The organism is Daejeonella sp. (assembly GCF_049655485.1).
In the GTDB taxonomy this organism is placed as follows: domain Bacteria; phylum Bacteroidota; class Bacteroidia; order Sphingobacteriales; family Sphingobacteriaceae; genus Daejeonella.
This window is the reverse complement of record NZ_JBASJU010000178.1, coordinates 1-54,486: the sequence shown is the minus strand read 5'-3', so window position 1 is coordinate 54,486 and position 54,486 is coordinate 1. Positions and strand designations below refer to the sequence as shown.

Genomic DNA, 54,486 nt, shown 5'->3' with positions numbered 1-54,486 from the left:
ACACACTGTAGGGTGGTGAAATTTGGCAGACACACCTCCTCGTCTCGGTGGCGAAGATTTGGGAAATACCGTAAAAGGGAAATAACTGCTTCGTGAAGGTTCGACTCCTTCCCCTACAGCAAACCTTGTTAAACAGGTTTATAATTGGTTAGTTCAAATAAGCTCCTGCCCATCAGGAGCTTATTTTGTTTAAAAAGCTTCGAGAAATTTTTTTCGAATAAGAATAAAAAAATCCCAAATATGGCTTGAATGTTGTAATATTAGCCTCTAGTAAAATAGGCATAATGAGACGTGTTTTAATTTGTGATGACGATGTAACAATTTCAGAGGTGGTTGCGATCATCCTGGTGGACAGCAACCTGGCGGAGGTTTATACCATACCTGATTGTGATAACATAATCGAGAAAATTGAAGAACTACAACCTTCCCTGATATTTATGGATAATAAAATCCCAACCCATGGGGGAGTTGTAGCTACCCAAACTATTAAAAATCACCCAGTACACAAATCAATACCGGTTGTATACTTTACGGCAAATCAGGATATTGATCAACTGGCAGAAAATGCTGGAGCTGATTACACCTTGGCCAAGCCGTTCAGCATCACTGAGCTGGAAGAAGTAGTTAATAAGGCGTTTAACGTAGCGAAAGCATAAAGGGATTAAGGAACAAGGAGCAAAGAATAAGGATCAGAGGTGGCGGAAATGTTTGGACACTCTTAACCTTGATAAGCCCTCCTGCGAGTCTTTTTTCTTTGCTCTTTATTCCTTGTTCGACTTTCGTATATTATAGATCCGAACCCTTACCTTTGAGGTAAATTATGAACCGTCAAATTTTTGCTTTCTTTCTGCTTGCTATCACTAGTGTTTTAGGATGCTCAAAAGACGACAACGAACCTTTACCACAAAGTTCTGTTTCCAGATTATATGTATCCAATGCTGATACTGATGCATCGGTGATGAGCACATTAATTTTTGACCCTGCAGACGGTGCAACTTTAGATAGCCCGGACCGTTACGATACAAAACTGCCTGATGGGAACGGGATTGTATTCGATCCATTCTCCGGGACGGTATTCCAGGTTAGCAGACAGGCTAAAAATATAAAAAGCTTTACAGTTAAGACGGATGGCTCGCTCGCTGATAAGGGTTCTTTTATTGACGACGGCCTGACAAGCGGAAGGGAAATTGCTTTCGACAGGGTAAGGAAGACCCTTTATGTTGCAAGTAATACAGACAGCTCCATTTATGTATATCAAGGGGTAGACACTATTAAAAGTAGCGCGAGAGCTAGCAAGAAACTAAAACTCAACGGCCAGCCCTGGGGAATCCATTTGGAGAATGATAATCTTTTTGTCGTTATTGATCGCAGTAGTGCGCAGGTTCAGCTTTTTGAAAACGCATCCTCACTAGTTGTCGGCACAATTGTGCCCAGCAAAAAGATAACTGTGACAGGCGGTATAAGGCTTCATGGAATAGCGTATTCATCTTCGCGCGACGCGCTTATATTAAGCGATATCGGGGAAGAAGCCGGAAGCGGCTCTACGAGCGATGGGAAGATTTATGTTATAGAGGCCGCACTTGCAAAATTTGCCGCGATGGGAACGGCAGTATCACCAACGCGGATAATTTCTGGTATTAATACCGGGCTGGGTAACCCGGTGGATGTTGCCTGGGACATCCGTGCAGAAAAAGACCTTATTTACGTAGCAGAAAAGGCTAATAAAAAGATCCAGGTTTTTAAATTTTCGAATAATGGTAATGTCAGCCCTTTTCGAACAGTTACTCTAAACACATCGCCCGAGGCGATCTATCTTGACGCCAGATAATTTCTAATGGCTGAATTCATACTTTTTTCTTTACTTTGATGATCTAAAACACAGATTATGTATAATTTCTTACTAGGACTTCATTCAGGTTTACGCTATATCGTTCTGTTGCTTCTTGCAATAGCAATCATTATGGCAATCACGGCGTTATTTGGCAAAAAAGAGTACTCAGCTACGAACAGGAAAATTAATCTTTTCACTTTGATCGCTACTCACACCCAACTTTTAGCTGGTTTAATTTTGTATTTCGTTAGTCCCCTTGTTCAGTATGGTAACATGGGTGAAGCTATGAAAAATACAATAACACGTTACTGGACCGTGGAACACGGGGTATTAATGCTCTTTGCCGTCGTTTTAATAACTGTTGGACATGCGCGCTCCAAAAAAGGCGAGCTGGCGATAAACAAACACCGGGCAATAGCATTGTATTACGGTCTGGCTTTACTGGTAATAGTGGTGGCAATTTATCAAAGTGCGCGTCCATTGTTGGGAATGACCGTTGGGAATTGATAAAGTATTTCCATAGGTCCACAATTTATCTTTTATTTCGTTCGCCTGGATCCTTTGAACTATTGATGAATAATGGTAAAAAGTGAAAGCCATGGGAATTATTTATTGAAATATATCTTCTCAAAAGATTTGCAGTATCAAATTTCTTTATATTTTTGTCACCGATGAAGATGACACAAAATACTGGAAATTGGTGGTACACTTTTAATAAGTGGCGCGCGGGACAGGTATTTTGAGAAAATTATAATCAACCAAAACCTAAACAATATGAACCCGACGCTTCAACCCGTCGGGTTTTTTTATGGCTGAACATATCTTTGCGATATGGAGAATTAGATATGAAGAATTATAAACTATACACATCGTACAAAAAGCTGCTTGCAGATACTACTACACCTGTCAGTATCTATCTTCGGCTTAGAGATGTATTTCCAAACAGCATCCTTCTTGAAAGCTCGGACTATCATAGCCGTGAGAACAGTCTGAGTTATGTTTGCTGCGATCCGATTGCAGGGATCAAGTTAACTGGTGATAAACTCGAAACATATTTCCCTGACGGGACTACAGATCATTATCCACTTGCGGACCTTGACCTTAAGAGACATGTTTCCGATTTCAGGAAGCAGTTTGAATCCTTAACAACCAACGATTTTAAATTTATATCGAATGGGCTTTTCGGTTACTTCGCTTATGAAACTATCGAGCATTTCGAGGATATAAAATTACACGCAGCAGATGCACCTGGCAGAGATATACCTTTAATGCAATACCACGTATACAGGTATATAATTGTTATTGATCACTTTAAAAATGAATTGTTCTTGCTTGAACACCGGACAGAAAAAGACAGGCCGGATAGTCTTGAGAAAATACAATACCTTATTCAAAATAAGAACTTCCCTGAATACAAATTCAATCTAAATGGAGAAGAAGTATCAAACTTCACGGACAAGGAATTTATTGAAACAGTTGAAATGGTTAAAAAGCACATATTCCGCGGGGACGTTTTTCAAATCGTGCCCTCCCGGGCATTTGCCAAACCATTTCTAGGCGATGAATTTAACGTATATAGAGCTCTACGATCCATTAATCCATCGCCATACCTCTTTTATTTTGATTATGGTGATTTTAAGCTTTTTGGCTCTTCACCGGAAGCCCAGCTTACCATTAAGAATAATGAAGCTACTATTTACCCCATCGCCGGCACGTTCAAACGGACTGGTGATTCCGTTTTAGATGCGGAACTGGCCGAAAATTTAAAACAGGATGTTAAAGAGAATGCCGAACATGTAATGCTTGTAGATCTGGCCCGAAATGATTTGAGCCGGCATTGTAGTAAAGTGGAGGTCAAGTCATTTAAGGAAATTCAGTACTATTCCCATTTGATTCACATGGTTTCGAAAGTTACCGGACAATTACAGGAATCCGTCGATCCATTCGATGTTGTCGGCGATACATATCCAGCCGGCACACTTAGCGGAGCACCTAAATATATGGCGATGACATTGATCGACAAATTCGAAACACAAAAAAGAGGGTTTTATAGCGGAGCAATCGGGTATATGGGATTTAACGGCGACTTTAATCATGCTATTATGATCCGGTCGTTTCTGAGTCAAAACAATGTACTGCATTACCAGGCCGGAGCAGGAATCGTTGCTGATTCGGATCCGCAAAGCGAATTAAATGAGGTTAATAATAAAATAATGGCCTTGAGGAAAGCGCTGGAATTGGCGGAGGATATATAATTGAGAATTAAAAATTGCGAATTTCAAGATTCTAACAACCAACAACTAACAACCAACAACTAACAATCAACAACCATAAAGTGAACATACTAGTAATCGACAATTACGACTCCTTTACCTTCAATCTGGTACATCTTCTAAATGAAACTGGGCATGAGGCTACTGTTTGGCGGAATGATAAGTTTGAACTTCGGGATGTAGATGCATTCGATAAGATTCTTTTATCTCCGGGCCCTGGAATTCCCTCCGAATCAGGATTATTGTTGGATGTGATACGTACTTATTCATCAAGTAAAAGTATCCTGGGCATTTGTCTGGGGCTTCAAGCGATAGCTGAAGTCTTTGGCGGGGAGTTATATAATCTTTCACGTCCGGTACATGGGCGTGCTACACAAATCAATGTACTGGACACGGAAGAAAAGCTATTTCAAAATTGCCCATCTGAGTTTAAAGTTGGACGATATCATTCATGGGCAGTAAGAAATGATAATGTACCATCAGAAATCGCAATTACAGCTACCGATGTTGACGGTGTAATTATGGCCTTGAGACACCGTACACTGGATGTAAGGGGTGTACAGTTTCACCCTGAATCCGTGCTAACGGAGCATGGGAAATTATTAATATCTAACTGGCTTAGTTAACTAGTATAAACGAAAGGATAACATGACATCTGAAAAAGGGCAAAAAAATATCCTCGAAAAAATCGTTGCTAAAAAGCGACTTGAAATTGAAGCGGATCGGCTAAGGATACCAACTGTAAGGCTTGAAGAATCTGATAACTTTTTCCGGAAATGTTATTCGTTTCGCGATTCTCTTTTAAATCCGGCCCTTACCGGTGTAATTGCTGAATTTAAGCGGAAATCACCCTCAAAGGGGATCATCAATGATAAAGTAACTGTCAAAGAAGTAACAAGAGCGTATGCAGCTGCCGGGGCTTCTGCACTGTCCATCTTAACAGACAGAAGCTTTTTCGGGGGTAGAAAGAGTGACTTGGTCGAAGCAAGAAAAAGGAACCAGATTCCAATTTTGAGGAAAGAATTTATACTGGATGAATATCAGATTGTAGAAGCAAAAGCGCTTGGGGCAGATATTATATTGTTAATTGCCGCTATACTTAAACCTGCGGAAATCCAAAGATTTGCCAGGCTAGCTAAAAGTTTAGGCATGAGTGTCTTGATGGAGGTACATAACCTGGAAGAACTGGAGCGAAGTTTATTTCCCGAATTAGACGCTGTTGGAGTAAACAACAGAAACCTGGGAAACTTTGAAGTGACCGTTCAACACTCTTACGATTTGGTCGAACACATTCCTAATGAGTTCTTAAAGGTTTCGGAAAGCGGCTTAAGCGACCCAAAAACGATCACCGGGCTGAGGTCGGCCGGATATAATGGCTTCCTGATAGGTGAAAACTTTATGAAGCAGGCGGATCCGGGAAAGGCAATGCAGGAATTTGTAAACGGGTTCTGACCAAACTCTTATCTTTAATACTTGTTAAAAACTAAATGCCAAGACAGAAATTTTTTGATACAGCCTTAAAGCCGGAAAAAGCGGTTTTAGTAGGAATTATAACGCCGGGAGAGACGGAAGAGCAGACAAGGGAATATTTAGATGAGCTGACTTTTTTGGTTGACACTGCAGGCGGCGAAACCGATAAATCATTTACCCAAAGGATGCAAAAGCCCGACCGCGCCACGTTTGTCGGTACAGGGAAACTGGAGGAGATAAATGCGTATGTTAAATCTGAGGAAATCGACATGGTCGTTTTTGACGATGAATTGTCTCCATCACAACTAAGAAATATTGAGAATGAGCTTCAGGTAAAAATCCTTGATAGAAGTAATTTAATTCTGGATATTTTTGCAAGACGCGCGCAATCCTCCCAAGCAAAAACTCAGGTTGAATTAGCTCAACTGCAGTATTTACTGCCCCGGCTAACACGTTTATGGACGCACCTTGAACGACAAAAGGGCGGTATTGGAATGCGTGGGCCTGGAGAAAGCCAGATTGAAACTGACAGACGTTTAATCTTAAATAAAATATCGCTTTTAAAGGAGCGATTGAGGGAAATCGACAAACAAAACGAGACCCAGCGTAAGAACAGAAGTCAGCTGGTTAGGGTTTCCCTTGTCGGATATACAAACGTTGGAAAATCTACGATCATGAATATGATTTCGAAATCTGAGGTGTTTGCTGAGAACAAGTTGTTCGCTACCTTGGATACGACCGTCAGGAAAGTGGTGATAGAAAATTTGCCATTTCTTCTTTCTGATACCGTAGGGTTTATAAGAAAGCTGCCTCACCATTTGATTGAATGTTTTAAATCCACCCTTGATGAAGTTCGGGAAGCAGATATATTGATTCACGTAGTTGATATTTCTCATCCAAACTTTGAAGATCAGATCAACACTGTTAATGAAACTTTAAAGGAGATGGGTGCAATTGATAAGGAGATCATAATGGTCTTTAATAAAATCGATGCCTATGTGCCGGCAGATTTCGATCCTCAGGAAGAACATCCGCCATTGACTTTATCTGATTTTAAAAATAGCTGGATGAATAAGAATAGGACGCCAGCAATTTTTATTTCAGCACTAAATAAAGAGAATATTGAGGAGTTCAGGTCACTGCTTTATGAAAAGGTGAAAGCCATTCATAAAGTCCGTTACCCGTACGACAAATTGTTATACTAATACCGATCAAAAATCTTTGATTCTGTTTCTGAGAATATTTTAGATTTTTACTAGAGCCTACATTAATATGGAATCAAAACGCCAACAGAAATTTGCCGGAGTAATACAGAAAGACCTTGCTGAGATATTTCAGCGCGAGGGAGCGAATTTGCTTCCTAATGTAATGGTTACTATTACTAAGGTGAGGGTAACCTCAGATCTGGCCATTGCCCGGGTTTATTTGAGTTTTTTCAATAGTACTAATAATACCCTGTCGCTTAATACGATCAAAGCTCACGCTGGAGAAATCCGCTATAAGCTTGGAAGCCGGATAAAGGATCAGGCCCGGATAGTTCCGCAGCTTGAGTTTTTTGTTGATGATACCAGCGAGTATGTGGAGCGAATGGATAAAATATTCGATAAGATTAGTAAAGAACCTCGTCAGCCAGAGCAGGAAGACCAAGCGGAATGAGGATTATTCGCGAGCCCATAAATTTTTATACTCACGTTATCCCGGCAATACTTGCCATACCAGGGACTTTCATGCTACTAATGCGTGCCGATACACAAGCGCAACAGACAGCGGCATGGATTTACGGTATCTGTACATTCGTTCTTTTCGGGATCAGTTCAACCTATCATGGCTATCCGGTAACTGAAAAAGAAATTCGTTTTTGGCAAAAATTCGATCACTGTTGCATTTATTTGATGATAGCAGGCTCCTACACACCAACAGCTTTATTAGTTTTTGACGGATATATACGCTGGTCGCTTTTTGCAATGATCTGGACTATTGCCATTGCAGGTTGTTTGTTAAAAATATTCAACCGACTCAAAAACACAGTGCTTTCACTCGCAATCTATATCACTATGGGGGCTCTTATTATACCACTACTCAGTGAAATGTCAGAAAAGTTGCCATCTTCAGCAATAGCATGGATGTTGTTAGGAGGATTATTTTATGTGGGCGGCACGTTCTTTTATTATAAGGATAAGCCCATGGGAAAACTTTTGCATAGCCATGAAATCTGGCATCTTTTCGTTGTTGCCGGTGCCCTTTCCCATTATGTTTATAACTATTTCTATTTGTTTGCATGAGCGCAGAACTATCAATGCAGTTGAAAAGATATTTCGATGTGCATCAGGAAGATATATCACCTTTAGTACAATTTGATAAATCGTCAGATAAACTATTCGATTTTAATTTCACGGCGACAAACACCGAATTGGACCCATCAATATTAGGGGATACAGAGGCGTTTTCGGAATGGGTAAGGCTAACTTTACTTAAAGAAAATTGCCGGTATGGGATTGGAGGTTATGATGAACACCGCACTATTTATTCGCGGAGTGAATTATTTGATAAGGTGGAAGAGCCCCGCCGGTTACATTTAGGTGTTGATATTTGGGGGCCTGAAGGTACGCCCATATTTGCTCCGCTCGACGGACGGGTTCACAGCTCCCGGTTTAACGATAATTTTGGAGATTACGGCGCTACGATTGTCCTTAAACATGAAATCGAAGGCTTAATTTTCCATACCCTCTACGGACACTTAAATTTAGCTAGTATCAAGAACCTTGAAAAAGATACTCCCATCACTAGAGGGGAAAAAATAGCCGAATTTGGCAAAATTTTGGAAAATGGGCATTGGCCTCCCCATCTTCATTTTCAACTGATATTTGACATGCAGGGGATGGAGGGTGACTATCCTGGAGTGTGCCGATTTTCTGAAAAGGACGCTTACCTAAAAAATTGCCCGGATCCGAAAATTCTACTTCAGAATACATTCAAATATTAGTTATGCCTATTTTACGTTAAATTAGGATATGTATATTAATTTAATACTCAATTTCCTGCTTTTTATCTCCGCGCTTTTCCATTTGCCTGGGCAAATAATGATTACGCAGGAGCAACCGACATTTAAAGGTGGACAGAAAAACCTTAAAAGTTTTATAGATAACAACCTTATTTATCCCGACTTTTCCAAAGTAAATTGCTTGCAGGGAACTATTCAGGTAAGTTTTAAACTTGACAACGAAGGAAAGATTTACGATTCGAAGGTGCAGAAAGGGTATGGAATAGATCTCGACCAGGAAGCTTTACGTATTGTACGTCTAACTTCCGGGAAATGGATTGTGCCCGCTAAGCACGACACCTTAATCTCGCTCGTACTACCCGTAAACTTTTCCCTTCGTGATTTTAAATGTGAACAGCGTTCTAAAGACGAGATTAACGCGGCAATAAATGCTTACCATGCAAGACTTGGTTTAAGCAACGCTGTTTTTAATTTTTATGAAAAAAAGGAGTCCGGTATATATGACCTGGCAGATGAAGCCAGAATTTTAGCCCTCAAAGCTCAGCTCGGTTACGATGAGAAATTCATCGATCGACTTTTAAAACAGGCACAGCGAAAATTAAAGCAAGGTGATTATGAAGGAGCTTGTGAAGATGCCGATATGATTCGCCGGCTCGGAAGCAATAAGTCTTCGGCTTTGATCGACTTAAATTGTAGATAGTTTCAAGATGAAGCTGATAATTCTCGGATAATTCAAGGTAACCGAATATGTTTTATCAATTATCCGACACTGAAATCTGGTTTCCTCAGCCAGAATTAGCTGAAGACGATGGATTACTTGCTGTAGGTGGAGACTTGTCCCCGGCGCGTCTGATGCTGGCTTACCATCATGGAATATTTCCCTGGTATTCTGAAGAAAGTCCCATACTTTGGTATTCGCCTCACGATCGCTTTGTATTGTTTCCGGCTAAGTTCAAAGTTTCAAACTCAATGAGAAAAGTGATTAATAGTGGACAATTCAAAATTACCTATGATAATGCTTTTGAGGATGTCATTGAAGCGTGTTCAAACATACCCCGTCATGGCGAAATCGGCACCTGGATAAATCCGGACATGAAAAAAGCTTATATCGAATTACATGAATTAGGTCATGCACATTCTGTTGAAGTTTGGGAAAAGGATATCCTTGCTGGCGGTCTCTATGGAATTATGGTTAATAATGTGTTTTGCGGGGAAAGTATGTTCAGCAAAGTCAGCAATGCATCTAAAGCAGCAGTGAATTTTCTTTGTAGCATTCCCGGCCTTCTAATGATCGATTGTCAGTTCCACACCACACATCTTGAAAGCTTGGGTGCTGAGATGATAAGCAGATCAGAGTATTCGATTTTTTTGAATAAAAAGTAATAAATTAACTGCAAAACCAAACCCATGCAGTTACCCTATTACATCGACCTTTTGGGTACACTAGTATTTGCGATATCGGGCGCACTTGCCGCCTCGGATAAAAACATGTACAAGGACATTTTCGGCGTAACCTTTACAAGCTTCGTTACAGCTGTTGGTGGTGGTACTTTGCGAGATATGATTCTTGGGGTCAGGCCTACCTGGGTAGTCGACGGAAATTACCTGATCGCCATAACTGTCGGAGTGGTATTTGCGATTGCATTCAAATATTACATTATCAAATTCCGCCGGACATTTTTCTTATTTGATACCATTGGGATAGCTCTGTACACAGTAGTCGGTGTCCAAAAGTCGCTTGAGTTTGGAGTGTCCCCTCTTGCTGCTATTATTATGGGGATGTTTTCGGCTGTAATGGGTGGAGTAATAAGAGATACCCTAATAAACGAGATTCCCCTTATCTTCAAAAAAGAAATTTATGCGACTGCCTGCTTATCGGGTGCTGCAGTTTTCGTAGCGTTGAAAGCCCTCAAAGTTGATGATAATATCAATTCTTTTGTAAGTGTCTTTATTATAATTTTCATCCGTGTGATATCGGTTAAATATCATTTGACACTACCCAAATCCAGGTAAGGACCAGCAATAAGAGCTAGAAATTAGTGGCTAGTAATTAGCAGCTACTAATTAGTGATTAGAAAAAATGCTAATCCGTCCAACCCCCTTTCTAACCACTAACCAATTGACCACTAACCATCTAATTTAATATATCTGCAATATCCTTCGCAGTTAACGATTTCACGAAACTTTCTTCGGTGGTGATCAGGGATTCAGCAACTTTCCGCTTTCTATTCTGAAGTGCAAGAATCTTTTCTTCGACTGTGTCTTTTGTGATGAATTTATAAATAAAAACGTTCTTATTCTGCCCGATGCGGTGTGTCCTGTCTATTGCTTGCTGTTCAACTGCTGGGTTCCACCATGGGTCGAGTATGAAGACATAGTCGGCTTCCGTTAGATTTAATCCTACACCGCCTGCTTTAATTGAAATGAGGAATAGTTTTATATCCTTATTAGCCTGGAACTCCTTAACAACTTCGCCACGTTTTGAAGTAGCTCCATCGAGGTAGGCAAACGGTACATTCTGGTCGTTGAAATACCTTCTGTAAATATCAAGCTGTTTCACAAATTGAGAGAACACTAATACTTTGTGGCCGCGCGACAAAACACTTTCAAGGGTGTGAATAACACTTTCGAATTTTCCTGAATCGCCTTCATATCCTTCATCTATCATTAAAGGATGATTGGCAATCTGTCTCAACTTTGTAAGGCCTTGTAATACCTGGATTTGAGAACGTTTGAAAGTTCCATTTTCCATGTTTACAAGCAGGGCATTTCTATATTCCGATTTTATTTTTTCGTAATACTCTTTCTGGTCCTCACTCATCTGGCAATAGAAAAGGTTTTCAGTTTTAGCTGGCAGTTCAGTTGCTACCTGGGCTTTGGTCCGTCTCAACACGAATGGCTTGATCAATGCCTGCAATTTCGAAGCCTTTTCTTCATCTTTTTTCTTTTCAATTGGTACTACAAAATCGGTATAGAAAAAATGCTGATTTCCAAGCAAACCCGGATTGATGAAAGACATCTGCGTCCATAAGTCGTTCACCGTATTTTCTACGGGGGTTCCGCTTAGAATAAGCTTGTTCTTTGATTTGAGAGCTTTTACGGCTTTAAACGATTTGGAGGCAGGGTTCTTTATATTTTGACTTTCGTCGAGGATTATGTAGTTGAAATAAAGCGTTTTTAAGATTTCAATATCTACTCGCGTGATGCCATATGTAGTGAAAACAACATCGTAGTTTGAAAAAATTTCCACTTCTTTATTGCGAAAGCTCCCGGTATGAGAATGTATTTTCAGCTTAGGTGCGAACTTTTTTGCTTCATTCAACCAGTTATAAACCAATGATGTCGGCATGACGATCAGAGATGTGGTGTGAATTCCTTCGTCTTGATTTTCTTCTTTAATTTTTTGGAGTAGCGCAAGTGTCTGAACTGTCTTCCCTAAGCCCATATCGTCGGCAAGGCATCCTCCAAAATTATATTTCCGTAGAAAGTGGAACCAATTGTAACCCGCTTTCTGATAAGGACGCAAAACTCCGTTAAAGGATCTGGGGGTGTCAAAATCTTCGATTTCCTCAAATTCTGAAAGTTTTTGGAGCTTCCTGTCCATGCTCACAGTCGCTAATTCGCTATTTGCGAAGTCATTAACCAGACCAATGTGATGTTTTTTTAATTTCAGATTCCTGGAACCCTCGGTAAATTGAAGAAGGTTGCTGTATTGTGCAAACCAATGGTCAGGGATTACAGCAATTTCTCCCGAAGGCAACTTAAACTCCCGAATTTTATTTAATATGTGGTTTTTCAAGTCTATGAACGGTATTTGATATGGCCCGAAATGAACAATTGCATGGATATCAAACCAATCATTATTCTCTCTAATCTGAAGATCGATTTTACTTCGTCCTATTACAAACCTCTTTTCACCATCACTTTGTTCAAAGGTAAACCCTTGAGCTTCGAGCTTATCGTGATGTTCGTTTAACCAGTTGATTACACTAAATGGAGAATCCTCCTCTTCAGGGTTTGCCGGATTTGTTGTGAAAACGCTAAGAAACAGAGAACCTGTCGACTTCAGTCCGAGTTCCTGTAATATAGAGAACTTGTTTTTTTCCCAACTTAATGATCGTTTAATTCTGTGGAAGATGTAGTTGTTTTCTTTTTTTTCCATTCTTACAGTAATCCTACGGTCGCTTCCGGCAGGAAAAATGTAGCTGCCATATCTAAAATATAGCTGAAGCTGTGGCCTTTCACTATCTACATACAATAACTTAAGAACAGGAGTTGCCTCAAATTTTTCATTTCGTATCTCAAAGCCTTCGGCATACACAGGATGCTTTTCGATAAGGGGGGCTACGAACTTTTCAAAATATGTTTTCTCAGACGACTTCGGGATTGAAATAAAGCGCTTGTTTAAGAACGGTTGCAATTTTTTGCCTTCTAAGTCCTCATCAAAATAATATAACACATCTTCGAGCAGTAGCCAGGCAGGTTGATTGCAAATAATCTGCGCATCCTTGAACATAAATTCAATTCGGAGGCCCTGAAATTTGATTGTTGGGAAGTATCGCGTCTCCGTTGCTCCCCTCCTAAAATGAAATAACACTGAAGCGGGTTCCTGAGCAATAGTTATTTTCCTTTCCACTGGCCACCCCTCCTTACTCATTAAATAGAGATCCCTGCCGGAAAGCATTTTAAGTGCGGCAATCAGCCTTTTCTCGATTTTAGGCCTTAGTGTGTCAAAGAGTGTTTCGTTAAAGATAGTACTGAAGTATTCAAGAGGCCTGATTGCCTTTTTGTGGTGGCGTTTGATTATATGGCCTTGTTCAGTTTCTTCCAGTAATTTAATAAGGGCATAATCAGTCTCATCGAGTACCGAAGAAAATTCAATTGCTGTAGTGCTAAAAATTCGTTGATACGTTAAGGAGAATCCTCCGTCCGAATTTAATTGGACGATATGAGGCTCAATCAGGAATCCGAGGAAATCGTGTTTGCAAATGGAGTATACAATCTTACAGGGTTTACTGCTGTCAACTCGTAACATAGGTAGTGCGACAAAATTTAAGCAAGTTGAGCTCTAAAAAATTCTAAATCTAAATAGAATTTAAGCGTTATTCAACTTAATAATTAAAAACTTAATCCTTTAGTCTCATTAGTTGGCAGTTTCACTCATGAAATTTTGACACAATGAGCACTATGACCTGTCAGGGAGCTTAATCTAATTTCCTTAACACCAGATTTCCTGATCTAATTTTAGATAATCGTTTTATCTTTCTTTTAAATATCCTTGACACGTAATCATCACTATTACAATGGAATATATTTAACATTATTTAACATTAATTCTATACATCTTTTCTTCGAACTGCGTTTTAATGGTATTAATTTTGAACAGTCTTTTATAGATGAATAGGAACATAAATAGTAATTTTATAAATATGAAGAAGATAGGTGTTACATTTTTAGCAGCATGTCTGGGGGGGGCAGTTGCTGTAGGCTCATACAAGCTCATTGAGGATAAGTACCAGGACAGTATGTCGTTTGAAGAACAGCAAAAGGTACACTTCACAAATAACCCGATGCCGGCGATCAATTCTTCTACCGGTGATTTAGATTTTACTCAGGCCGCTGCAGCTGTTACTCCTGCAGTTGTGCATATCAAGACGACTTATAATAATCCAGGTGCAAGTGCAGGGCGCGACCAGATGCAGGATATGTTTGAAGATTTCTTCGGTGGTGGTGGCGGTCGCCGTTCCCGAGGACCGGCAATGGGTTCAGGGTCAGGGGTTATTATTTCTACCGACGGATATATTGTCACCAATAATCACGTGGTGGATAATGCTGATAAAATAGATGTTATTCTTCCGGACAAACGATCATTGGTTGCAAAAGTAATTGGACGTGATGCCAATACAGACCTTGCCCTAATAAAAATCGAAGGATCTGGTTATCCAATCGTGAAATTAGGTAATTCGGATGATGTCCGGATTGGTGAATGGGTGCTAGCAGTTGGGTATCCCTTTGCTTTGAATACCACAGTAACTGCTGGTATTGTCAGTGCGAAAGGAAGACAAATAGGAATTCTGGATAATGCACAACCTTCGGAAAATGGAGAGCCCCAAGCACGAACTGCCATAGAGTCATTTATACAAACAGATGCCGCAATTAACCGCGGTAATAGCGGTGGTGCCCTAGTAAATACACGAGGTGAGCTGATCGGAGTAAATGCCGCTATTGCTTCTCAGAGCGGTAGCTATGAAGGGTATGGCTTTGCTATTCCAATTAATCTTGCAAAAAAAGTTTTAGATGATTTTAAAGCTTTTGGAGAAGTTCGGAGAGGATTTATAGGTGTTAATTTCACCGGGCTTGACGCTGAGCAGGCGAAACGCTTTGGTGTCGACGAAATTAATGGTCTATACGTAAATGGCGTAGTACCTAATGGTGGTGCCGCTCAGGCAGGTTTGAAAGAGGGTGATATTATTACTAAGGTTGAGGGTAACAAAATTTATAACCCTTCGGATCTTCAGGAGCGCATTGGCCGCCTCGGGCCTGGTGATAAAGTTCAGCTTACCTATCTTAGGGATGGTAAAGAATACGCAAAAAGTATTACCCTAAAAGGTGAAGAGTCTATCAAGACGAATGAACCGAGAAGTGCAAGTGTAGTGACGAAAAACCTGGGAGCCGCTTTCGCACCTGTGAGCGATGTCCTTAAGAAAAAGTACCGCATTACCTCTGGTGTAATTGTCACTGCTGTCCAGCAGGGAGGTTATTTCGACCAGATTGAAGTTGCACAAGGAACCGTTATTACCACAGTTAACGATCAGCCAGTTAATAATACAAATGATATAGAAAAAGCTATAACTGCAAGCCGAAATAATATGGTTACTATTAGTGGGTTTACTCCTGATGGAAGCTCGATGCGATATCAGTTTCCAATACGAAGGTAAATGCTGTAAAATAGATAAAATGTAATATAAAGCCTTCCCGCTCGGGGAGGCTTTTGTATTTTTGCCAAAATGATTTTTCCACCTCTCTCTTTCGAATTTTTACAACAAACGCTTTTGCTGTTGCCCGAGAAAGCTCTTTTCTGGGTTGAAGAACAAACCTTGATTATTGCAGATATTCATCTTGGAAAGGTTGGGCATTTTCGAAAAGCTGGTATAGGAATCCCAAAGCAAATGGAACAGGATGATCTTGCTCTCATTTCTGACTTGATCTATGAATATAAGCCCCTGCAAATCATTTTTCTCGGGGATCTTTTTCACAGTGAAATGAATAATGACTGGGATTGGTTAGTGATGTGGCGATCAATGTTTAAGGAAATAGATATGATCCTAGTTTTGGGAAATCACGATATCCTCAGTAAGAAATTTTACAGTGACCTAAATTTTACATTACATAATACGTTAGTGATTGAACCTTTTTTGTTCTCACATGAACCTTTAAAAGCCATAGAGCAAGCGAACGACGCCTATGTTATCTGCGGGCATATTCACCCTGGAGTTACACTAAAAGGCGGAGCGCGTCAGTTACTCACATTACCTTGTTTCCACTTCGGAGCCAGGCAAGCAATCATCCCAGCTTTCGGAAAATTCACCGGAAAGGTATGTGTAAAGAGTATTAAAGGTGACAGGGTTTTCGCAATAGCGAAAAACAAAGTCGTGAGCTTCTAATCTGAAGGCCATTTGAATCAAAGACTTAGATCGATTCTAAATAAATAAAAACCAGCACTATAACTGTTGTCTAAGCGAGTTTTTTATCATATAATGATAAATTTGCTTCCAAATTATTATAACAGCACTAGGTAATGAGCAATTTCGCAAAAACGTTCTCATCCTCATTGGGAAAAAAACTGATAATGGCCGCCACAGGCCTTTTTCTCTGCACTTTCCTGATCGTACATTTAGTTGGGAACCTTCAATTATTTAAGGACGATTCAGGCCAGGCTTTCAACGCGTACGCATACTTTATGACACACTTTGTTCCTATCAAGGTTGTTTCTTATTTGTTGTACGCATCCATCATATTACACGCAGTATATGCACTGGTAATTACATTAAATAATAAAAAAGCACGACCGATAGGCTATGCAGTGCAGGCAGGCAGTCAGAACAGCCCATGGACCTCCCGAAATATGGGTATTCTCGGCACAATACTTTTGGTATTTATAGTAGTACATATGAGTAATTTCTGGTGGAAATATCATAATGCCGAATTACCTTACGCCAAATATGAAATCAGTTTAGATAATCCAAGTGATATTACAGTTTCAGAATTACCATGGGATGCGAAAAGACTGGTTCATTCGGATTATGTAGATACGCAAGCTGGCAAACAGGTGATCGTATCTAAGGATCTATATAAAGTCGTTGCACTTTCCTTCAAAACATGGTGGTACGTATTGCTGTATGTCATTTCTATGGCGGCGCTGGCTTTCCATCTCATACATGGATTCAGAAGTGCATTTCAGACAATTGGCTGGGATAACAAGAAATACATCCCGATCATAAGATTTTTGGGTGTATGGATTTTCGGTGTATTGATACCGGTATTATTTGCCGCTATGCCAGTTTACTTTTACTTTTTTAAATAAGATTTACATTTTCTGAGAAATCAGATTAAAATAAATTTCTGAGATGAAATTAGATGCTAAAATTCCGGAAGGGCCCTTGGCTCAAAAATGGTCTAAACATAAGTTTAACCTGAAACTGGTTAATCCGGCTAACAAGCGAAAATATACGGTCATTGTAGTTGGTACAGGATTGGCAGGAGCTTCTGCTGCTGCTTCACTTGCCGAGCTCGGTTATAATGTAAAGGCATTTTGTTTTCAGGATAGCCCCCGACGGGCACACTCTATTGCTGCTCAGGGTGGAATTAATGCTGCGAAAAATTATCAGAATGATGGGGATAGCGTTCACCGCTTATTCTATGATACCATCAAGGGAGGCGATTACCGTGCACGGGAGGGCAATGTTTACCGTTTGGCAGAAGTTTCAGTAAATATCATTGATCAATGTGTCGCTCAGGGAGTTCCCTTCGCAAGGGAATATGGCGGTTTACTCGACAACCGTTCTTTCGGAGGCTCACAGGTCTCACGGACTTTTTATGCCCGCGGTCAAACTGGACAACAATTGCTGTTAGGAGCATATTCAGCTCTCAACCGTCAGATCAATCTTGGTAAAGTAAAAATGTACACCCGTCATGAAATGATGGATGTGGTTACTGTCGATGGTGAAGCCAAAGGTATTGTTACACGTGACCTGATCAACGGTGCCATTGAAACCCATGGTGCTCACGCTGTGCTTTTGTGCACGGGAGGTTACGGAAATGTTTTCTACCTTTCAACCAATGCAATGGGCTGTAATGTAACTGCTGCCTGGAAAGCACATAAGCGGGGTGCATATTTTGCAAATCCATGTTTTACACAGATACATCCAACTTGTATTCCCGTTACTGGCGACCATCAGTCGAAATTAACACTGATGTCGGAGTCCTTACGTAATGATGGAAGGGTATGGGCACCTCGAACTGTTGAGCTCGCACAAAAACTTCGTAAAGGAGAACTAAAAGTTACAGATCTTAAAGAAGAAGACCGCGATTATTTCCTGGAACGTAAATATCCAGCTTTTGGTAATCTGGTTCCACGCGATGTAGCCTCACGAAATGCCAAAGAGATGGTCGATGAAGGCCGTGGTGTGGGAGCATCGGGCATTGCTGTTTATCTTGATTTTGCTGAGGCTATTGGCCGACTTGGAGAAGACGCAGTTAGGGCAAGATATGGTAACCTGTTCGACATGTATCAGCAGATTACGGATGAAAACCCATACAAACAGCCGATGCGGATTTATCCTGCAGTACACTATACGATGGGCGGACTGTGGGTAGATTATAATTTACAAACAACGGTTAAAGGGCTTTACTGCCTGGGTGAAGCAAATTTCTCTGACCACGGGGCTAACCGCCTGGGTGCTTCAGCTTTAATGCAGGGACTTGCTGATGGATATTTTGTGATTCCTTATACACTCGGGGATTACTTAGCGACAATAGGTCCTAAAGCTGTTGATACTAATCATCCGGCTTTTGAAGAAACAAAGAAGAGCGTAGTTGAACGTATCAATAAGTTGCTTTCTTTAAAAGGAACAAAAACTGCAAATGAATACCATCGTGAGCTTGGGCACATTATGTGGGAATATTGCGGAATGGCTCGAACAGAAGAAGGTTTGATTAAAGCTAAAGGACTAATCCGCGCTTTACGTGATGATTTTTGGCAGAATGCCCGGGTTTCTGGTATTAATGAAGAATTCAATCAAAACCTGGAAAACGCCGGCCGAATTGCCGATTTTCTTGAGTTGGGCGAGTTAATGGTTGATGATGCACTAGATCGTAAGGAATCCTGTGGAGGCCACTTCAGGCTTGAGAGCCAAACTGATGAAGGAGAGGCACTGCGCGATGATGACAATTATGCATATGCAGCTGCATGGGAATATCAGGGAGATAACCAGCCCGAAATGTTGCATAAGGAAGAACTGGTATTTGAAAATGTTAAATTATCACAACGGAGCTATAAATAAGTAGCAAGTATCAAGTATCAAGAATCAAGACGGAAATTGATACTTTAACGAATGAATTATTAATGAAATTTCCGGTGTCTTGATACTTGATACCTGATACTAAATACTAAGAAATGAGTGAAAATATGAATTTGACGTTAAAGGTTTGGCGTCAGAAAAATGCCGACACTAAGGGTAATTTTGTTACTTATAAAACAGAACATGTGTCTCCGGATATGTCGTTTCTGGAAATGCTGGATGTAGTTAACGAAGACCTCGTGAAAAAAGGAGATGATCCAATACATTTCGATCATGATTGCAGAGAAGGCATTTGCGGATCATGTTCATTACATATTAATGGAAGACCTCATGGACCGAAACAGGGAATAGCGACCTGTCAGCTTCATATGCGGAGTTTTAAGAATAATGACACCGTAGTTATTGAACCATGGCGTGCTGAGGCTTTTCCAGTAATCAAGGATCTTGCTACAAATCGTGCGGCATTCGACCGTATCCAGGTAGCTGGTGGTTTCGTTTCAGTCAATACTGGTGGCGTACCCGATGCAAACGTTATTCCTATCCCGAAAGTTATCGCAGACGAAGCATTCAATTCTGCCACTTGTATTGGTTGCGGTGCCTGCGTAGCTGCTTGTAAGAATGCCTCTGCGATGTTGTTCGTTTCAGCTAAAGTTTCTCAAATGGCTTTGTTGCCTCAGGGCCAGCCGGAAAGATATCGGAGGGTACAAGCAATGGTCGCGCAAATGGACGAAGAGGGATTTGGGAATTGTACAAATACAGGTGCTTGTGAGGCAGAATGTCCGAAAGAAATATCCATTACAAACATCGCCCGTATGAATAGAGATTACTTTACAGCGAAATTATTTAAAGAAGAAGAGGTCTAATTACAGATAGCGCTCCCGAACCCGGTTATTTTAAATATCCGGGTTTTTTTTATTTCTTTTTTCCGGGGCCCAGGCCCTATCATTCGAAATATTTTGATTGAGTAGATTTTTTCACTGTTCGGGGAAGAATATCCCATCTTTTTTTCGTCTTTCAGGAAAATATGTTGTCGTTGTGCCTGGGAGAAGGATTTACAAATTTGGACACCAATTTGTTATTAATAATCATATCGGTGCCCGCGGGTCGCTTGCTAATTATTAAAACTGAAAAATAACTTGGGTACAAATACTGCAAAAGACAATAAAATATTAGAATAAATTAAGCTCTCTGTTTATCTAAGTCCCGGAATCGGGACTTTTTTTATTTCCCATTTTTTGGTTCCTATAAATCGTGGAAATAATAGTTACGTTTCTGCCCACTTATAGCGGAATTGGCAAGTATGTTGCTACATTGGATTAAAAAGAACATGCATATTAGCTTTCACGGGGCTGCCCGAAACGTAACCGGCAGTAAACACTTAATCTCACTGGATAACGGAACCAATATTTTACTTGACTGCGGAATGTTCCAGGGAATGGGCGAGGAAACAGATGAACTGAATGAACATTTCGGATTTAATCCGGCTGATGTAGATTACCTCATATTAAGCCATGCCCATATTGATCACAGCGGCCTTATTCCCCGCTTAGTATCCCAAGGTTTTACCGGTCCTATTTTTTGTACTGCGCCCACTATGGATTTAAGCCGGATACTTCTTATGGATTCCGCAAAAATTCAGGAGCAGGACGCAGAGTTTAGCAACAGAAACAGAAAAGGTCGCGGTGAAAAGCCAGCGACACCTCTTTACAATGAAGAAGATGCCATAAAAGCCATTCGCCAGTTTAAAATAGTTGAATATAACACGGACCAACCGATAGCCGATGATGTGATTATTAATTTTTCAGATGCCGGACATATAATCGGAAGCGCGGCTGTACACATAGAAATTAAAGAGAATGGAAAATCTACACGCATCTCTTTCAGTGGTGATGTAGGGCGATATGACGACCTAATCCTGAGGTCTCCGCAGCGTTTTCCTCAAGCAGACTACATATTACTGGAATCAACTTATGGCGATTCATTACATAAAAATGCTGAGGCAGCAGAAGGAGTGCTGAAAGAATTGATTATCCAAACCTGTAAAATCAGAAAGGGAAAAGTGATTATTCCAGCGTTTAGCGTTGGACGAACCCAGGAATTGTTATATCTGCTTAATGGCCTGGAAGAAAAGGGGATGCTCCCGGATGTAAAATATTATGTCGACAGTCCCTTATCTGCCAAGGCCACTGCTGTTGTTAAAAGTCATCAAGATGAACTGAACCGGAATGTACAAAAGGTGATGGAGAATGATCTCGATCCATTTCATTTTAAGAATCTTACATTTATCCATGATTCAGTTCAGTCAAAAGCTTTAAATACAAACCCCGAGCCCTGTGTTATAATTTCAGCATCCGGTATGGCTGAGGCTGGACGCGTAAAACATCATATCCGTAATAATATTGGGAATGACAAAAATACGATCCTTATGGTAGGATATTGTGAGCCCAAATCTCTCGGCGGACGGTTACAAAGCGGCCAGAAAATCGTCCATATTTTTGGTGACGAATATGATGTCAAAGCTGAAATCAGGTCCATACGTTCTATGAGTGCACATGGGGATTATGAGGATTTATTAAAATTTCTGGATTGCCAGATTCCCGAAAAGGTGAAAAAAATATTTCTTGTGCACGGGGAATACGATGTACAGAACTCATTAAAAGACAGGCTGATAGAAAAAGGGTTTGAAAATGTAGAGATTCCTGATCGCCATCAAAAAATAGAGTTGGATAATTAGAATTGCAAAGAGACGTTGAAATTTGCAAACATTTATCTATGTTTAATTCTTTAACGTCCAAACCCTAAAATCTACATATGAAATCTCTGTTTTTAGCCCTTTTTCTGTTGTCATCAGTTGTTTGTCAGGCTCAGCCGGCGATTCTTAAACAGGATCAGAAGATCATGCAAATGCTGGATGAAGTCTCCGAAAAGAATATTGAAGCAAATGTCAGAAAGCTTGTTACCTTCCAAACACGACACAGTTTAAGTGATACCTTGAGTAAAACAACCGGAATTGGCGCGGCGCGGAACTGGATTAAATCTGAAATGGAAAGGTATTCCAGGGAATCCGGGGGTCGTTTGAAGGCGGAATTTGACGTCTTTACGCAACCTGCGGATGGCCGTAGAATTACAGTTCCGACAGTGATGAAGAACGTAATGGGGATTCTTCCCGGAACAGACCCCTTAGACGATCGCGTGTTTATTGTTTCCGGCCATTATGATTCAAGAGCATCCGATGTAAACGATTCGAAGATATTTGCGCCTGGCGCAAATGATGATGCTTCCGGGACTTCTGCTGTAATGGAACTTGCCAGGGTGATGAGCAAACACAAATTCAATAGTACTATAATATTTGTGGCGATGGTCGCCGAAGAACAGGGTTTATACGGTGCGGCAAATCTGGCGAAGAGAGCGAAAGAATCTAAATGGAATGTTGCCGGGATGATCACTAATGATATCATAGGCAATACTTACGGTGTCGAAACCGGACTTAAGGATAACAGAAGTGTACGAATTTTCAGTGAGGGTGTCCCGGCAGCGGAAACACCTGCTGAAGCCGCCGTTAGAACAAGCACAGGTTCTGAAAATGACGGCCGGGCAAGACAATTTGCAAGATATATTAAAGAAGTCGGGGAGCGGTATGTTGACCAGCTTGATGTAAAATTGATTTACCGCCGTGATAGGTTTTTGCGGGGAGGAGATCATACGCCTTTTTCTCAGGCGGGATTTCCTGGTATTAGAATTACCGAAATGAATGAAAATTTTGATCGTCAGCATCAAACTGTCAGAAGTGAAAATGGTGTAGATTATGGCGATCTGCCTGATTTTGTAGATTATGCTTATACGCAGAAAGTAGCAAAAATGAATCTTGCTGCGCTTGCCAATCTTGCCTTATCTCCACGCGAACCTGAAAATGTAGGGATTGTTACAAGTCAGTTAACTAATAAAACTGTTCTTAAATGGGAAAAGCCAAAAGGTGAGAGTCCGGCGGGATATTATGTTCTTATGAGAGAAACTAGTAGCCCGACCTGGGAAAAGAAGTTTTTTGTGACGGGCACAACTGCTGAATTAAATTATTCGAAGGATAATTATGTTTTCGGCGTCCAGTCAGTCGATGAAGAGGGCCACGAGAGTTTGACAGTAAGCCCTAAGCCAGTGCGTTAATTATTGGATATTTCTTTTATTTATCACAAAATAACCTGCAACAAAAGCCACAACAGTTACAGTAAGACTAACATATATTTCTTTACCCGTTAAGTCAAACTCACGTTGCTCATTTTGAGCCATTATTTGTTGCATAATATTATTTAAAGCTACCATTGAATGGGCATATGGAATAGTATAAGCATATTTCCAACCGAGGTTTGTTGTAATAATTCCGAACATTGTAAGAAGAAACCCTATTCCCATGGGTTTCAGAAAATTCGCCCAAAGCAGGCTAAAAACAAATTGGATGGAGAGTATACCTAATGAAGCAAGAAACAGCTTCAGATGCATTTTGAAAAGAAGGCCTGAAATGTCATACTGGTTGAATTTAAAATCTGAATTGAGATAATTCAGAATGTGTCCGGAGGCTAATATGAAGGTTGCAAATAGACCGATACATAATGCATTTAAGAAAAGGGCATAAACATATTTAGCACTATAAATGCTCCATTTGGGAATTGGAAGTGAAAACACACTCTTCCACATTTCAGCACTATGCTCGATGTTATTGATAGAAAATGTCTGAAATATTACCAGCATAGGAATTAACAAACTTCCCATTACTCCTATGAAAGCTCCAGCAAAGCGAAACCATTGTGTTTCTGCTGAAAATTGGATTAACTTGGAAGAATTAGAGTAAAACCCGAATGAGATAAGGACACACAGAACCAAGGGGAATAAGATTGCAGACCAGAATGCTAAAGTTTTCCTTGTTTTATAAAATTCGGATTGTAATGAAAGTAAAAATCCCTGCATCTTAAGATTGAGTAATAGAAATGAACAGATCTTCTAAATTTCCTTTTGTCTGGCTAATACCGTAAATCTTGTGATCATTATTTACTAGTAGTGCAGTTATACTGGCAATGTCATCTAGTGTCGAAAATGGAATGCGTATTGTGTCAAAAACCAGTTCCGCCGGGTACCCATTGTTCACTAATAGATTAACACTTTCCGCGAGGTTATCAGAAATAATTATAATCTGGCTTTTATTGATGTCCTGAAGATCTTTCAACGTTCCCTGAAATAATAACTTGCCGCGATTGATAATGCCAACATGTGTTATCATCTTCTCAACTTCCGAAAGTAAATGACTAGAAATAAAGACCGTTTTCCCATGATCTTTCACAAGTTTTTGAAGAAGCAACCTAACTTCAATTATACCATTTGGATCAAGTCCGTTGGTGGGTTCATCTAAAATCAGAAAGCTGTGGATCAGCCAAAAGTGCCAGGCCGATACCCAGGCGTTGCTTCATTCCTAACGAGTACTTTCCAGCTTTTTTATCTGCACTTTCGTGAAGATCCACTAGCCTTAGAGTTTCGTCTACTTTTTTTAATGAAACCTGTAGCAGTCTGGCACGGTTGACGAGGTTTTCCCGCCCTGAAAGATGGGCATATATTGCCGGCTGCTCGATTAAGGAGCCAATTTTGGAAAGGATTTCTATCCTATTTCTACCCAGCTCCTCTCCGAAAAGGAAAATGTTTTTTCGGGTGAATGGAGCAAATTAAGTAGAATTTTTATTGTAGTGGTCTTGCCTGCACCATTGGGACCAAGGAAACCGTAGATACTTCCTGGGCAAACATTTATTGAAACTTCATCTAAAACATTCTGGTCTCCAAAAAATAAGAAAGACTTTTGGTTTCAATTATGAGTTCTTCCTGCATTTATTTCAGAGCTGCCTGTACAAAACTCTTTAAAGTGGGCACCTGCAGATTCATACTAGCCCTTTCTTTATGAGCAGGAATTTCCTTATCAATATTCATTACCAAAACTCCCATAAGAAGAAATAATGGCACTAATAGCATAATAAATGGAGAAACGATGTTAGTAAGCTTTTTCATAATTTGTGTTGATTTAGTAAATCAAAGGAATCATTAAATAAATCGATACTAAAATGTATTAGACGAAGGTGCTTTTTATTCAGACGAACGGTGATATTAAGCATCTAATCGGTAGAAGATGATATAATGCCTGTTCGCAGATTGAAATCGCCTGTTGGTCGAAACTGGCGGTAGCTTGCTCGAAGGAAGTGCTATTTTTGAAATATGAATAAGTTCAGGCAGATACTACTTCATATTGTTATTTGGGCATCGATAATGTTGATGTTTATGTTTATCGCCAGTGGCGGAAACAACCTGAATTACGAATCTATGGTAATCTTTGGGTACTTTGGAGTAGTAAACATTGCAATTTTCTACATCAACTATCTAATAACTCTTCCCACCTTTTTAAATCGCAAAAGGTATGTATGGTGTGCTATTGCAGTTTTTCTGCTCGTTGTTTTTGGAACTTTTATAAAGTGCGGCCTGGCATACTACTTTTATAATGTGGTAATGGTGCGCAATGAAGGCAAATATGTATTAGGATTCTGGGAATACTTTGCATCAGCGTCTTTTGTAAGCTGTGTTTTCGTTTTCCTAAGTACCGTTTTGAAGTTTATTATCGATTGGTTCATGAACGAGAAAATTAAGACGAACCTTGAAAACGAGAAGCTGATTTCAGAGCTTGCGTTCTTAAAATCTCAGATCAATCCTCACTTTCTTTTTAACTCTTTAAACAACATTTATTCTTTAGCGTACCAAAAGTCTCAGAAAACACCGGAAGCGGTTATGAAGTTGTCGGAGATTATGAGATATATGCTATATGAGAGTAATGAATCAACTGTTAAGTTGGATGATGAGATCCGATACCTTGAAAACTATATCGAGTTGCAAAAGTTACGCTTTAAAGACAAGGCCTATATTATTTTCGAAATTGAAGGTGAGACTGCCGATAAGCGGATAACACCACTTGTACTCATTTCATTCGTAGAAAATGCCTTTAAACATGGAGTGGCTACTGATAAAGATAACCCGATTACAATTGTTTTGAATGTAACCTCCAATAAGCTGTACTTCCAGGTTATTAATAGGAAAAGCAATCAAAACAAGGATCAGACGGGAGGTATTGGCCTGCAAAACGTCAAAAGGCGGCTGGATCTTTTATATAAAGGAGAATATCGTCTGAACATTGAGGACAAGGAAGCAATATATAATTGCGAATTATATTTAGATTTATAAAATGATACGCTGCCTTGTTGTAGACGACGAGCCTCTTGCGCTTGATATTCTTGAAGATTATATAAGTAAGGTGCCCTTCTTAACGCTGGTTAAAACTACAACCAGTGCGATTGAAGGCTTATCTCTTGTGCAAAGCGATGCAATTGATCTTGTTTTTCTCGATGTTCAGATGCCGGAATTGACAGGGATTCAGTTCTTAAAGATTATTAACGGCAAGTGTGATGTGATTCTCACAACCGCCTATTCACAATATGCCCTTGATGGCTACGAACTAGATGTTGTAGACTACCTCTTGAAACCGATAGCATTTGATCGTTTTTATAAAGCTGCGCAGAAGGTTCTTCAGAACAATGGGAATGGTAGCACGATTACACAGGAACAAGCATCCACTACGAGTAAGCACGACTTTATTTTTGTTAAGACAGAGCATAAAATCCAAAAAATTTACCTGGATGATATTCTTTATATCGAAGGGCTCAAAGATTACATATCAATATTTACGAAAACAGAAAGAATTATTACACTTCAGAATATGAAGAAAATGGAGGAATCTTTACCTTCTAAATCCTTTATTCGAGTCCATAAGTCTTATATCGTTGCAATTGGAAAAATAGAAAGTATCGAACGAAGCAGGATCCAAATCGGCGACAAAATCATTCCTATTGGAGATACTTATCGGGAATATTTCTTCAAGCAAATTGAAGATAAGAATATCGGATAAATTTATTAGTTAACTTGTCCCGCAGTTTGAATTCCCAAACTACCTTCTATTTCCATCCTAATCTGATTCTCGGCCTGCAGAACTAAATCTTCCAGAGGACCGCCCTTGTTTTCAAGTGGTTTGAGAACTGTCCAGCTCATTCTTTCGCCGAAGCTTAAAGGAAACGAACCATACTGAACAAACTTCCAGGAGCCCTGAATTGCAACAGGAACGATCAATGCCTTGGGACACCGTTTTAGAAGTGTAGCAACCCCCCCTACTGCAAACTGCTTTAGCTTACCATTCCGGGATCGCGTGCCTTCAGGGAAAATCACCGCAGACCAGTTATTTTCTTTCATCCGTTCGCCTAGCTTCAGAATTTCTGCCACCGCCTGCTTGCTATCGCCCCGATCAATATTAGCCCCCCCGCCATACTTGAGATTAAAAGATATGCTTGGTATCCCTTTGGTCAGCTCAATCTTGGAGATAAATTTTGCATGGTATTTACGAAGAAACCAGATCAACGGAGGGATGTCATACATGCTCTGGTGATTTGCAATAAATATAATGGGCCTGTTAGAAGGAAGGGGGAATTTCTGGGTAAACTTAATCCTACTGCCCAATATAAGATAGGTACCAAGAAGGAAAAGGTTCATTAAATCAACCGAAACCTTATGTGTTTCATTACCCCCGAATTTTAAGGATAGCCATTGAATGGGATGAAACACACAAAGTATTAAGCCAAAGAGGAGATAATGTATAGGGGTAAATATATAGCCGAAAAGCTTATTCATATGCTGTAAAAGTAGAAGCTTATTTTTTAAGGAACAATATCTGATACCTTTACTTTTAAAATTGCTGCAACGCTTAAGGAATCTGTGATTTCTCCTCTCATTACCATATTAAAAGCTTCTCTGAAAGGTAATTTTCGGATAATTAGCTGTTCGGTTTCCTCCGGACTAGGTTCGCCGAAACTCAAATCGCGTGCAAGGTATATGATAGCTAACTCATCACTAACTGAGTTTGAGAGATGTAATCTTTGAATTTCGGTCCAATTATTCGCTGTAATTCCGGTCTCTTCAAGTAATTCTCTTTGGGCTGATTTTAGAGGATCTTCATGCAATGGGCCGCCACCCTCAGGTATTTCCCAACTGTACTGGTCAAGCGGATACCGATACTGACCTACAAGCCAGGTATCAAAGTTTTCGTCGAGCACTATTATGCCAATAGCCAAATTCTTAAAATGTACTTTCCCATAAATACCTGCGCCACCTCCGGGATTAATAATTTGATACTCAGTGAGACTAATCCACTGGTTATCATAGAACCTTTTTTCAGAAAGTGTTTGCCAGGGATTTTTATTAGGATTTTCCATAAGACAATTTAAGCAAAAAAGCCCTCCTTCGAAGCGAAAGGGGGCTTTTAATTAGATTTTTTTAGAATTAACCGATGTTGAAAGCTTCTTTTACTCGTTCGACAAAGTCAAGTTTTTCCCAAGTAAATAATTCTACCTCAACAGTTTTTAGTTCACCATTCGAACCCGCAAATGTTTTCGAAACGGTTTCGCTTTTGCGACCCATATGTCCATAGGCAGCTGTTTCTGAATATATTGGATTGCGCAGTTTTAAACGGGTTTCAATTCCATAAGGAGTCATATCAAATATTGAGGATATCTTTTTAGCGATTTCACCATCGTTGAAACCAACTTTGGCAGTACCATAAGTATCTACAAATATCCCCATTGGATCTTTTACGCCGATTGCGTAAGAAACCTGTACCAGAATTTCATCACAAACACCAGCAGCGACTAGGTTTTTAGCAATATGGCGTGTAGCATATGCAGCTGAACGATCTACTTTCGAAGGATCTTTGCCAGAAAAAGCACCTCCACCATGAGCACCCTTACCGCCATATGTATCAACGATAATTTTACGACCCGTTAATCCTGTGTCACCGTGTGGTCCACCTATTACAAACTTACCTGTTGGATTAATATGATATTTAATCGCGTCATTGAATAAAGCCTGTAGTTCAGGTTTTAGCTGAGCCTTAACTCGTGGGATAAGAATTGAGATTATATCATCCTGAATCTTCGACTGCATAGCAGCTTCGGTATCGAAATCATCGTGTTGTGTTGAAACAACTACAGCATCAATTCGAATTGGACGGTGATCATCACTATATTCGATGGTTACCTGAGATTTTGCATCAGGGCGAAGATATTTAATGGAACTGTTCTCACGACGTAGTGCTGCAAGTTCGGTTAATATTTTGTGGGCCAGGTCAAGTGCCAGCGGCATATAGTTATCGGTCTCGCTCGTCGCGTAGCCAAACATCATACCTTGATCTCCTGCTCCCTGATCTTGTTTTTGTACCCTGTCGACACCCTGATTTATATCTGCGGACTGCTCATGAATTGCAGAAATAACGCCGCAAGAATCTGCTTCAAACATGTATTCAGACTTGGTATATCCAATTTTGCGGATAACATCACGTGCGATTTTTTGAACGTCAAGATAAGTTTGTGACTTAACTTCGCCGGCTAAAACCACCAACCCTGTTGTAACTAAAGTTTCGCAGGCTACCTTCGAATCAGCATCCCACGCTAAAAAATTGTCAATTAATGCATCTGAGATCTGATCTGCAACCTTGTCCGGATGTCCTTCTGAAACAGATTCTGAGGTAAATAAATAAGGCATAAAAAATTTGTTGTTAATAATCGTTAATACTTGAAACTTAAGAAACGTAAGTATTGATTACAGAAGGTAAAAATCAGAGTAGTTTTAGCACTTTTTTTTACGTGGTTGCAATCAACGCAAATCGATCCACTTTTTTTGTAATGCAAAAGTAGTATAAATTTTAAGTTCTGGAAAAATTTAACTGTAATTTTGCATCTTATAGGCAAATTTGTTGAAGAAGAATATCACGTTTATTATTAATCCCATTTCAGGAGGGACGAGCAAATCTGGTTTTCCTGACATGGCTACAAAATTTCTCGATCCAGACAAGTTCAACGCGACTTACAATTTTACCGAAGGTCCAGGACATGCTAATAAAATCGCAGTTGAATTAGTAAAACTAAATTCTGATATAGTGGTTGCTGTAGGGGGCGATGGCACAATTAATGAAGTTGCTTCAGCAATAGAAGGTTCGGGCAAAACTATGGGAATTATTCCGTATGGATCCGGTAACGGTCTTGCACGCTCACTTGGGATACCTCTCAATGATCGCCGCGCAGTTCAAACTTTAAATAATCTCAATACCAGTACGATCGACTCAGGAACTCTAAATGAGCGAAAATTTTTCAATATGGCGGGTATTGGTTTTGATGCTCATATCAGTACGGTTTTCGCTTCAAGTGTAAAAAGGGGACTTAGTGGATACGTAAACACAGCAATTTCAGAAATCTCCAACTATAAATTCCAAAACTACACTTTAGTGATCGATGGACAAAGCATTTCCAGAGATGCCTTTATGATTAGTGTTGCTAATTCTTCGCAGTTTGGGAACAATGCCCACATATCACCGTTTGCTTCCCTGGAGGATGGGTTATTAGACGTGGTCATTACGAAGCCCTTCCCTTTATATCTGTTCCCGCTGCTGGGTTATAGAATGTTCAGTGCCAGTACACACCGATCTAAATATGTTGAGATTATACAGGGAAAAGAAATAAAGATTATTAGAATGGGGAATGGGGCCGTGCATCTTGACGGTGAGCCCTGTAATATGCCATCCGAACTGCAAATTGGTGTAAAGCCACTATCGTTAACTGTATTAGTTTAAGAATATGTCAAAGAAAAACAGAGGTTTATCTGGTGTGGTTTTTTCCACTGATCCCAATTTTGAGTATCAGCAAGAGTTATCTCAACAAGATAACACTCCAGCTCCTCATGAACAAGACTTGCGAGTTCAACTTGATCGGAAACAAAGAGGGGGAAAAGCTGTTACACTAATTACTGGCTTCCGTGGGACTACTGATGATTTAGCCATACTCGGTAAAAAGTTAAAACAAAAGTGTGGTGTTGGGGGCTCAGCCAAGGATGGTGAAATCCTCATACAAGGCGATTTTAGAGATAAGGTGCTTGCACTGCTCCATGCAGAAGGATATAAAGTTAAAAAAGCTGGAGGTTAATGTATCAGATTTTAAACATTTGAAGAAAAATATCTAAAAATCAAGTACTTATATATTAGCCACGTTTGCTTAAAGTTTGTATATTCGCTAAAATCTAAATGTAAATTTGCAATTACAATAAAAAATAGTTTTCATTGTAAAAAGATAGTCTGAAATAGGTTATCTTCTTTTAGAACATCATTTTCTTGCTTTAATTCTAGGGATTGATTTGACAAGAACGAATAAACAACATATTAAAGTCACAAATAATTTTTTATTAAGTCGAAAATTATATTTTTGTTCTCCCTTATACCGGAGAACATAATATTGGCATTTCATTGAAAACATTTAAAATTAATACCCAAAACAAAATCAATTAACTTATACATTTAATCAACCACTAAACTAAAATTTTTAAAAAAATGGCGAACGCACCAAAACCAACAACAGCGAAGAAAGAGAGCTCTGGTTCAAACATTTTTGCAAGTCTGTCTATTGTACTTTGTATTCTTGTAGGAGTACTCTTATGGAAATTCGTAATGGGCGATCCATCGAACTTTGAAGGAGGCGATCCTGAAAATGGTCACCCACTGCCAGGTAATTACTTCGGAATGGTTTACAAAGGAGGTTATGTAGTACCTGTATTAATGGGATTATTCCTAATGGTAATCGTGTTTTCGTTTGAGCGTTTCTTTGTCATCAGCAAAGCTACTGGAAAAGGAAATATCGATGCTTTTGTTAAAAAAATCCAATCATTTATTGGCGCTGGTAACATTGATTCTGCTATCGCTGAGTGTGACAAACAAGAAGGTTCGGTTGCTAACGTAATCAAATCCGGTTTGAAGAAATATAAAGAGATGGAAGTTGAGACTAAGATGGATACGGAGCAGAAGTGTCTTGCAATCCAAAAAGATATTGAAGAAGCAACTGCTTTAGAGATGCCTATGTTGGAACAAAACCTTACGGTAATCGCAACACTTGTATCAATCGGTACTTTAATGGGCCTATTAGGAACAGTAACAGGTATGATCAAGGCCTTCGCCGCGTTATCAACAGCTGGTTCTCCGGATCAAGCAGCACTTGCGAATGGTATCTCTGAGGCACTTATTAATACTGCTACTGGTATCGCGACTTCAGCGTTGGCAATTATCATGTACAACTTGTTTACTTCGAAAATCGATAAGTTGACTTATGCTATTGATGAAGCAGGTTTCTCTATCGTTCAGACGTACGCCAGTACACACAAATAATCTATTTTGAAAAAAACATTCCGGGTTTATGGAAAACCCGGAATGTTTTCATCTATATAGTAATCGGATCATTCAATAATATAATATAAAATATGCCTAGAGCTAAAGTTGCCAGAAAAAGTACCGCTATCGACATGACAGCGATGTGCGATGTGGCGTTCTTGTTGCTTACATTTTTTATCCTTACAGCAACAGCTCGCCAGCCTGAACCGCTACCGGTAGATACCCCGGCGTCAACTGTAAAATTTAAGCTGCCGGATGTGGATATTGCAACGTTAACAGTGGGACAGAAGAAAGTATTTTTCGGTGTTCCAGGACAACCTATAAGAGTTAGGACTTTGGAACTAATGGGCGAAAAGTATAGCATGCAGTTTACTGATGAGGAAAAACTTAGATTTTCTCTAATGGAAAGTTTCGGTGTACCAATTGGGAGCTTAAAACAGCTAATCGCATTAAAAGGTGACGAAAGGAATGCGGAAGGGCTGCAGCCTGGAATTCCTACGGATTCAGTAGGTGAGAGACCCTCGGAATTGCACAACTGGATTCTTTCAGCCCGTTACGCAACCAAAGAACTTAATAACGTTGAAATGCGTGTCAGCATTAAAGGAGATTCTAAAGAACAATATCCTGAAATTAAAGACGTAACATCAATCCTTCAGGATCAAGGTATTAATAAATTCAGTTTGATTACCTCTTTAAGGGCAACTGAGAAATAGTAATTGGTTAAATTAATTTTAATTAGAACGCAATGGCAGAATTAGACACCTCCGGCGGGGGTAAGAATAAAGGCGGGAAGGTCAGAAGTAAAAAGCAATCAACACGTGTGGATTTAACCGCAATGGTGGATCTGGCTTTTCTTTTGATAACTTTCTTTATGCTTACCACAACATTGGCAAAACCACAGGCGATGGATTTGGCTATGCCGGACAAAGATAAAATAGATCAGCAGGAATTAACTGTAGCTGATAATAGAACGATGACTATACTTTTAGGAGCCGGTAATCGTTTGGAATGGTACATGGGTTTGGTTGACAATCCCCTTACTCCCCCACAAGTAGATAACTATGGTCGTAATGGTATAAGAAAAGCTTTAATTGAGCAGTCAAAAAAAGTGATTGCTGCCACGGGTGATCCTAAAAAAGGTCTAATCGTGTTGATAAAACCTAGTGATCAGTCAAACTATCGAAATTTCGTGGATATACTTGACGAGATGAAGGTAGCAAACATTAGCCAGTACGCAATTGTTGATATTTCGGATCCCGATATTGAATTGTTGAAACGCGACGGTCTTTTCAAATAATATAACAAAAATTAATAACCCTCTAAAGATTAAGATATGCTAGGGTCAAAAATAGATTTATTCAACACGCAATGGCTTGATGTGGTGTTCGCTGGTAGGAATAAATCCTATGGAGCTTACGAGTTAAGGAGAGATAATTCCAAGACTACAAGCCGGGCGGTAATTATAGGCTCAGTACTTTTTATAGTATTGGTTTCGATGCCTTTAATTATCCGTTACATTTCTGGAATTTTACCAGAAGAGGAAAAGCAGAAAATTACGGAAGTAGTTTTACTCCCTCCTCCACCTATTAACAAGGAAGAGCTTCCTCCCCCTCCCCCTGAGCCGCCTAAACCAAAGATCGACCAGGTGAAGTTCCCTCCTCCTGTTGTTGTTCCAGCGGAAGAAGTTAGAGATGAGGAGCCGCCTACAGTTGAAGAGCTGAAAGTAGCTGATCCAGGTCAAAAGACCATTGAAGGTAATCCTGATGCGGAAATCGTAATTGATGAGCCGGTTGGTGAGGCACCGAAACAAATGGAAGTTGTTGAGGATAATAGTATTAAAGATTTCGCAAGCGTTGAAGTTCTTCCAGAGTTCGCTGGTGGTATGGCAGGATGGGGAAAATATCTTCAGAAAAACCTGAAATATCCTCCAATGGCTCGGGAAAATAATATCACTGGTCGTGTAATCATGAGCTTTGTGGTTGAAAAGAACGGTAACCTTACAGATATTAAAGTATTAAGAGGTATTGGTGGTGGTTGCGATGAAGAAGCTGTTCGGGTATTGAAAGCTGCTCCGGCATGGAAACCAGGTATACAAAATGGTCGTCCAGTACGTGTTGCTTACACTATGCCGATCTTCTTCCAGCTTGCGGGACAATAATGTCCGCAGTTAAAGAGCATGAAAAAATTCAGAAATCGCCCGCAAAGCGATTTCTGTTTATTTTAGGCCTGGGCATGTTCATGTTATATTTTGTATTAGGCGTTATTATAATTTTCTGGAAAGATTTTCCTATTGATTTGTCCCGCAATTATAGGATAGCTTTTGCAGTTCTGTTAATTGGATATTCGTTTTTAAGATTTGTTCGTTTGCTTCGCTCTCAATGATTAATTCTTTTAAGTTAAACTCTTTCCTGGCCATTCTTCTTACTGTATTGTTCACATCTTGTCAGCAAAGCAGCAAGGAAGTACAAACATACACCAGTGGCACGGAGAAGATTCTGGTTGACGAATCACTTGCTCCAATTATAGAAGACCAGACTTTTGTATTCGAAAGTACCTATCCGGATGCTAATCTTGTTTTAGTTACGAAGTCTGAGAATGAGTTGATTAATTCCTTTTTAGACGACAGTGCGCAGGTTGCGATTTTATCACGTAATTTGAGTGAAGACGAACGAAAGCACTTTGAAAATAAGAATGTAAAAATCAGAATAAATCGATTTGCGGTTGATGGTATCGCCCTTATTGCCCATAATACTATCGAAGACTCCACAGTCACGGTAGAAGATATTATTAAAGTGCTGAAAGGTGAAGTATCACCTTTAGGTAATTTAATTTTTGACAATGCTAATTCAAGTACGGTTCGATACTTTAAGGAACTTGCAGGCGTTAAAGAACTTCCAGAGAAAGGGGTTTACGCATTGAAATCAAATCCCGAGGTTATACAGTATGTTTATGATAACCCGGGTACTATTGGTGTGGTAGGTGTAAACTGGATCGTTCAACCGCCGGTGGATCTTGAGAAGCAGGTTGGTTCATTGAAAATATTGGGTGTAAAGAATTTGGCTGGTAAGGTAGGGTCGGATGCATATTATAAACCTTTTCAAAATGATATAGCTCTAGAGCAATATCCACTTTTGAGATCGTTATATATAATCAATTGCGAAGGCGGTCCGGGTTTGGGCACAGGTTTTGCATCTTTTATTGCAGGAGAGCGGGGACAAAGGATTGTACTAAAATCGGGACTCTTGCCCGATAGTATTCCCTCCCGCGAAGTAAATATTATAAAGTAAGTAAATTAAATTAAAATTAAACATGATGAACAAGGCAATTAAGATAACCCTGGGGTTGATGTTAGTAGGTTCAGCAGTTTTTGCACAGAGTTTAGATGATGCACGTAAAGCCATTGATGCAGAACAGTATCAAAAAGGGAAGGCATTATTAAAGACAATGACGATCTCTCAGCCAACGAATGCGGAAAATTTCTTTGTATTAGGTAATCTTTATCTAACTACAAGTCCAATTAATCAGAGACCTGATTATATAGATTCAGCGAAAACTGCTTTTACTAAAGGAGTTGCAGCGAATAATGAGTTTCCACTTAACTACATCGGACTTGGAGCAGTTGAGCTTGCAATGAAAGGAAATCCAAAAGCGAATTTTGATAAAGCAATGGAATTAACCAAGAGAAAAGATCACGTTACTGATCTGTATATTGGTAAAGCGTATACAAATGCGCCAGTTCCTAAGATATCCGAAGCGCTTGTGCACCTTGAAAAAGCTAAAGCCTTAGACGATAAAGATGCTAGAATATTTTTAGCCCTGGGCGATGCTTATCGTGAGCAAATGAAAAATAGTGAAGCATTCAGTGCTTACAGGACTGGTTACGATCTTGATAAAAGCCTGGTGCGTTCTAAAGTTGAGCTTGGGAAAATTAATAAATTGTCAAAAGCTTATCCGGAAGCTATTGCAGAATATAATAGTGTGATAGCACTTGCTCCCAATTATGGACCTGCTTACAGAGAATTAGCTGAAGCTTACTTACCGTGGGCTTTGTCTTCCCAAAAGGAATATGATACTCGTATAAATGAAGCTCTGAAATACTATGAAAAATACATGGATCTAACGGACAGATCATTAGATTCACGTCTTCGTCATGCCGATTTCTTGTATTTGGCTAAGGACTTCAAAGCTCTTGAAGCTGAAGCAAAAGCAATGGCACAACTCGAAAGAGCTAATGCTAGAGTATTACGTTACTTAGCTTATTCAGCATTTGAAAATGGTAATTATGCTGCAAGTGCTCAAGCCCTCAAAGAATTTATGGCCAAGGTAGAACCTGCACGGATTATTTCCCAGGATTATCTTTATCTGGGAAGAGCCCAAATGAAAGATACCACTATGCTTGCTCAGGGTATGGTCAACATTAACAAAGCTGTTGAATTGGATTCAACCAATGCTGCGGTTATGAGTGAAATTGCCTTGGAGTTATATAAAGCAAGAAAATACGAGGAAGCAGCTAAAGCATACGAAATAGCCATTAAAAATCCGGAGCGTGAATTGCTAGATTATTTCTATCTGGGTTCTTCGTACTATTTCGATTACGGTAATAAAAAGACAGCACAATTAAATCCTTCAAACGATTTATTAGTGAAAGCTGATAGCGCGTTTAGTTATTTGATTCAGCGTGCGCCAACTACTCATCAAGGCTGGTTATATCGTGGTCGGATTAATCGTTTGTTGGATGGTCCAGATGATGAGAAAGGGCTTGCAGTTCCGTTTTACGAAAAATACGTCGATCTTTTAACAGTAGAAAAGCCAGAGTTAGCTGCAGCGAACACCAATAATTTGGTTCAAGCTTATACTTACCTTGGTTCTGTAGCTGCTCGCAGGGATGGAAACAATACCAAAGCCAAACAATACTTTGATAAGGTGTTGGCTTTAGATCCTAATAATACAACTGCGCAACAAGCAATTAAAGCTATCGGCGGAAGTAAGTAATAATTTTAATATATAATATATGAGGAGTCTCTGACATTGTTTAGAGGCTCCTTTTTATTTATCTTTGCACCATAATTATAGAAAATGGAAGCTCAGAGTACCGCCGTAAACTACCTGCCAATTATCTTTCAAATGCTGGTAGCATTAGGATTTGTAGTGTTGACCATGACTATTACGCATTTGGTTGGGCCAAAACGTAAAACTGCTGATAAGCTTGTAGCATTCGAATCGGGTATTAAATCGGTTGGAAACGCTCGTCAACCATTTTCCATTAAATATTTTCTTGTTGCGATTTTATTTGTCCTTTTTGACATAGAAGTAATTTTTATGTACCCATGGGCTGTTAACTTTCGTGATTTTGGAATCAATGGACTTATAGAAATGTTCATCTTTATGGGAACACTCCTATTGGGTTTCATTTATATTATAAAGAAGAAAGCCCTTGATTGGGATTAGGGTTTAGAATGATTCTAAATAAGGGGTTAAACCATTGAAAGCGTTTAATTTCTTAAATTTGCGACTCAGTTCTGAATCGGTTATTTGGTTTTTTCGCTGGAAAGATTATGAGTGAAGTAAAATTAGTTGAAGCCCCTCCGGGTGTTGAAGGATCAGGATTTTTCGCAACATCGATGGAAAAGGTGGTTGGTCTGGCACGCTCACACTCATTATGGCCTTTGCCCTTTGCGACATCGTGTTGTGGTATTGAGTTCATGGCAACCATGGGTTCCCACTACGATTTTGCCCGTTTTGGATCTGAACGACCTAGTTTTTCGCCCCGTCAGGCGGATCTATTGATGGTTATGGGAACCATCGCTAAAAAAATGGGTCCTGTTTTGAAACAGGTCTACCTTCAGATGGCCGAACCACGATGGGTCATCGCTGTTGGAGCTTGTGCCAGCAGTGGTGGTATATTTGATACATATTCTGTTATGCAGGGAATCGATGAGATTATTCCTGTCGATGTTTATGTCCCAGGTTGCCCGCCACGCCCGGAAGCAATAATTGACGGATTTAACAAGATTCAGGAGCTAGTTAAGAATGAATCTCTGAGAAGAAGAGAATCACCAGAATACGCAGATTTATTAAGAAGATACGGGATCCAGTAATGGGTAAATTAAACAATCAGCAGGTAGTACAAAGTCTAACCGCCCGATTTGGGGAAAGAGTTACTGTACCCACAGAACCATTCGGTTTGTTAACCTTTGGCACATCCTCTGAAAATATCAGTGAAGTGCTCCGCTTCCTCAAAGAGGATAAAGATTTGAAGTTTAATTATCTTACTGATATAACAGCTATACATTTCCCCGAACAAGAATTGTCTATAGGAGTGGTATATCATGTCCATAGCCTTTCGAATAATATCAGGGTGAGAATAAAAGTATTTCTGGAAGCAGTAAATCCGAAGATTCCTACGGCTACTACTCTGTGGGAAGGAGCTAATTGGATGGAACGGGAGACCTATGATTTCTTTGGGGTAATCTTTGAAGGGCACCCCAACCTTGTTAGAATTTTAAATGTTGATGAAATGACGGTTTTTCCGATGAGAAGAGAATATCCTCTTGAAGATCCAAACCGTGTTGATAAAAAGGATTATTTCTTCGGAAGATGATAAACCAGCCATTAGTAACAGATAACGATCCGCAAAAGGAAACCATTACTCTAAATCTTGGTCCAACCCATCCCGCGACACACGGGGTTTTCCAGAATATCCTGGAAATGGATGGCGAGCGAATAGTCAGTGGTGTCTCGACTATTGGGTATATCCACCGTGCATTTGAAAAAATTGCGGAACACCGGCCATTTTACCAGATTACACCATTAACCGACCGAATGAACTATTGTTCATCCCCGATCAACAATATGGGATGGCATATGACGGTTGAAAAGCTGTTGGATATACAAACTCCAAAACGTGTCGACTACTTACGGGTGATCGTTATGGAACTAGCGAGGATCTCGGATCATCTTATCTGCAATGGTATTCTAGGAGTAGACACTGGAGCTTTTTCAGGTTTCCTGTACCTCATGGAAGAGCGGGAACATATTTATGAAATTTACGAAGAGATTTGCGGAGCTCGTCTAACTACTAATATTGGTCGTATTGGCGGCTTTGAACGTGATTTCAACGATATCGCATTTGCCAAGATCAAGCAATTCCTGGTAAAATTCCCTCCTATATTAAAAGAGTTCGAAACGTTATTTAATCGCAATCGTATTTTCATTGAACGTACTGCCGGCGTGGCTGCAGTTGATCCTGAAGTGGCATTAAATTATAGCTGGAGCGGACCGATACTACGTGCAACAGGTGTCGACTATGATGTCAGGGTAAACGAACCTTATTCGTCTTACGAAGATTTTGATTTTGATATCCCAGTTGGAACAACGGGAGATGTCTATGACCGTTATATAGTACGTAATGAGGAAATGTGGCAGAGCTTGAGAATTATTCAACAAGCTCTTGATAAGATAGAGAAGGAGCCTAAGGGTGTTTTCCACGCCGATGTACCCGAATTTTATCTCCCTCCAAAAGAAGAGGTTTACAATAATATGGAAGCCCTCATCTATCACTTTAAGATTGTGATGGGCGAGATTGACACTCCAAAGACGGAAGTTTATCACGCTGTTGAAGGAGGGAATGGGGAGTTAGGTTTTTATCTAGTTAATGACGGAGGCAGGTCGCCGTACCGTTTGCACTTCCGCAGGCCAAGCTTCATTAACTATCAGATGTATGCACCAATGAGTGCAGGAATGTTGCTATCTGATGCCATTATTAACATGAGTAGTTTGAATGTAATTGCAGGGGAATTAGATGCTTAGTGTAACCGAACAAAAGGATATGGAATTTTCGTCGACACTGATCACTCAGTTTGATGATATCGTAACTCGTTATCCTGAAGGAAAACAGAAGTCAGCTTTATTGCCGATACTACATTTGGTCCAGGCTGAATACGGATGGCTAAGTTCTGCAACAATGGATAAGGTTGCTGCCTACCTCGATATTAAGCCAATTGAAGTTTACGAAGTAGCTACTTTCTACACTATGTTTTTTCTTCGTCCTCAAGGTAAGTATGTTCTTGAGGTTTGCCGTACGGGGCCATGTTGCCTTGTGGGTGCCGAAAAGATCATGGACCATATCGAAAAGAAATTAGGAGTTAAAGAGGGTGAAGTAACACCTGACGGAAAGTTTAGCTGGAGAGGCGTCGAATGCCTTGCTGCTTGCGGGATGGCACCTGTTTTACAAATCGGTCCGGAATATACGTTTTATGAGAATCTGACCGAACAAAGTGTGGATCAGTTAATTGACAATTTAAAGAATAATAATTGAGATTAAGTAAAGGTAAATTTACCTTCTAAATTCTCATTGCTGGTATCTAAAAGAATGGCGCGTAAATTATTATTAGAGCATATAAATGTCCCGGGTATAAACACTCTCGAGGTATATCGGCAGCATGGTGGATACCGTTCGGTCGAAAAGGCCTTGAAATCAATGTCGCCTGATGCGATTGTCGAAGAAGTTAAGAATTCCGGCTTGCGCGGACGCGGCGGCGCGGGATTTCCTACTGGTATGAAATGGAGTTTCCTTGCCAAACCTGAAGGGAAGGAGAGATATCTGGTATGTAATGCTGATGAATCTGAGCCGGGAACTTTCAAGGACCGATACCTAATGACTTACATTCCTCATCTTCTTATTGAAGGGATGATTGTTTCAAGTTTTGCTCTGGGTGCTAAAACATCTTACATTTATGTACGTGGTGAAATGATGCCGCAGATCAGGATATTGGAACGGGCAATTGCAGAAGCAAAAAACGCCGGGTTCTTAGGTAAGAATATTTTGGGTTCCGGTTATGATCTGGAACTTTACGTACAACCCGGTGGAGGTGCATATATATGTGGTGAAGAAACGGCCTTAATCGAATCTTTAGAGGGTAAACGTGGAAATCCACGCATAAAACCACCATTTCCTGCTATTTCCGGAGTTTGGGCTTGCCCTACAGTTGTTAATAATGTCGAAACTATTGCGGCGGTTGTTCCAATTATCAATGATGGTGGTGAAGAATATGCGAAAATTGGAATAGGAAGAAGTACCGGAACGAAGTTGATTTCAGCTTCAGGGAACCTTAATAAGCCTGGTGTCTACGAAATAGATCTTGGTCTATCTGTTGAAGAATTTCTTTACTCTGATGAGTATTGCGGCGGTATCGCTAATGGCAAAAGGTTGAAGGCAGTAGTTGCGGGTGGTTCATCTGTTCCGATACTTCCGGCTAATCTGATGTTAAAAACTGTCAATGGCGAGGCACGTTTAATGAGCTACGAGTCTTTGTCAGATGGCGGTTTTCAATCTGGTTCAATGCTGGGATCTGGAGGTTTAATAGCCTTTGATGAAAATCAATGTATAGTACGGAATACCTGGAACTTCTCTCGTTTTTACCATCATGAAAGTTGCGGGCAATGCTCACCTTGTCGTGAAGGAACTGGGTGGATGGAAAAAGTATTGCATAGGTTAGAATATGGCCATGGAAAAATGAGTGATATCGACCTTTTGGTGGATGTAGCTAAAAAGATTGAAGGTAATACAATTTGCCCGCTGGGTGATGCAGCTGCCTGGCCTGTTGCCAGTGCAATACGTCATTTTAGAGATGAATTTGAGTGGCACGTAACAAATCCTAAGGAAGCGATGGAACGGAATTTTGGTTTAGCAAAATATGCTGATCCCCTGCCTAAGTTAGAGGAGGTAAGTCAATGAGCGAAAAAGTTAAAGTGACAATAGATGGGATTACTGTTGAAGTAGATCCCGGGACGAGTATCCTCAATGCTGCCCGTCAAATTGGCGGCGATATTGTACCTCCTGCTATGTGTTACTATTCTAAACTTAGCGGAAGTGGGGGGAAGTGCCGCACATGCTTGGTAAAGGTGAGTAAGGGTTCTGAGAAAGACCCACGTCCAATGCCTAAATTGGTAGCTTCTTGCCGGACAGGAGTTATGGATGGCATGGAAGTTCAAAATATAACTTCACCCGAAGTAATTGAAGCACGTAAAGGTGTTGTTGAAATACTTTTGATTAACCATCCTCTGGATTGCCCGGTTTGTGATCAGGCAGGGGAATGCCATTTGCAGGATTTATCCTATGAACATGGTGTCGCAAACACACGATATGAATTCGAACGCCGTACCTTTGATCGAATTGATATAGGCGACAAGATTCAGCTGCATATGACACGCTGTATTTTATGTTACCGATGTGTTTATGTTGCCGATCAGCTTACCGATAGTCGTGAACATGGAATTTTAGGTCGTGGAGATGCTTCGGAGATCTCAACCTACATAGAAAAAGCAATTGATAACGATTTTTCGGGGAATGTGATTGACGTGTGTCCTGTAGGAGCTTTAACAGACAGAACATTCCGATTTAAAAACCGGGTGTGGTTTACTAAACCTGTAGATGCGCATCGCGACTGCCCTACATGCAAAGGAAAAGTAACCTTGTGGTATAAAGGAGAAGAAGTTCTGCGTGTTACCGGTCGTAAAGATGAATTTGGCGAGGTTGAAGATTTCATATGTAATACCTGCCGATTTGATACGAAGAATACAAGTGATTGGGTAATTGAAGGGCCGCGGCAGATTTCACATAAATCGGTGATTTCATCTAATCATTATGAGATGGTTCCATTGCCTGTTATCAAACAAAATCAGGCATTGATCGAGGCCAATAAGGTAGAATTTGACAGAGCAAGCAAGATCTGATGGAAATAGCACTTATAATTGAAAAATTTATTTTAATAACTGTGATTTTCTCAGTCAGTTTAGGTGTTGCTGCTTATTCAACGCTAGCTGAACGTAAAATAGCAGGTTATCTTCAGGATCGTGTAGGTCCAAGCCGTGCTGGTTGGGGTGGAATGTTTCAACCTTTGGCAGATGGATTGAAAATGTTCTTCAAAGAAGAGATTATTCCTGCTGAATCATCCAAAGCACTTTTTATCCTCGGCCCTTCTCTTGCTCTTTTAACAGCGTGTATTGGAAGTGCTGTTATCCCCTGGGGGCAAAATATACAAATCGGTGATCGCATTGTTAGTCTCCAGGTTACTGATATAAATGTTGGTATACTATATATTTTCGGGGTCGTTTCCTTGGGAGTATATGGAATAATGATAGGCGGATGGGCGTCCAACAATAAGTTTTCCCTTATGGGAGCTATTCGTGCTGCATCGCAAAGTATTAGCTACGAAATCCCGATGGGATTATCGATTATCGCCCTGTTACTCGCAACAAATACGCTGAGCATGAAGGAAATTGCTGAACAGCAACACGGAGGCAACTGGAATATTCTTTATCAACCCCTGGGTTTCCTGATTTTTCTGGTTTGTTCCTTTGCTGAGACGAATCGTACCCCATTTGATCTTCCGGAATGTGAAACTGAACTCGTTGGCGGGTATCATACAGAATATTCTGGATTTAAGATGGGCGCGTTTATGTTCGCGGAATACTTAAATATGTTTCTTGCTTCGGCAGTGATGTCGACATTGTATTTCGGAGGATATAATTATCCGGGAATGGATTGGGTTAATGAATTAACCGGACCAACTATCGGCCCTCTTATCGGAATGGGCGTACTGTTTCTAAAAATCTTTGTATTTATCTTCTTTTTCATGTGGGTGAGGTGGACTGTTCCCCGCTTCCGCTATGATCAGCTGATGAATTTAGGATGGAAAATATTAATTCCACTGGCAATAGCCAATATTGTGATTACGAGTATTGTAATCACAATAGTTGATAAACTTTAATTGCCTATAGCTAAGCGAAATAGGTGAAGATTTAATTTTAACTCTGTTTGAGAGGATTTAGGGTCTATGGAACCATTAAGTAACAGAAAGAAAGTATTAGAACAGAAACCGATGGATTTCTGGGAGCGATTATACCTTCCGGCGATCTTTAAGGGTATGGCGATTACGTTCATGCACATGTTCAAAAAGAAAGAGACCATCTTTTACCCAGAAGTTGAGCGTGAGTTTTCTGAGAATTGGAGAGGCTTGCATTCATTGAAGCGGGATGAAAATGGTGCTGAACGTTGTACAGCATGTGGACTTTGTGCGCTTTCTTGTCCTGCTGAAGCGATTACCATGATTGCTGGCGAACGACAAAAAGGAGAAGAGCATTTATATCGTGAAGAAAAGTTTGCTGCTGTTTATGAGATAAACATGCTGCGCTGCATCTTCTGTGGATTGTGCGAAGAAGCTTGTCCGAAAGAAGCAATTTACCTAGATGGTCCTATTGTTCCAGCAGACTATTTGAGAAAAGATTTTATATACGGTAAAGACAAACTAGTTGAAGATCCAATGGGATCATTATAAAATTAATTTACAGTTATTGAATAGCCGGATTTCGGCAGAAATTATACCTTTGCAACCATTATAGCAAAGATTAAAGAAATTTTTGATGAGTATTTCTCTTTTTTATTTTGTTGCATTTCTGTCGATCTTTTTCGCCTTGCTGGTGATCTTTGCGAAAAATCCGGTGCATAGCGTTTTATATCTGATCGTTACTTTTTTCACATTTACTATCCATTATATTCTATTAAATGCCCAGTTCCTGGCTATTGTGAATTTCATAGTCTATATGGGAGCGATCATGGTGTTATTTCTGTTCGTACTTATGTTGCTTAACCTAAATGAAAACCAGGAGTCTTCGAAGTCCACGATACTGAAAATGATCGGTGTTATTGCGGGGATGTGTCTAGTTATCACTTTGGTTGGCTCCATAAAAGCATTACATGTCTCGGATCCATTGATCTTGAAAACACAAGATCTTGGCCTGGTGAAAAATTTGGGGAAAGTATTGTTCAGCAAATTCCTTTTACCATTTGAACTTTCGTCCCTGTTGCTTTTATCAGCGATGGTTGGAGCAGTTTTATTAGCAAAAAAAGAAATTAAACAGGCATGATGGAAAATGTAACTCAGGCAATGCAGGGTGTACCGTTAAATCATTATATCCTGCTTAGCGCCATAATTTTTTCAATAGGGGTTATTGGTGTGTTAATCCGCAGGAATGCGATAGTTATTTTTATGTCGATTGAGCTAATGCTGAACGCCGTCAATCTTTTACTTACCGCATTTTCAGTTCATCACAATGATGCTTCTGGTCAGGTTTTCGTTTTTTTCATCATGGCACTTGCAGCGGCCGAAGTTGCCGTTGGATTGGCCATTATTGTAATGATTTTCCGAAACACCAACTCCACTGATGTTAACGTATTGAATAAATTAAAATGGTAATCTTTCGCTACACTCAGGATAACGAGCTTGCGCTGGGCTTTCTGATGTCGGCAAGGATGAATTATAGAATACAAGAATGATAAATTTAGTTTGGTTAGTTCCTTTATTTCCGTTGATTGGCTTCCTTATCAACGGTTTAGGACGTAATATTCTGCCAAAAGCTGCTGTTAGTTTTATTGGTTGTTTATCGGTACTCGCATCTTTCGTTGTTAGTATAGGAATATTTTTGGAGCTTAATTCTTCAGCGACTAAATCTTTTATTATACCTCTTTTTGACTGGATCAGTGTTGGTCTGGTGAAAATTCCTTTTTCATTTCTCCTCGATCCATTGAGTTCGCTGATGCTCCTTATTATCACCGGGATTGGTTTTTTGATTCATGTATATTCAACCGGTTACATGTCACATGATGCCGGTTTCGCCAAATTTTTCGCCTACCTCAACCTCTTTATTTTCTTCATGCTTCTGTTGGTCCTTGGATCTAACTACGTAATCATGTTTATCGGTTGGGAAGGTGTTGGACTTTGCTCTTACCTTTTAATTGGCTTCTGGTTTACGAACTCATCATACGCAAGTGCGGCTAAGAAAGCTTTTATTATGAACCGTATCGGTGATCTTGGTTTCCTGATTGCCGTTTTTCTTATCTTCACTACATTTAACAGTGTTGAATTTGCCGTGATTTTCCCTCAGGCAGCAAACATGCTTTCCGGTGACCGCGCCCTTATTATTATTACATCGCTGCTTTTTGTTGGGGCAATTGGAAAGTCGGCGCAAATTCCATTGTTTACCTGGCTGCCAGACGCTATGGCCGGTCCAACGCCTGTTTCAGCGTTAATTCATGCGGCCACCATGGTGACAGCCGGTATTTACATGATAGCAAGATCGAATATTCTTTTTACTCTGGCTCCCCAAACCATGCATGTCGTAGCAATTATTGGCTTAGCGACTATATTACTGGCTGCCACAATCGCAGTCACTCAAAACGATATTAAAAAAGTACTGGCCTATTCGACAGTATCCCAATTAGGTTATATGTTTTTAGGTTTGGGTGTTGGTGCTTTTACAGGAGCATTCTTCCATGTAATCACTCATGCTTTTTTTAAGGCTTTACTTTTCCTTGGAGCGGGTTCGGTGATTCATGCCATGAGCAACGAACAAGACATGAGAAATATGGGCGGGCTAAGAAAGAAATTACCCGTGACCTTTTTAACTATGATGATTGGGACAATCGCAATTGCAGGTCTCCCACCTTTCTCAGGGTTCTTTTCTAAAGATGAAATTTTAGCCCATGTTTACGAACATAACCGATTGTTTTGGGTACTCGGCGTGATCGGTGCGGTATTTACTTCATTCTATATGTTCAGGATGATGTTTTTAACATTTAGCGGGCATTTTAGGGGTACAACGGCGCAGGAAAGTCATTTACATGAATCCCCCTTGTCCATGACCATACCTTTAATTGTTTTGGCAGTCTTATCTGCGGTTGGCGGGTTCATAGGCACACCTGAAGTATTAGGCGGCAGTCATTGGTTGGAGAGCTTCTTAGCCCCGGTATTTGAAGCTTCAGCAGGGAAGGTGGCCCCTCTGACAATTGATCATGCAACCGAGTATATTTTAATGGCTATATCTGTCGCCGGGGCGCTTGGCGCGATGCTGTTCGCCTATAAACGCTATGTTAAAAATGCTCGGGTTCCTTCAGAAGACCGGGCTGAAAGAGGAACCCTTGCAAGGCTCTCTTACAATAAATATTATATCGATGAACTTTACGCGTCGTTGATCACGAAACCTCTCGACTCCTTATCCGTTTTCTTCTATAAAGTGGTCGATAAGTCAGGTATAGACGGCGTTGTAAACGGATTTGGAAAAGGCGCAATTGAAGCAAGCAAAGGATTTAGATTGCTGCAGTCCGGAATGGTGGGCTTTTATATTTTCATGATGGTTACCGGCATTATTGCTTTGCTTGTTTATAGTATGTACAAAATTTAATAGAGAGTAGAACAAGATAAATGGAGATTTTACTGTTACAAATTTTTATTCCGCTTATTGCAGCTGTCATAATTCTGATCGCCGGTAACTCGGCCAGAGTTTTGGCTGGTGTACTTTCTTTGTTGCCACTGGGCGTTACCGCATACATGTATCTTAATTTTATTCCAGATGCATCGACCCAGTATCTGGTAGAGTTGCCATGGATCCCACAGTTCGGCATAAGCTTTAAAGCAGGGGTGGACGGAATAAGTATGATTTTGCTGATCCTGACGAACTTCCTCATTCCAGTAATCATTTTTTCCAGCTTTAAGCAAGAGATCAGGAATCATAGTGCCTTCTATGCTTTGATTTTCTTTATGCAGAGTGGTCTTTTAATTGTATTCACAGCTTTAGACGGGTTCCTGTTTTATATAGGCTGGGAGGCTGCGCTAATCCCTATCTATTTTATTTGTGCCCTTTGGGGAGGTGAAAACCGAATTAGAGTTAATTTAAAATTCTTTATCTATACGATAGCTGGCAGTTTGGTAATGCTGCTGGCGATCATTTATTTGCATCTTCAAACGCCTGGAAATAGTTATGATCTTCATGAATTCTATAAACTGAATTTAGATCGCACTACGCAAGCGTGGATATTTTGGGCTTTCTTTCTTGCTTTCGCGATAAAAATGCCGGTTTTCCCGTTTCATACCTGGCAGCCGGATACCTATACGGAGGCACCAACAGCAGGAACTATGCTGCTATCCGGCATTATGCTTAAAATGGGTATTTACGGAGTTATCCGCTGGCTAATACCTGTTGCTCCACTCGGGTTTCAAGATTGGGGGCAGATAGCTCTTATACTTTCCATCATTGGGATTGTATATGCTTCAATTATCGCCTTTACCCAAAATGATATAAAAAGACTTATTGCATATTCTTCCATCGCCCACGTAGGATTGATTTCCGCAGGAATATTTGCCTGGAATTTACAGGGATTACAAGGTGCGATGATTCAGATGCTTAGTCATGGTATCAATGTAGTCGGAATGTTTTTCGTTGCTGATATCATTATTCGACGGATGAATACACGTGATCTTAGTCAGCTTGGAGGTATTGCTAAGCCCGCACCAAAGCTTGCAATTGCCTTTCTTATTATCGTATTAGGTACTGTCGCTTTGCCCCTGACTAACGGTTTTATCGGAGAGTTCCTTCTTTTGATGGGAGTTTACAATTATAGTATTTATCCGGGTGCCATTGCCGGTCTAACCATTATTTTAGGAGCCGTATATATGCTCAGGATGTATCAAAGAGTTATGCTCGGTGTAACGAATGAACTAACAACAGGATTTAGAGATCTAGATAAGACAGAAGGAGCACTTTTATTATTCCTTTCAATCTTGATCATTGTAATGGGCGTTTACCCTCAGCCTATCCTTCATATTTCAGAGGCTGCAATAACTAACCTGCTCGAGCAGGTAAACCAAAAGATTTTAGTTAAGTAAAGCATGAGCGCATTAATAACCCTGTCTATTTTAGCCATCGTGGTTCTCTATCTGGGATTGTATAAGGCAAAAAGACTTTTGCTACCAGTCACTTTGTTAGGACTTATTGGTTCTTTAGTCCTTGCTCTCCTGGAATGGAACAGCGGAGCGCAGCCTATTTACAGCGGAATGATGCTGTTCGATAATTTCGCTGTAGCTTTTACCTCCCTTTGCATATTCTCTACTATGCTCATACTTTTGATCTCAAAAGATTATTTTGAAAGTATTAGTGAGCATGTTGCCGAATACTATACCATTATCCTGTTCTCCCTTGCGGGGATTTTAGTCATGGTTTCTTATCACAACCTATCGATGCTTTTCATTGGAGTGGAAATTATGTCGGTGAGTTTATATATTCTTGCTGGTATTCGAAAAAACGACTTTAAATCCAACGAAGCTGCCTTAAAGTACTTTTTAATGGGTGCATTCTCCACTGGGTTTTTGCTATTTGGTATTGCTTTATTGTATGGAGCTTCAGGAACTTTCGATCTGGGACAAATCCGTGAATATGTAATTTCAAACCCTAGCGGGATATCTCCCTTATTTTATACGGGTATAATACTTTTAATTATCGGATTGTCCTTTAAAGTAGGTGCAGCGCCATTCCATTTTTGGACGCCTGACGTTTATGAAGGCTCCCCGACATTGATCACCGCATTTATGAGTACGGTAGTAAAGACGGCTGGTTTTGCCGCTTTCCTGCGTTTATTCCTTATGTGTTTTGCCCCACTACACGATTTTTGGATGCCTGCACTGTTGGTGATTTCCATTCTTACATTATTCATAGGAAATGTTACCGCTCTTTATCAACATAGTTTTAAAAGAATGCTAGCCTTCTCAAGTATCTCACATGTGGGATATATGTTGTTTGCGATAGTTGCTTTGGGTGCAAATTCCAGCAATTCGGTTTTTGTATACGCAATGGCATATTCTATTGCTTCAATCATTGCATTTGCTGTATTGATTCTTGTTAAGCGTCAGACAGGTTCTGATAATTTTGACAGCTTCAACGGGCTTGCAAAAAAGAATCCATTCATAGCATTTACGCTTACGGTTGCTATGTTATCATTAGCAGGAATTCCCCTTACAGCAGGATTTATGGGGAAATTTATGATGTTTTCAACAGCTCTTGCCGAATACCATATTTGGCTCGTTCTTTTGGCGGTAGTAAACGCAGTCATTGGAATTTTCTATTATCTCCGGGTAATAGTCGCAATGTATTTTAAAAGTGCGGAAAGAAACGAGATCCAGTCTTCAGCGTACTTTAATTTTGTTCTTGGTTTTTCTGCCCTTGTTACAGTGGTGGCTGGGGTATATCCTGCGTTCATAACCAGCCTTTTCTAGGCTTAACTATTGCATAAATATTGTAGCTTTACGAATATTTGATTTATGCATGAGATTTGGGACTCCCTGCAACACCTTGTTGATCCGGTGCAATTACTTCGCGAAGGGGGATTTTATCTTCTTCTCTTTGTAATATTCGCTGAAACAGGACTGTTTTTTGGGTTTTTTCTTCCGGGTGATTATTTGCTGTTTTTGGCAGGCATGTTTGTTGCTACAGACCGATTGGATGTATCAATTTATGTACTAATTGCCGGACTTATCGTTGCTGCCATAGCCGGTAATTTCGTCGGTTATTGGTTTGGAAAAAAAACGGGTCCTGTTTTGTATCAACGGGAAGATTCGTTTTTCTTCAAGAAAAGGTTTTTGCTCGCGGCGGAGAAGTATTATAAGAAGCAAGGTGCCTTTGCACTGATAATGGGAAGGTTTATACCGATCGTTAGAACATTTGCACCGATTATTGCGGGTATTGTTCGTCTTGATTACAGAAAATTTGCATTATATAATATTAGCGGTGCTTTCTTATGGATTACATCCTTAACTTTGTTGGGATTCTTTCTTGGCAGAAAATTTGAGCAGGAAATAAATGATTACCTTTTATATATAATTATTGGTTTTATCTTGATAACGACTATTCCTCTCGTTATAACTTATCTGAAGAGGAAAATCGGAGCGGACAGAGATGATGAAGAGGAGCTAAATCCTAAATAAAAATGATTAACGACAACCCCTGGCACACTGTTTCCCCTGGTGACGAAATACCTTCGATCGTAAATGCGATCATCGAAATCCCTAAAGGTTCAAAAGCTAAATACGAAATTGATAAAGATTCCGGACTGATTAAGCTAGACCGCGTTTTATTTTCGTCTGTGATGTATCCGGCGAATTATGGTTTCATACCGCAAACATATTGCGATGATCAGGATCCATTAGATATATTAGTTTTATGTTCGGTAGATGTTTATCCATTGTCAATTGTCGAAGCCAAAGTTGTTGGAGTGATGCATATGGTAGATAATGGTGAGCAGGATGATAAGATAATCGCAGTTGCGAAGAATGATATGTCAGTCAATTACATTGAAGACTTAAAAGAACTTCCTCCGCATACTATGAATGAAATTGTTAGATTTTTTCAGGATTACAAGGCCCTTGAAATGAAAAATGTAACGATCGAGCATTTGCTAGGCAAAAATTATGCATATAAGGTTATAAAAGAGAGTTTAGATTTATACAAGACTACATTTTTAAACACCTAACCTAATATGGGCCTGGCTCTATTTTTCACCTTTTTCCTGGTTTTTCTGAACGGTTTTTTTGTGGCCGCCGAATTTGCACTCGTAAAAGTTCGTGCGTCACAAATCGAAATTAAAGCCAAGACAGGCAGTCGTGTAGCTAAGATAGCTAAACACATGACCCAGCATCTGGACGGATATTTAGCTGCTACTCAACTAGGTATTACTCTTGCTTCTTTGGGACTTGGTTGGGTAGGTGAAGAGGTAATGACCGATATTGTAACGAGGTTTTTTCACCTCTTCAATATTGATACATCTACCACTGTAGCCACCAACATTGGACATGTTCTGGCATTTGCCATTATCACTATACTGCATATAGTTTTTGGCGAGCTTGCTCCTAAATCTCTTGCAATTCAACGTCCAATTGGCACTACCATGGGTATTGCTCTGCCACTTCATTTTTTTTATCTGGTTTTCAGGCCTTTTATATGGCTGTTAAATGGGTTTGCGAATTTTATCCTGAAGCTGTTAGGTATAAGCACGATTAGCGGACACGAGGCACATCACAGTTCTGAAGAACTTCAGTATCTGCTCGATCAGGGTAAAGAGAGCGGCGCGCTGGAAAACAATGAGCATGAATTAATAAAGAATGTTTTTGATTTTAATGAACGTGTAGTCAAGAACATCATGGTACCCCGAACTAAAATCTCTGGTATCGAATTAAATACACCTCATCGTGAGGTGCTTGATATAATTATTCATGAAGGTTATTCCCGGATTCCGGTTTACGATGAAACTATTGATAAGATTGTAGGAATTGTCCATGCAAAGGACATTCTTCCTTTATTAGCCGATAGTAAAGAATGTATTTTAAAAGATATTATTCGGAAACCTTATTTTATTCCTGAAACAAAGAAGATCAATGACTTATTAAGCGAATTGCAATTGAAACGTATCCAGATAGCAATTGTACTTGACGAGTTTGGAGGCACCGCTGGAATGGTCACACTGGAAGATATCGTTGAAGAGCTTGTGGGAGAAATACAGGATGAGTATGATGAAGAAAAGCCCATTGTCGATAAAGTTTCCGCTACGGAATTCATTATTGATGCTACTGCATCAATCTACGATGTAAACGAGTACCTGCCCCATGATCTTCCCGAAGATGGAGATTATGATACTGTTGCCGGACTGGTTAGTGAAATTTTTGGGAAGATACCCGAGGTGGGTGAAGCCCGTGAGTACAATGGTTACAACATCACTATCCTCAAAAAAGCCGATCAGAATGTAGAATCTGTTAAGCTTGAGCTCGTAATTAACGACGACGATGTTGTGGATATCCGATAGTGCAGGCAACGGATGCATATTTTCTATACACCGGATATAAACTCAAACACTTATAGTCTTAGTGAAGAAGAGAGTAAGCACTGTATTAGAGTTTTACGTCTTCAAAAAGGCGACTCTCTAAATCTTGTCGACGGCCGTGGTGGATTTTATGATGCCGTAGTTGATGATCCGCACCCTAAGAGAACTTCGCTGAAAATCCTTAGCAGATATGATGAATTTGGGAAGCGTAATCACTACTTGCATATTGCAGTAGCTCCAACCAAAAATATCGAACGGTTTGAATGGTTTCTCGAAAAAGCTACTGAAATAGGGATTGATGAGATAACGCCTTTGATTTGTGAGCGATCTGAACGTAAAGATTTAAAGACTGATCGTCTGAACAAAGTAATTACGTCTGCTGTAAAGCAATCTATAAAAGCCTATCATCCCAAATTGAATGAACCACTTAGGTTTAAAGACTTTATTGCTTCCGCTTGCAGTACTCATAAATTTATTGCCCATTGTATTGACAGCGAAAAATTCTCGTTAAAGGATAAGATAGTACTGAATTCTAACTACCTTGTAGTTATCGGTCCGGAAGGAGATTTTTCTCCGATGGAGCTTACTATAGCGACAGATGCTGGTTATCTACCCATAGGGCTTGGAAGCTCCAGACTTAGAACTGAAACGGCAGCCCTGGAGGTCTGTTTTGAGGTAAATTTTCTTAATCGATGAATAATACTGCGAAAACCTTCCTTCTCCTTTTGATTGTATTAATGGCAGGAACCACTTCCTCCTTTAAGGCACCTAGTTATAAGATTGCTAAGATGAAATACAATGGCGGCGGCGACTGGTATGCCAACCGGACTGCCCTGCCCGAATTAATTAGTTTTTGTAATAAAAACCTTGGAACTAACTTCGACAAAGAGGAAGCTATTGTTGAAGCTGGCAGCGCGGAAATTTTCAACTACCCATTTGTATATCTCACAGGGCATGGTAATATTGTTTTTTCCGATCAGGAAGCGGAAAATCTCAGAAATTATCTCATCGGCGGTGGATTTCTGCACATCGACGATAATTACGGCCTCGATAAATTTATTCGTCCACAGATGAAAAGGGTTTTTCCAGATCTGGATTTCGTTGAGTTGCCAGCTGATCATATTATATATAATCAGAAATTTAAGTTCTCCGGAGGACTTCCCAAAATTCACGAACATGATGGAAAGCGCCCGCAGGGATTTGCTTTAATTTTTAAGGGGAGAATAGTTTGTTATTATACGTTCGAGAGCGATTTGGGGAACGGCTGGGAAGTTTCTGGAACCTACTCGAGTGATTCTGAAGAAAC

At 40.0% G+C, this 54,486-nt stretch carries 56 protein-coding genes and 1 pseudogene; 49 read left to right on the top strand and 8 right to left on the bottom strand.

Features of this window, described 5'->3' with window-relative positions:
• Nucleotides 1–284: 284 nt before the first annotated feature.
• The 13 genes from WBJ10_RS07530 to WBJ10_RS07470 all read left to right on the top strand — a co-directional run bounded on the left by WBJ10_RS07530 (nt 285) and on the right by WBJ10_RS07470 (nt 10,588).
• Complete coding sequence (locus WBJ10_RS07530; protein WP_424288903.1) at nt 285–656, top strand: response regulator; 372 nt, start codon at nt 285–287, stop codon at nt 654–656.
• 164 nt (nt 657–820) lie between these two features.
• On the top strand, nt 821–1,828 hold the full coding sequence (locus tag WBJ10_RS07525; protein ID WP_424288902.1) for a hypothetical protein: 1,008 nt from the start codon (nt 821–823) through the stop codon (nt 1,826–1,828).
• 57 nt (nt 1,829–1,885) lie between these two features.
• Nucleotides 1,886–2,338 carry a cytochrome B gene (locus WBJ10_RS07520; protein ID WP_424288901.1) on the top strand — a complete coding sequence of 151 codons (453 nt, stop codon included), beginning with the start codon at nt 1,886–1,888 and terminating at the stop codon, nt 2,336–2,338.
• 338 nt (nt 2,339–2,676) lie between these two features.
• Entirely contained in the window at nt 2,677–4,086 is a 1,410-nt protein-coding gene (locus WBJ10_RS07515) for an anthranilate synthase component I family protein (protein ID WP_424288900.1), read from the top strand.
• A gap of 80 nt (nt 4,087–4,166) precedes the next feature.
• Entirely contained in the window at nt 4,167–4,730 is a 564-nt protein-coding gene (locus WBJ10_RS07510; protein WP_424288899.1) for an anthranilate synthase component II, read from the top strand.
• A 22-nt stretch (nt 4,731–4,752) separates the two neighbouring features.
• On the top strand, nt 4,753–5,556 hold the full coding sequence (gene trpC / locus WBJ10_RS07505) for an indole-3-glycerol phosphate synthase TrpC (RefSeq protein WP_424288898.1): 804 nt from the start codon (nt 4,753–4,755) through the stop codon (nt 5,554–5,556).
• A gap of 35 nt (nt 5,557–5,591) precedes the next feature.
• A complete protein-coding gene (hflX, locus tag WBJ10_RS07500; protein ID WP_424288897.1) occupies nt 5,592–6,779 on the top strand; it encodes a GTPase HflX in 1,188 nt (395 codons plus the stop codon).
• Between the two features lie 67 nt (nt 6,780–6,846).
• On the top strand, nt 6,847–7,230 hold the full coding sequence (rbfA, locus tag WBJ10_RS07495; protein WP_424288896.1) for a 30S ribosome-binding factor RbfA: 384 nt from the start codon (nt 6,847–6,849) through the stop codon (nt 7,228–7,230).
• Nucleotides 7,227–7,856 (top strand): PAQR family membrane homeostasis protein TrhA, encoded by a 630-nt coding sequence (gene trhA / locus WBJ10_RS07490; protein ID WP_424288895.1) that lies wholly within the window; start codon nt 7,227–7,229, stop codon nt 7,854–7,856. The genes rbfA and trhA overlap by 4 nt, the downstream gene beginning before the upstream one ends.
• Entirely contained in the window at nt 7,853–8,557 is a 705-nt protein-coding gene (locus WBJ10_RS07485) for a peptidoglycan DD-metalloendopeptidase family protein (RefSeq protein WP_424288894.1), read from the top strand. Before trhA ends, WBJ10_RS07485 begins: the two co-directional genes overlap by 4 nt.
• A 28-nt stretch (nt 8,558–8,585) precedes the next feature.
• Complete coding sequence (locus WBJ10_RS07480; RefSeq protein WP_424288893.1) at nt 8,586–9,275, top strand: energy transducer TonB family protein; 690 nt, start codon at nt 8,586–8,588, stop codon at nt 9,273–9,275.
• A 47-nt stretch (nt 9,276–9,322) separates the two neighbouring features.
• Nucleotides 9,323–9,958 carry a leucyl/phenylalanyl-tRNA--protein transferase gene (aat, locus tag WBJ10_RS07475; protein ID WP_424288892.1) on the top strand — a complete coding sequence of 212 codons (636 nt, stop codon included), beginning with the start codon at nt 9,323–9,325 and terminating at the stop codon, nt 9,956–9,958.
• A gap of 24 nt (nt 9,959–9,982) precedes the next feature.
• A complete protein-coding gene (locus tag WBJ10_RS07470) occupies nt 9,983–10,588 on the top strand; it encodes a trimeric intracellular cation channel family protein (RefSeq protein WP_424288891.1) in 606 nt (201 codons plus the stop codon).
• A 121-nt stretch (nt 10,589–10,709) separates the two neighbouring features.
• On the opposite strand, the gene WBJ10_RS07465 is transcribed toward WBJ10_RS07470, so the two are convergent.
• On the bottom strand, nt 10,710–13,610 hold the full coding sequence (locus WBJ10_RS07465; protein WP_424288890.1) for an SNF2-related protein: 2,901 nt from the start codon (nt 13,608–13,610) through the stop codon (nt 10,710–10,712).
• 394 nt (nt 13,611–14,004) lie between these two features.
• Between WBJ10_RS07465 and WBJ10_RS07460 the strand changes: the two genes are divergently transcribed.
• From WBJ10_RS07460 to WBJ10_RS07430, 7 genes are all read left to right on the top strand, one after another.
• Nucleotides 14,005–15,513 carry a Do family serine endopeptidase gene (locus WBJ10_RS07460; protein ID WP_424288889.1) on the top strand — a complete coding sequence of 503 codons (1,509 nt, stop codon included), beginning with the start codon at nt 14,005–14,007 and terminating at the stop codon, nt 15,511–15,513.
• 69 nt (nt 15,514–15,582) lie between these two features.
• On the top strand, nt 15,583–16,239 hold the full coding sequence (pdeM, locus tag WBJ10_RS07455; protein ID WP_424288888.1) for a ligase-associated DNA damage response endonuclease PdeM: 657 nt from the start codon (nt 15,583–15,585) through the stop codon (nt 16,237–16,239).
• Nucleotides 16,240–16,373: 134 nt separating this feature from the next.
• Nucleotides 16,374–17,159 (top strand): succinate dehydrogenase cytochrome b subunit, encoded by a 786-nt coding sequence (locus WBJ10_RS07450; protein ID WP_424288887.1) that lies wholly within the window; start codon nt 16,374–16,376, stop codon nt 17,157–17,159.
• A gap of 43 nt (nt 17,160–17,202) precedes the next feature.
• Nucleotides 17,203–19,137, top strand: a complete 1,935-nt coding sequence (locus tag WBJ10_RS07445; protein WP_424288886.1) for a fumarate reductase/succinate dehydrogenase flavoprotein subunit — start codon at nt 17,203–17,205, stop codon at nt 19,135–19,137.
• 113 nt (nt 19,138–19,250) lie between these two features.
• Nucleotides 19,251–20,018 (top strand): succinate dehydrogenase/fumarate reductase iron-sulfur subunit, encoded by a 768-nt coding sequence (locus tag WBJ10_RS07440; RefSeq protein ID WP_424288885.1) that lies wholly within the window; start codon nt 19,251–19,253, stop codon nt 20,016–20,018.
• Between the two features lie 464 nt (nt 20,019–20,482).
• Nucleotides 20,483–21,889 (top strand): MBL fold metallo-hydrolase RNA specificity domain-containing protein, encoded by a 1,407-nt coding sequence (locus tag WBJ10_RS07435; protein WP_424288884.1) that lies wholly within the window; start codon nt 20,483–20,485, stop codon nt 21,887–21,889.
• Between the two features lie 77 nt (nt 21,890–21,966).
• A complete protein-coding gene (locus WBJ10_RS07430; RefSeq protein WP_424288883.1) occupies nt 21,967–23,316 on the top strand; it encodes a M20/M25/M40 family metallo-hydrolase in 1,350 nt (449 codons plus the stop codon).
• Here the strand turns inward: WBJ10_RS07430 and WBJ10_RS07425 are convergent, their stop codons facing one another.
• The 4 genes and pseudogenes from WBJ10_RS07425 to WBJ10_RS07410 form a co-directional block, all read right to left on the bottom strand.
• Entirely contained in the window at nt 23,317–24,114 is a 798-nt protein-coding gene (locus WBJ10_RS07425; protein ID WP_424288882.1) for an ABC transporter permease, read from the bottom strand.
• A 1-nt stretch (nt 24,115) separates the two neighbouring features.
• Nucleotides 24,116–24,502 (bottom strand): hypothetical protein, encoded by a 387-nt coding sequence (locus tag WBJ10_RS07420; RefSeq protein ID WP_424288881.1) that lies wholly within the window; start codon nt 24,500–24,502, stop codon nt 24,116–24,118.
• Nucleotides 24,503–24,545: 43 nt separating this feature from the next.
• Nucleotides 24,546–24,922 (bottom strand): annotated as a pseudogene (locus tag WBJ10_RS07415) (ATP-binding cassette domain-containing protein).
• Nucleotides 24,923–25,020: 98 nt separating this feature from the next.
• Entirely contained in the window at nt 25,021–25,197 is a 177-nt protein-coding gene (locus WBJ10_RS07410; protein ID WP_424288880.1) for a hypothetical protein, read from the bottom strand.
• Nucleotides 25,198–25,401: 204 nt separating this feature from the next.
• Between WBJ10_RS07410 and WBJ10_RS07405 the strand changes: the two genes are divergently transcribed.
• Nucleotides 25,402–26,415: a sensor histidine kinase gene (locus WBJ10_RS07405; protein WP_424288879.1), complete on the top strand. Its 1,014-nt coding sequence runs from the start codon at nt 25,402–25,404 to the stop codon at nt 26,413–26,415.
• Between the two features lies 1 nt (nt 26,416).
• The gene (locus tag WBJ10_RS07400; protein WP_424288878.1) at nt 26,417–27,136 is read left to right on the top strand and encodes a LytR/AlgR family response regulator transcription factor; all 720 of its coding nucleotides are present in this window, start codon (nt 26,417–26,419) and stop codon (nt 27,134–27,136) included.
• 5 nt (nt 27,137–27,141) lie between these two features.
• On the opposite strand, the gene WBJ10_RS07395 is transcribed toward WBJ10_RS07400, so the two are convergent.
• From WBJ10_RS07395 to metK, 3 genes are all read right to left on the bottom strand, one after another.
• Nucleotides 27,142–27,909 carry a lysophospholipid acyltransferase family protein gene (locus tag WBJ10_RS07395; protein ID WP_424288877.1) on the bottom strand — a complete coding sequence of 256 codons (768 nt, stop codon included), beginning with the start codon at nt 27,907–27,909 and terminating at the stop codon, nt 27,142–27,144.
• Nucleotides 27,910–27,935: 26 nt separating this feature from the next.
• On the bottom strand, nt 27,936–28,490 hold the full coding sequence (locus WBJ10_RS07390) for an NUDIX domain-containing protein (protein ID WP_424288876.1): 555 nt from the start codon (nt 28,488–28,490) through the stop codon (nt 27,936–27,938).
• A gap of 67 nt (nt 28,491–28,557) precedes the next feature.
• Nucleotides 28,558–29,814 (bottom strand): methionine adenosyltransferase, encoded by a 1,257-nt coding sequence (metK, locus tag WBJ10_RS07385; RefSeq protein WP_424288875.1) that lies wholly within the window; start codon nt 29,812–29,814, stop codon nt 28,558–28,560.
• Nucleotides 29,815–30,025: 211 nt separating this feature from the next.
• On the opposite strand from metK, the gene WBJ10_RS07380 reads away from it, so the two are divergent.
• From WBJ10_RS07380 to WBJ10_RS07250, 27 genes are all read left to right on the top strand, one after another.
• Nucleotides 30,026–30,898: a diacylglycerol/lipid kinase family protein gene (locus WBJ10_RS07380; protein ID WP_424288874.1), complete on the top strand. Its 873-nt coding sequence runs from the start codon at nt 30,026–30,028 to the stop codon at nt 30,896–30,898.
• A 4-nt stretch (nt 30,899–30,902) separates the two neighbouring features.
• The gene (locus WBJ10_RS07375) at nt 30,903–31,247 is read left to right on the top strand and encodes a translation initiation factor (RefSeq protein WP_424288873.1); all 345 of its coding nucleotides are present in this window, start codon (nt 30,903–30,905) and stop codon (nt 31,245–31,247) included.
• Between the two features lie 401 nt (nt 31,248–31,648).
• Nucleotides 31,649–32,476, top strand: coding sequence for a MotA/TolQ/ExbB proton channel family protein (locus WBJ10_RS07370; protein WP_424288872.1), 828 nt, complete (start codon nt 31,649–31,651; stop codon nt 32,474–32,476).
• A 92-nt stretch (nt 32,477–32,568) separates the two neighbouring features.
• A complete protein-coding gene (locus tag WBJ10_RS07365) occupies nt 32,569–33,192 on the top strand; it encodes an ExbD/TolR family protein (RefSeq protein WP_424288871.1) in 624 nt (207 codons plus the stop codon).
• A 32-nt stretch (nt 33,193–33,224) separates the two neighbouring features.
• Nucleotides 33,225–33,776, top strand: a complete 552-nt coding sequence (locus WBJ10_RS07360) for an ExbD/TolR family protein (protein ID WP_424288870.1) — start codon at nt 33,225–33,227, stop codon at nt 33,774–33,776.
• Between the two features lie 36 nt (nt 33,777–33,812).
• Entirely contained in the window at nt 33,813–34,637 is an 825-nt protein-coding gene (locus WBJ10_RS07355) for an energy transducer TonB (protein ID WP_424288869.1), read from the top strand.
• A 220-nt stretch (nt 34,638–34,857) separates the two neighbouring features.
• Entirely contained in the window at nt 34,858–35,766 is a 909-nt protein-coding gene (locus WBJ10_RS07350; RefSeq protein WP_424288868.1) for a PstS family phosphate ABC transporter substrate-binding protein, read from the top strand.
• A 22-nt stretch (nt 35,767–35,788) separates the two neighbouring features.
• Entirely contained in the window at nt 35,789–37,471 is a 1,683-nt protein-coding gene (locus tag WBJ10_RS07345; protein ID WP_424288867.1) for a hypothetical protein, read from the top strand.
• Between the two features lie 84 nt (nt 37,472–37,555).
• Nucleotides 37,556–37,927 carry an NADH-quinone oxidoreductase subunit A gene (locus tag WBJ10_RS07340; protein ID WP_424288866.1) on the top strand — a complete coding sequence of 124 codons (372 nt, stop codon included), beginning with the start codon at nt 37,556–37,558 and terminating at the stop codon, nt 37,925–37,927.
• 107 nt (nt 37,928–38,034) lie between these two features.
• A complete protein-coding gene (locus tag WBJ10_RS07335; protein WP_424288865.1) occupies nt 38,035–38,577 on the top strand; it encodes an NADH-quinone oxidoreductase subunit B in 543 nt (180 codons plus the stop codon).
• Nucleotides 38,577–39,080 carry an NADH-quinone oxidoreductase subunit C gene (locus tag WBJ10_RS07330; RefSeq protein ID WP_424288864.1) on the top strand — a complete coding sequence of 168 codons (504 nt, stop codon included), beginning with the start codon at nt 38,577–38,579 and terminating at the stop codon, nt 39,078–39,080. The genes WBJ10_RS07335 and WBJ10_RS07330 overlap by 1 nt, the downstream gene beginning before the upstream one ends.
• On the top strand, nt 39,077–40,288 hold the full coding sequence (locus tag WBJ10_RS07325; RefSeq protein ID WP_424288863.1) for an NADH-quinone oxidoreductase subunit D: 1,212 nt from the start codon (nt 39,077–39,079) through the stop codon (nt 40,286–40,288). Before WBJ10_RS07330 ends, WBJ10_RS07325 begins: the two co-directional genes overlap by 4 nt.
• Entirely contained in the window at nt 40,281–40,796 is a 516-nt protein-coding gene (gene nuoE, locus WBJ10_RS07320) for an NADH-quinone oxidoreductase subunit NuoE (protein WP_424288862.1), read from the top strand. The genes WBJ10_RS07325 and nuoE overlap by 8 nt, the downstream gene beginning before the upstream one ends.
• A gap of 54 nt (nt 40,797–40,850) precedes the next feature.
• Nucleotides 40,851–42,215, top strand: coding sequence for an NADH-quinone oxidoreductase subunit NuoF (nuoF, locus tag WBJ10_RS07315; protein WP_424288861.1), 1,365 nt, complete (start codon nt 40,851–40,853; stop codon nt 42,213–42,215).
• Nucleotides 42,212–43,213, top strand: a complete 1,002-nt coding sequence (locus tag WBJ10_RS07310; protein ID WP_424288860.1) for a 2Fe-2S iron-sulfur cluster-binding protein — start codon at nt 42,212–42,214, stop codon at nt 43,211–43,213. Before nuoF ends, WBJ10_RS07310 begins: the two co-directional genes overlap by 4 nt.
• On the top strand, nt 43,213–44,250 hold the full coding sequence (gene nuoH / locus WBJ10_RS07305; RefSeq protein ID WP_424288859.1) for an NADH-quinone oxidoreductase subunit NuoH: 1,038 nt from the start codon (nt 43,213–43,215) through the stop codon (nt 44,248–44,250). The genes WBJ10_RS07310 and nuoH overlap by 1 nt, the downstream gene beginning before the upstream one ends.
• Before the next feature lie 66 nt (nt 44,251–44,316).
• Nucleotides 44,317–44,817 (top strand): NuoI/complex I 23 kDa subunit family protein, encoded by a 501-nt coding sequence (locus WBJ10_RS07300; RefSeq protein ID WP_424288858.1) that lies wholly within the window; start codon nt 44,317–44,319, stop codon nt 44,815–44,817.
• An 85-nt stretch (nt 44,818–44,902) separates the two neighbouring features.
• Nucleotides 44,903–45,406, top strand: a complete 504-nt coding sequence (locus WBJ10_RS07295; RefSeq protein WP_424288857.1) for an NADH-quinone oxidoreductase subunit J — start codon at nt 44,903–44,905, stop codon at nt 45,404–45,406.
• On the top strand, nt 45,406–45,735 hold the full coding sequence (nuoK, locus tag WBJ10_RS07290; protein WP_424288905.1) for an NADH-quinone oxidoreductase subunit NuoK: 330 nt from the start codon (nt 45,406–45,408) through the stop codon (nt 45,733–45,735). The genes WBJ10_RS07295 and nuoK overlap by 1 nt, the downstream gene beginning before the upstream one ends.
• A 76-nt stretch (nt 45,736–45,811) precedes the next feature.
• Nucleotides 45,812–47,719 (top strand): NADH-quinone oxidoreductase subunit L, encoded by a 1,908-nt coding sequence (nuoL, locus tag WBJ10_RS07285; protein ID WP_424288856.1) that lies wholly within the window; start codon nt 45,812–45,814, stop codon nt 47,717–47,719.
• Nucleotides 47,720–47,739: 20 nt separating this feature from the next.
• On the top strand, nt 47,740–49,200 hold the full coding sequence (locus WBJ10_RS07280) for a complex I subunit 4 family protein (RefSeq protein WP_424288855.1): 1,461 nt from the start codon (nt 47,740–47,742) through the stop codon (nt 49,198–49,200).
• Nucleotides 49,201–49,203: 3 nt separating this feature from the next.
• The gene (locus WBJ10_RS07275; protein ID WP_424288854.1) at nt 49,204–50,583 is read left to right on the top strand and encodes an NADH-quinone oxidoreductase subunit N; all 1,380 of its coding nucleotides are present in this window, start codon (nt 49,204–49,206) and stop codon (nt 50,581–50,583) included.
• A gap of 45 nt (nt 50,584–50,628) precedes the next feature.
• Nucleotides 50,629–51,291 carry a DedA family protein gene (locus WBJ10_RS07270; protein WP_424288853.1) on the top strand — a complete coding sequence of 221 codons (663 nt, stop codon included), beginning with the start codon at nt 50,629–50,631 and terminating at the stop codon, nt 51,289–51,291.
• 2 nt (nt 51,292–51,293) lie between these two features.
• Nucleotides 51,294–51,836, top strand: coding sequence for an inorganic diphosphatase (locus tag WBJ10_RS07265; RefSeq protein ID WP_424288852.1), 543 nt, complete (start codon nt 51,294–51,296; stop codon nt 51,834–51,836).
• A gap of 6 nt (nt 51,837–51,842) precedes the next feature.
• Nucleotides 51,843–53,162, top strand: coding sequence for a hemolysin family protein (locus tag WBJ10_RS07260; protein ID WP_424288851.1), 1,320 nt, complete (start codon nt 51,843–51,845; stop codon nt 53,160–53,162).
• Nucleotides 53,163–53,174: 12 nt separating this feature from the next.
• A complete protein-coding gene (locus WBJ10_RS07255; RefSeq protein WP_424288850.1) occupies nt 53,175–53,876 on the top strand; it encodes a 16S rRNA (uracil(1498)-N(3))-methyltransferase in 702 nt (233 codons plus the stop codon).
• 41 nt (nt 53,877–53,917) lie between these two features.
• Nucleotides 53,918–54,486 (top strand): DUF4159 domain-containing protein (locus WBJ10_RS07250; protein WP_424288904.1); only part of this gene is annotated, 569 nt, incomplete at its 3' end.

Coding starts and splice junctions, on each gene's coding strand:
- WBJ10_RS07530 (WP_424288903.1), top strand. CDS start 285: ATGAGACGTGTTTTAATTTGTGATGACGATGTAACAATTTCAGAGGTG.
- WBJ10_RS07525 (WP_424288902.1), top strand. CDS start 821: ATGAACCGTCAAATTTTTGCTTTCTTTCTGCTTGCTATCACTAGTGTT.
- WBJ10_RS07520 (WP_424288901.1), top strand. CDS start 1,886: ATGTATAATTTCTTACTAGGACTTCATTCAGGTTTACGCTATATCGTT.
- WBJ10_RS07515 (WP_424288900.1), top strand. CDS start 2,677: ATGAAGAATTATAAACTATACACATCGTACAAAAAGCTGCTTGCAGAT.
- trpC (WP_424288898.1), top strand. CDS start 4,753: ATGACATCTGAAAAAGGGCAAAAAAATATCCTCGAAAAAATCGTTGCT.
- hflX (WP_424288897.1), top strand. CDS start 5,592: ATGCCAAGACAGAAATTTTTTGATACAGCCTTAAAGCCGGAAAAAGCG.
- rbfA (WP_424288896.1), top strand. CDS start 6,847: ATGGAATCAAAACGCCAACAGAAATTTGCCGGAGTAATACAGAAAGAC.
- trhA (WP_424288895.1), top strand. CDS start 7,227: ATGAGGATTATTCGCGAGCCCATAAATTTTTATACTCACGTTATCCCG.
- WBJ10_RS07485 (WP_424288894.1), top strand. CDS start 7,853: ATGAGCGCAGAACTATCAATGCAGTTGAAAAGATATTTCGATGTGCAT.
- WBJ10_RS07480 (WP_424288893.1), top strand. CDS start 8,586: ATGTATATTAATTTAATACTCAATTTCCTGCTTTTTATCTCCGCGCTT.
- aat (WP_424288892.1), top strand. CDS start 9,323: ATGTTTTATCAATTATCCGACACTGAAATCTGGTTTCCTCAGCCAGAA.
- WBJ10_RS07470 (WP_424288891.1), top strand. CDS start 9,983: ATGCAGTTACCCTATTACATCGACCTTTTGGGTACACTAGTATTTGCG.
- WBJ10_RS07465 (WP_424288890.1), bottom strand. CDS start 13,610: ATGTTACGAGTTGACAGCAGTAAACCCTGTAAGATTGTATACTCCATT.
- WBJ10_RS07460 (WP_424288889.1), top strand. CDS start 14,005: ATGAAGAAGATAGGTGTTACATTTTTAGCAGCATGTCTGGGGGGGGCA.
- pdeM (WP_424288888.1), top strand. CDS start 15,583: ATGATTTTTCCACCTCTCTCTTTCGAATTTTTACAACAAACGCTTTTG.
- WBJ10_RS07450 (WP_424288887.1), top strand. CDS start 16,374: ATGAGCAATTTCGCAAAAACGTTCTCATCCTCATTGGGAAAAAAACTG.
- WBJ10_RS07445 (WP_424288886.1), top strand. CDS start 17,203: ATGAAATTAGATGCTAAAATTCCGGAAGGGCCCTTGGCTCAAAAATGG.
- WBJ10_RS07440 (WP_424288885.1), top strand. CDS start 19,251: ATGAGTGAAAATATGAATTTGACGTTAAAGGTTTGGCGTCAGAAAAAT.
- WBJ10_RS07435 (WP_424288884.1), top strand. CDS start 20,483: ATGCATATTAGCTTTCACGGGGCTGCCCGAAACGTAACCGGCAGTAAA.
- WBJ10_RS07430 (WP_424288883.1), top strand. CDS start 21,967: ATGAAATCTCTGTTTTTAGCCCTTTTTCTGTTGTCATCAGTTGTTTGT.
- WBJ10_RS07425 (WP_424288882.1), bottom strand. CDS start 24,114: ATGCAGGGATTTTTACTTTCATTACAATCCGAATTTTATAAAACAAGG.
- WBJ10_RS07410 (WP_424288880.1), bottom strand. CDS start 25,197: ATGAAAAAGCTTACTAACATCGTTTCTCCATTTATTATGCTATTAGTG.
- WBJ10_RS07405 (WP_424288879.1), top strand. CDS start 25,402: ATGAATAAGTTCAGGCAGATACTACTTCATATTGTTATTTGGGCATCG.
- WBJ10_RS07400 (WP_424288878.1), top strand. CDS start 26,417: ATGATACGCTGCCTTGTTGTAGACGACGAGCCTCTTGCGCTTGATATT.
- WBJ10_RS07395 (WP_424288877.1), bottom strand. CDS start 27,909: ATGAATAAGCTTTTCGGCTATATATTTACCCCTATACATTATCTCCTC.
- WBJ10_RS07390 (WP_424288876.1), bottom strand. CDS start 28,490: ATGGAAAATCCTAATAAAAATCCCTGGCAAACACTTTCTGAAAAAAGG.
- metK (WP_424288875.1), bottom strand. CDS start 29,814: ATGCCTTATTTATTTACCTCAGAATCTGTTTCAGAAGGACATCCGGAC.
- WBJ10_RS07375 (WP_424288873.1), top strand. CDS start 30,903: ATGTCAAAGAAAAACAGAGGTTTATCTGGTGTGGTTTTTTCCACTGAT.
- WBJ10_RS07370 (WP_424288872.1), top strand. CDS start 31,649: ATGGCGAACGCACCAAAACCAACAACAGCGAAGAAAGAGAGCTCTGGT.
- WBJ10_RS07365 (WP_424288871.1), top strand. CDS start 32,569: ATGCCTAGAGCTAAAGTTGCCAGAAAAAGTACCGCTATCGACATGACA.
- WBJ10_RS07360 (WP_424288870.1), top strand. CDS start 33,225: ATGGCAGAATTAGACACCTCCGGCGGGGGTAAGAATAAAGGCGGGAAG.
- WBJ10_RS07355 (WP_424288869.1), top strand. CDS start 33,813: ATGCTAGGGTCAAAAATAGATTTATTCAACACGCAATGGCTTGATGTG.
- WBJ10_RS07350 (WP_424288868.1), top strand. CDS start 34,858: ATGATTAATTCTTTTAAGTTAAACTCTTTCCTGGCCATTCTTCTTACT.
- WBJ10_RS07345 (WP_424288867.1), top strand. CDS start 35,789: ATGATGAACAAGGCAATTAAGATAACCCTGGGGTTGATGTTAGTAGGT.
- WBJ10_RS07340 (WP_424288866.1), top strand. CDS start 37,556: ATGGAAGCTCAGAGTACCGCCGTAAACTACCTGCCAATTATCTTTCAA.
- WBJ10_RS07335 (WP_424288865.1), top strand. CDS start 38,035: ATGAGTGAAGTAAAATTAGTTGAAGCCCCTCCGGGTGTTGAAGGATCA.
- WBJ10_RS07330 (WP_424288864.1), top strand. CDS start 38,577: ATGGGTAAATTAAACAATCAGCAGGTAGTACAAAGTCTAACCGCCCGA.
- WBJ10_RS07325 (WP_424288863.1), top strand. CDS start 39,077: ATGATAAACCAGCCATTAGTAACAGATAACGATCCGCAAAAGGAAACC.
- nuoE (WP_424288862.1), top strand. CDS start 40,281: ATGCTTAGTGTAACCGAACAAAAGGATATGGAATTTTCGTCGACACTG.
- nuoF (WP_424288861.1), top strand. CDS start 40,851: ATGGCGCGTAAATTATTATTAGAGCATATAAATGTCCCGGGTATAAAC.
- WBJ10_RS07310 (WP_424288860.1), top strand. CDS start 42,212: ATGAGCGAAAAAGTTAAAGTGACAATAGATGGGATTACTGTTGAAGTA.
- nuoH (WP_424288859.1), top strand. CDS start 43,213: ATGGAAATAGCACTTATAATTGAAAAATTTATTTTAATAACTGTGATT.
- WBJ10_RS07300 (WP_424288858.1), top strand. CDS start 44,317: ATGGAACCATTAAGTAACAGAAAGAAAGTATTAGAACAGAAACCGATG.
- WBJ10_RS07295 (WP_424288857.1), top strand. CDS start 44,903: ATGAGTATTTCTCTTTTTTATTTTGTTGCATTTCTGTCGATCTTTTTC.
- nuoK (WP_424288905.1), top strand. CDS start 45,406: ATGGAAAATGTAACTCAGGCAATGCAGGGTGTACCGTTAAATCATTAT.
- nuoL (WP_424288856.1), top strand. CDS start 45,812: ATGATAAATTTAGTTTGGTTAGTTCCTTTATTTCCGTTGATTGGCTTC.
- WBJ10_RS07280 (WP_424288855.1), top strand. CDS start 47,740: ATGGAGATTTTACTGTTACAAATTTTTATTCCGCTTATTGCAGCTGTC.
- WBJ10_RS07275 (WP_424288854.1), top strand. CDS start 49,204: ATGAGCGCATTAATAACCCTGTCTATTTTAGCCATCGTGGTTCTCTAT.
- WBJ10_RS07270 (WP_424288853.1), top strand. CDS start 50,629: ATGCATGAGATTTGGGACTCCCTGCAACACCTTGTTGATCCGGTGCAA.
- WBJ10_RS07265 (WP_424288852.1), top strand. CDS start 51,294: ATGATTAACGACAACCCCTGGCACACTGTTTCCCCTGGTGACGAAATA.
- WBJ10_RS07260 (WP_424288851.1), top strand. CDS start 51,843: ATGGGCCTGGCTCTATTTTTCACCTTTTTCCTGGTTTTTCTGAACGGT.
- WBJ10_RS07255 (WP_424288850.1), top strand. CDS start 53,175: ATGCATATTTTCTATACACCGGATATAAACTCAAACACTTATAGTCTT.